Source organism: Planctomycetia bacterium (assembly GCA_021413845.1).
Classification (GTDB): Bacteria; Planctomycetota; Planctomycetia; order Pirellulales; family PNKZ01; genus PNKZ01.
Window position 1 is genome coordinate 1 of sequence record JAIOPP010000133.1, and the last position, 57,671, is coordinate 57,671.

Consider the following 57,671-nt stretch of genomic DNA (forward strand, 5'->3'; position numbering starts at 1 on the left):
CGCGACTCGATCTCATGCGCGCGGCGCAGCACTTCGTCCATCGGCGGATGCGCGGTCACCTGCCCGCGCACACTCCAAAACAGCGGAATCAGTCGCAGTGCCATCCTCGGTCGAACGGCTCCTTGCAGCATCCTCACGATCAACTCGCCGGCCTCGCGTCCGCGCTCGGCCATGTCGACATGCGGGTAGGTGTCGTAACCGATGATGGCATCGGCATTCGCCACGCGCAGCGGTGTGTGATTGGAATGCAAGTCGGTCGTGACGACGAGCGGCCGATCCGGACCGAGCACGGCACGCACGCTCGCAATCATATCGCCGTCGGCATCGTCGAGCCCTTCGACGACCATCGCACCATGCAAGTCGAGCAGCATCCCGTCGACCGGCCCGTCGGCCGCTTCGGCGCTGCGGAGTCGCTCGAAGAATTCGGCCTTGAGCGTTTCATAGGCGCTGCGTTCGATCAGGCCCGAGGGATAGGCAAACGTCCAGAGGAGCGGCACGAGCTCGAACTTCCGCTCGGCGGCCGCGGCGATAAAGCCGCCGGGGCACATATTCGCGCCGGTGAATCGCCGCAAGATTCCGTCGCCGCGGAACAAGCCGATGCCGCGCTCGAAGTCGCCGAGCGTGGTTCGTCCGGCGACGAAGGTCGCGGTCTCATGCAGAATTCCCCCGACGGCGATACGCATTCCGACACTCTCTTTCACCTAGGCTCGGTTCCGAAGCAAGGCCGTTATCGTAACCGGCGCAAGACGACGAAGCCACACGGCGTGTTGAAACTGGCCGCGCCGCAGACCATAATCCCCTCCATGAAAATCTTCCTCTCGCGCATGCTCGCCTCGTTGCTTCTATTTTCGTCTGCCGTGGCGCAAGCCGTCGAACCGATCGGCGCATTCGCGCCCGGCGCGCGTGTGCTGTTTCAAGGAGACTCGATCACCGACGGCAACCGTGGCCGGAGCCTCGACCCGAACCATATCCTCGGGCACGGCTACGCGTTTATCGTGGCCGCGAAGCATGGCGCGGCGTATCCTGAAGCGAAGCTCGAGTTCTACAATCGAGGCGTGAGCGGCAACACAGTGCTTGAGCTCGAAAAACGCTGGCAGAAAGACACGCTCGATCTCAAGCCCGACGTGTTGAGTATTCTCATCGGCGTGAACGATCGGGGCCGAGTCCCGCTCGAACAATACGAGCAGGTCTACGACAAGCTTCTCACCGACGCCAAGGCCGCGAACCCGAAGCTGAAGCTCGTGCTCTGCGAGCCGTTCGTGGTGAACCATCTGGCGACGACGGCGCAACAAGGTTCGCCGAGCGCCGACGTCGTGAAGCGGCAGGAGATCGTCGCGCGGCTCGCGAAGAAACATGGCGCGGCACTCGCACGCTTCCAAGTCGCCCTCGATCGGGCCACCGAACGGGGCCCGGCAGCGCATTGGATCTGGGACGACATTCACCCGACCTACTCAGGCCATCAGATCCTCGCCGACGAATGGGAACGAGCCGTGCGCGAGTATTGGAAGTAAGCCGCCGGCGGCAACGGATTTTTTATGCCCGCGCTTTCGGTCCGGCCGGGCGCTCCTGGTGACGCGAAAGCAGTTGCGTCAGCTGAATCAGATCTTCTTCGCTGATATCGACGAACGAATCGAGGGATCTCACGGCGGCGAGAATTTCTTCGTGCGAAGGAGGTGCGGGGTCGGAAGGTTTCGCTGCCGCCGGGCGATTCCAAGCGGCGGGATAACGCCGCCAGCGGAAGAAGCCGTTGATCGCGATCGCCAACAGCACCATCATCACGGCGTTGGCAAGGATCGGACAAAGGGCGAATCGATAACCCAAGTCTCGGATCGCCGGCCCGCCCAGCACGGCGGTAAACGCCGTGGCGCCGCCGGGAGGATGGATACATTTCAACTGGTGCATCGCGCCGATCGCCAGCCCGACCGCGCAAGCCGCGGCCAAGGTTGGGTCCGCAATCTGCCGAGCACACTCCACGCCGATCAAAGCGGAAACACCGTGCCCGGCAATCACCGGCCAAGGTTGCGAGAGCGGCCCATGCGGCACGGCGAACAGCAACACGGCGCTCGCACCCATCGATGCGATCACGACCGACGCGGCCGCATCGGGCAGCAGGAGCCGCGAGAGCCCGATCAGCGCAAAGATCGACAGCCCGCCCCCGAAAGCTGCGACGAGCTTTTCGAGAGCGCTGACTTCCACCAGCTCGACGCCGAACCAACGGCGCAAGTTCGCAAGAGAAATAATGGGGCGGGCTCAACTAACAGGGCGATGCCTAAAGAAACCGAACTCCATTCCGCGCCCGTTACTTGGCGCGAATCACGGCCACGGTTTGGTCGGCGCGGTAGTCGAGGATCTTGCGGCCCCAGGCGATCGTCGTCTCGGCCGGTGCGAGATCGACGCCGTTGATGCGGAAGTTGCCGGCCTTGATCCGCTGTTGCATCCGAATCGTCGCGGGATCGATCGCCAAGAGCTGCGCGCTCATTACGAAATCGTCGTGCAGGCCTTCGGGCTGTTGACGAATTCCTTGGGCTTCGACCCACTTCGTCAGGCCGGCGTAGTCGTAGAACTCCGGCACGTAGACGATGCGCGGCGCGCCGCCCCAGGCGGAGTTCAGCTTCTCGGCCACGGCCTTCATGCCGGGCTGGTTGCCGCCGCTGTCGCCGAGCAAGACGATCCGCTTGAAGCCGGTCGTCTTGAAGCTCGCGCAGAGATCGGTGAGGAGCGCTTGAAAAGTTTCCTCGCGGAGGCTGATCGAGCCGGGATATTTCATGTGCAACGAGGGAGGATCGATATCTCCTTCCGGAACGAAGGCCACGATCGGCGCGACGAGCGTGTTGCCGAGCTTGCGCGCGATCCGTTCCGACGCTCCGCGCAGCACGAAGTTGTGCTTGCCGGTCACGATGTAAGGCCCGTTCTGCTCGACTCCGCCCGTGGCGATGAGGACCGTATCGACCCCGTCGCGCATCCGATCGCGGACTTCCATCCAGGTCAGGTCTTCGATGAATACCGAGTCGACGGCCTCGATCGGCCGGGGCGAATTCGGATCGGGCTTCACCGGGTCGGGCAAGGCGAACAAGGTCGCGGCGGCGGTGGCAAGGCAAGCGAATAAGGTGCGCATCATAAGAACGGCTCGCTAGGAAAGGTGCTGCGCGAAAGGGGGTGCGGAAACGAATCGCTTCGTTCACGATCCGGATAATACTCGATCTGTCGGCACATTTCACGGGAGTAGATTCGCGAGGGGTGTGTGCCGGCTCGTAAAGCGGTCGAGGCTAATTGCGCACGGCCGATGGCTCAAGTCGAGGGAAGTGCATACGATCGCCGGCGATTCCTGATTTCGTACAAACGCCGCACAAGAAGTGGTGCGGTTGAAAACGAGGCCGCTATGATGGAGGTTGGAATCCGCCCTCCTTGCTGCGCGAACTCGCACGTTCGCCCCTCCGCCGCTCGTCGCACCCCCACGCGTTTCGCTTTCCGAGAACAGCTCTCATGGATCGCTTGCCCTCGCACGCCGACTTCGCGCATCGCCCGCACGGCTTTCTGCGCACGAGAGTCGTGCGCATGGCGATCCTCATCGCCGCGAGCTTCGCTAGCCTGACGGTAGCAAGCTCGTCGGCCCGCGCGGCAGCCGGCGATCGCTACGCCGACGCGGTTCGACCGTTGTTGGAAAAATATTGTCTCGCTTGCCACGGCCCGACGAAGCAAGAAGGGAATCTGCGGCTCGATCAAACGGCCCGAACCTTCGATGCCGCCGGCGCGACCCGCTGGCGGCGGATCGTCGAACGGGTCGAGCTCGGCCAGATGCCGCCGGAAGAGAAGCCGCGGCCGACGGCCGACGAGCTGCGTGTGCTCACGAGCTGGGTCGACGACGAAACGAAAACGGCCGAGACTGCGCGGCGGCTCAAAGAAGGGCGCGTCGTGCTTCGGAGATTGAATCGGAACGAATATCAAAACACGATTCGCGATCTGCTCGGCATCGAAGTCGACCTGAGAGAGCAACTACCGCAAGACGGCTCGGCCGACGGCTTCGACAACGCCGGAGCGGCCTTGCATACGTCGTCGTTCTTGATGGATCGCTACTTGGAAGCGGCCGACACGGCCTTGAACCTCGCCATCGCCAATCGGCCGCAAGCGCCGGCGCTCGTCAAGACGCGTTACAGTTTGAAAGAGTCGCATCCGGTTCGCACGACGACGGAAAAGGTCTATCGCTTTCTCGACGACACGGTCGTCTGCTTCTGCTCGTCGGCTTGGCACAACGTCGGCGTGTCGAAGTTCTACCCGAACGAGGGAGGCTTCTACCGTTTCCGGATTTCGGCTTCGGCCTTCCAAAGCGCAGGCAAGCCGGTCACGTTTCGCGTCACGGCGGGGAACACGCGGCTGACCGGCACGAGCGGCTTGGTCGGCTACTTCGACGCCCCGCCCGACGACCCGAAGGTCTTCGAGTTCGTCCGCTACATGGAACCCCGGACGACGATCGCGCTGCTGCCGTACGGCTTGGCGGGTGCGAACGTCGTGTCGAAAATCGGGGCCGACTCCTACGAAGGAACAGGCCTCGCCGTGCAATGGGTCGAAGTCGAGGGACCGCTGAACGAAGTGTGGCCCCCGGAAAGCCATCGCCGGCTGCTCGGCGATCTGCGGCAGAAGCCCGCGCCGGTGTACAACTTCAGCACGCGGGTCGAAGTCGCTTCCGACGACGCCAAGGCCGACGCCGATCGCATCCTCCGGCGGTTTACCCGCCGCGCGTTTCGCCGGCCGGTCGCCGATGAAGACGTGCGGCCGTATGTCGCGATCGTCGAAGCGAAGCTCGCCGCGAGCTACACCTTCGAGCAAGCGATCCGCGCCGCGCTGAAGGGGGTGCTGCTGTCGCCGGAGTTCTTATTCCTGCGCGAAACGCCCGGCAAGCTGAACGACTACGCTCTCGCCTCGCGGCTTTCGTATTTCCTCTGGAGCACGATGCCCGACGAAGAATTGCTTGTCGCCGCCGAGCAAGGAAAGCTCACCGATCAAGAAGAGCTGCAACGCCAAGTCGAGCGGCTGCTCCGGCATCCGCGCGCGGCGGCCTTCACCGAGAACTTCGTCGGCCAATGGCTCGGGCTGCGCGAGATCGACTTCACCGAGCCGAGCCACATTCTCTACCCCGAGTTCGATCATCTGTTGAAAGTGTCGATGATTCGCGAAACGGAGTTGTTCTTCGAAGAAGTCTTGAAGCACGACTTAAGCCTGCTGAACTTCACGTCGTCGGACTTCACGCTGCTCAACGGTCGGTTGGCGAAGCACTACGGCATTCCGGGCCCCGACGGTTGGGAGTTTCGCAAAGTGTCGCTGCCGCCGAAGAGTCATCGGGGGGGCGTGTTGACGATGGCGAGCGTCTTGAAAGTGACGTCGAACGGCACGACGACCTCGCCCGTGATGCGCGGCGCGTGGGTGCTCGACCGGCTTCTGGCGACTCCCCCTGCCCCGCCGCCCGACAACGTCTCGGCCATCGATCCCGACATTCGCGGCGCGACGACGATTCGCGAGCAACTGGCGAAGCACCGCGCTTCGGCGGCCTGCGGCGGTTGCCATGCGAAGATCGATCCTCCCGGCTTCGCGCTGGAAAGCTTCGACTGCATCGGCGGCTTCCGCGAGCGTTATCGCGTCACCGGCAGCGGCGAATCGGTCACGATCGACGGCCGGCGCATGGCGTATCACATCGGCAAGAAAGTCGACCCTGCCGACGTGACCGCAGACGGTCGGGCCTTTGCCGACATCGACGAGTTCAAGCAACTGTTGCTGCGCGATCGAGACCAATTGGCCCGCGCTTTAGCGACGAAGCTCGTCACCTACGCGACGGGTGCCGCCCCGACGTCGGTCGACCGAGCCGAGCTCGACGCGATGGTCGATCGGATTCGCGCGAAAGATTACGGTCTCAAGTCGCTCGTGCATGAAGTGGTCCGCAGCAGTCTGTTCGGAAACAAATAGCCGTATACGTTCGTTATTCGTTCGTCGTTCGTCGCAGGTCGAACCAGGAGAGAATGCCGTGAAGATTCCTCGTCGCACGTTCTTGCGAAGCACCGGAGTAGCCGTCGCGCTCCCTTTGTTAGACGCGATGCAGCCGCGCGTCCGCGCCGCGAACGAGGCGGCCAAGCCGAAGCGGCGCATGGTCTGCATCAACACGCCGCTCGGCCTCCATCCGGCGAACTTCTTCCCGGAGCAGGCGGGCCGCGACTACAAATTGTCGCCCTACCTCGAAGTGCTTAAGGAGTTTCGCGACGACTTCACCGTCGTCTCCGGCTTGTCGCATCCCGACGTCGGGCCGAGCCACGACTCGAACCAAAGCTTTCTCACCGCCGCGCCGCATCCCGAACGGCGCGCCGGCTTCCGCAACACGATCTCGCTCGATCAATTCGCGGCCGAACACCTGCTCGGCGAAACGCGGTTCTCGAGTTTGACGTTGTCGTGCGAAGGGGTCGGGCTCGGCTGGACTCGCAGCGGCGCTCCGGTTCCGGCCGAGGCTTGGCCGACGAGTGTGTTTACCAAGCTGTTCCTGGAAGGCCGGCCGGATGAAGTCGCGGCGCAAGCGCGTCGACTGCAAGACGGCAAGAGCGTGCTCGACGCCGTGCGCGAGCAAGCCCGTCGGCTGCATCCTGCGCTCGGCTCCGACGACCGCGAGAAGCTCAACGAATACTTCACGAGCGTGTGCGAGCTGGAGCAGCGACTCGCTCAGGCCGAGGCTTGGTCGAAACGACCGAAGCCCAAAGTCGAGGCGAAGCCGCCGCAAAACGTGGTGAACTCGACCGACTTGATCGGAAAGAACCGCGTCTGGTTCGATCTCATGCACCTCGCGATCCAAACCGACTCCAGCCGGTTGCTCACGCTTCAACTACTCGGCACCAGCGGCGTGCCGCCGATCGCGGGAGTCAGCCAAGGCCACCACGATCTCTCGCACCACGGCAAAGACCCGGCGAAGATCGCGCAGCTCCGAACGCTCGAATTGGAAAAGATGAAAACGCTGCGCGACTTCTTCGCACAGTTGAAGCAGACGCGCGAAGAAGGAGAGTCGCTCCTCGACCGGACGATGATCTTCTTCAGCAGCAACCTTGCCGACGCCTCGAAGCATTCGGTGAAGAACATGCCGGTGCTGTTGGCCGGCGGCGGCTTCAAGCATGGGCAGCATCTCGCGTTCGATGAAAACAAGAATCCGCCGCTCTGCAATCTCTATGTGAGCATGCTGCAACGGATGGGAATCGAAGCCGACAAGTTCGCCTCGAGCACCGGCACCCTCACCGGCCTGGAAGCCGGCACGTAACCGCGAAAGACATGCGCCATGTCGCTCCCTTCCGCCACGCTGCGGCACTTGGCCGTGGTCGTTATTCATGGCGCGATCCTTTGCTCGGCTGCGCCGACTTTCGCCCAGGGGCCCGACTATCTTCGGGCCCATTACGTCAAGCGCGAGTATCGAATTCCGATGCGCGACGGGGCCCGGCTCTTCACGGCCGTCTACTCGCCGAAAGCCGTGCCGACTCCGCCGGCCGGGCAACCGCCAACCGACCGAGCTCGGCCCCTCTTGATGATCCGCACGCAGTCGGGCCTCGCCCCCTACGGCGAAGAGCGATTTCCCGGCAGCCTCGGGCCGTCGGCGCACTTCGCGCGGTCGGGCTACATCTTTGTTTACCAAGACATTCGCGGGCGCTGGATGTCCGAAGGAGATTTCGTCGCGATGCGCCCGCACGAGCCGCGCAAAGCCGGCCCGCGCGACGTCGACGAAAGCACCGATACCTACGACACGATCGAGTGGCTGCTCAAGAACGTCGCCGACCATAACGGCAAGGTCGGCCACTACGGCACCTCCTATCGAGGTTGGCTGGCGGCGGCGGGAATGATCGATGCGCATCCCGCCCTGAAAGCGGTTTCGCCGCAAGCGCCGATCGGCGACATGTTCACAGGCGACGATTGGCACCACAACGGCGCGCTGTTTCTCAACCACACGTTTTTCTACATGCCGATCATGGGCATGGCTCGCCCTCGGCCGTTCGACACGGCGCCCCCTCGCCCCGACTACGGCACCCCCGACGGCTACGACTTCTTCTTGAAGCTCGGGCCTCTCTCGAACGTCGACACGCGTTACTACCGCGGCGAGGTTCCCTATTGGAACACGATCGCGAAGCATCCCGTCTACGACGACTACTGGAAATCGATCCGGCTGGTGCCGCACTTGAAGAACATCAAGCCGGCCGTGTTGATCGTCGGAGGTTGGTTCGATGCCGAAGACCTCTACGGCACGTTGCTCACTTACCGCGAGCTCGAAGCGCAAAGCCCCGGCACCGCGAGCACGTTAGTCATGGGCCCTTGGACGCACGGCGGCTGGAACTCCGGCGACGGTGCGCGACTCGGTCCCGTCTCGTTCGGCTCGGCGACCGCCGATTATTTTCGCGAGAAGATCGAGTTTCCGTTCTTCGAACACCATCTGAAAGGGCGCGGCGCTTACGAGCCGCCCGAAGCGCTGATGTTCGAGACCGGCGCAAATCGCTGGCACGAGCATGCCGTCTGGCCGCCGCGCGAGACGACCCCGATCACTTGGCACTTCCATCCTCGCGGCAAACTGGCGACCGAGCCGCCGGCCGACGTTGCCGCAGACGCGGCCTTCGATGAATACGTGAGCGATCCGGCCAAGCCGGTCCCCTATATCGACAAGGTCGGCTTTCGCCCGCTCCCTGAATACATGGCCGCCGACCAGCGCTTCGCGGCCTCGCGTCCCGACGTGCTTACCTATGAAACCGAGTCGCTCGACGCCGACCTCACGCTCGTCGGGCCGCTGGTCGCCGATCTGCGGGTCTCAACGAGCGGCACCGATGCGGATTGGGTCGTCAAAGTGATCGACGTCTATCCCGCGAACACGGCCGACCCTCAACCGAACCCGGGTGACATCCGCCTGGGAGGTTATCAGCAGTTGGTTCGCGCCGAGATCATGCGCGGAAAGTTTCGCGAGAGCCTGGAGCAGCCGCAACCGTTCGCGCCGCACGAACCGACCACGGTCAAGTTCACGCTGCCGGACGTTTATCATACGTTTCGCCACGGACACAAAATCATGGTGCAGGTGCAAAGTAGTTGGTTTCCGCTGGTCGACCGCAATCCGCAAACGTTCGTCGATATTTACCAAGCGAAAGAGTCCGATTTTCGTAAAAGCGTGCAGCGCGTTTATCGTTCGCGAATGTTATCCTCACGGCTGTCCGCCACGCGAATTCCTTAGCGCCGCTTCAACCACCGCACGGAACCCTCAACGATGAGCGCAGCCAACTCGCCGCTACGAATCGGAGTCGTCGGGCTCGGCGGCAATACCCGGCTCCGGCATGTGCCGGGCCTATTGGCTTGCGGCGACGTCGCGATCACGGCGGTTTGCAATCGCCGCCCCGAGTCGACGGCCCGCGCCATGCGCGAGTTCGGCATTCCCCGCTCCTACGAACATTGGCAAGACCTGGTCGCCGATCCGGAAATCGATGCCGTCGTGATCGGCACTTGGCCGTATCTACACTGCCCGATCACGGTCGCAGCGCTCGACGCCGGGAAGCATGTCCTCTGCGAGGCGCGCATGGCGATGAACGTCGCCGAAGCGCGGCAAATGCTGGCCGCCGCTCAGCGCAATCCGGCGCTCGTCGCGCAGCTCGTGCCGAGCCCGCTCGGGCTCGGCATCGACTCCACGGTGAAGCGGCTCTTGCGCGAAGGGCATGTCGGCCGGAGCTATCTCGGCGAATTGCGCGAGGCGGTCGTCATCGCCACGAACGACGCCCTCGCCGATGCCGACGCTCCGCTGCATTGGCGGCAAGTGGCCGAGCTGTCGGGCGTGAACATGCTGATGCTCGGCATCGCGCAGGAAACGTTTTCGCGGTGGGTCGCCGAGCCGGTGCGCGTCTTCGCCCAAGCGACTGCGTTTACGGCCGAACGGCGCGACCCGGAAACAGGCACGACCCTCCTCGTCGGCACTCCGGATAGCGTGCAAGTGTTGGCGACGTTGGCCGGCGGCGCGCAGGCGATCTACCACGCCAGCGGCATCACGCGCTTCGGGCCCGGCGCTCAGATTCATCTCTACGGCAGCGAAGGGACGCTGCGCATCGAGCTTACTCCGCAAGAGCGGATCTTCGGCGCACGACAAGGAGATGGCGCGTTGCAAGAGTTTGAAATCCCGGCCGCGGAGCGCGGCGGCTGGAACGTCGAAGCCGATTTCGTCGCATCGATTCGCTCCGGCCGAGCGGTCGCGTTCACCGACTTCGCCGCCGGCGTGCGCTATATGGAGTTCACCGAAGCGGTAGCGCGGAGCGCATCGACCGGCACGTCCATAGACATGATGACCGACATGGCGAGCGAGCCGGTCGCTTAACCGGCATTCGCCCATTCCGACGCTTGATGCGCACCCGGCGGTCGACGACAATCCTGGTCGCTCGCCTTGGTATCGCACCGCAAGAATCTCGCCCCCATGCTTAAGATCCTCATCGCCGAATGCAAGCAGGAAGTCTCGACCTTCAACCCGCACCTCAGCGGCTACGAAGACTTCGCGGTTCGACGCGGCGAAGAGATCCTCACCTACCATCGCCGAGTGCGCAACGAAGTCGGCGGAGCGCTCAGCGTGTTCGATGCCGCACCTGCGGTCGAGCTGGTGCCGGCCTATAGTGCGTTCTTCATCACCTCCGGCGGCACCTTAGCGAAAGCCGCTTGGGAGCGGATCGCCGAGGAATTCCTCGCCGCCGTGCGCGCCGCGCCGCCGGTCGACGGCGTTTACTTCTGCATGCACGGCGCGATGGCGAGCGAAGAAGAGCTGGATCCCGAGGGCTGGCTGCTCGCCGAAACGCGGAAGATTCTCGGCGAGCGGATTCCGATCGTCGTCTCGCTCGATCTGCACGGCATCCTCACCGAACGGATGCTCGAGCACGCTAGCGCGATCGTGGCGTATCACACCTATCCGCACGTCGACTTCTTCGAGACCGGAGCGCGCGCGGCGCGGCTGCTGCTCCGCGTCGTCGCGGGCGAAGTGCGACCGGTCACGGCCCAAGTCGCGATCCCGACGCTCGTGCGCGGCGACGAGCTGATCACCGCGACCGGCCTGTTCGGCGAGAGCATTCGCATCGCTCAAGCCGCCGAGGCGGGCTCGCGCGGCCTTTCCGCCGGGATGTTCATCGGCAACCCGTTTACCGATGTTCCCGCCTTGCAAACCTACAGCTTCGTCGTCGCCGACGACGACCCGGCACTCGCCGAGCGCGAGGCGCTGCGCATCGCCGAAAGTTTTTGGGCGAATCACGAAAAAATGCGCGTGCCGCTGGCGAGCCTCGACGAGATGGCCGCCATCGCGAAGGAGCATCACGCAGGAACTCTCGCGCTCGTCGATGCGGCCGATGCGACGAGCTCCGGCGCTTCCGGCGACAGCAACGCCGTGCTTCGCAAGCTGATCGAGACCGGCTACCGAGGTCGCGCGCTGATCCCGATCGTCGACGAGCCCGCCGTGCGGCAAGCTTTCGCCGCGGGCATCGGGGCGACGATTCGCACCACGCTCGGCGGCACGCTCGATCCGCGCCGTTTCACCCCGCTGGAGATCACGGCCCGCGTACGCTTGCTCGCCGACGGTCGCTTCCGCAGCGAATCGTTCGGCGAAGAATGGTTCGCCGGGCCGACCGCCGTGCTCGAAGCCGGGAACTTCACGCTCGTCGTCGGCAGTCGCGCCGTGAACCTCTACGACCGCTCCTACTTCTACGCCCACGGTCAAGATCCGAAACGCTTCGACGCCGTCGTGGTCAAGTCGCCGCATTGCCAACATCATATGTATGCCGATTGGTGCGCGCGGTTAGTGAACATCGACGCGCCCGGCTCGTCGAGCGCCAACCTCCCCTACCTCGGCCACACGCGCTGCCCGCGCCCGATCTTTCCGCTCGATGCCAATGTTTCTTTCCAACCTCTCGTCAAACGCTTCCGACGCCCTCTATGAAGATCAAAGAAATCCGCTGCGCAGGCCTGCGCGGCGCTACGCCTGAAGGAGGCTGGAGCAACGAGCTTCGCCCCGACGATTGCGTGCATACGCTCATCGCCGTGCATACCGACGAAGGCCCGATCGGGCTCGGCAGCGTCTTCACGAACGATGCGCTCGTGCGCGCGTCGTTGGCCGTGCTCGAGCCGCTCTATCGGGGCGAGAACGCGCTCGAGCCGGAACGGGTGAGCGAGAAGCTGCATCAAAATATGTTCTGGCTCGGTCGCGGCGGCTCGATCACGCATGCCATCAGCGGCATCGACATCGCGCTGTGGGACCTCTTGGGCAAAGCGACGAACCAACCGGTCGGGCGCTTGCTCGGCGGACGTTATCGCGAGCGGGTGCAACCGTATGCCTCGCTCCTGATGGACGAGCCGGCGAAGCTGCGCGACCACTTGCTCGCGGTGAAGTCGCAAGGCTTCCGCGCTTTCAAGATCGGCTGGGGTCCGTTCGGGCGGCGCAACGCCGCGACCGACGAAGCCATCGTCCGCGCGGCGCGCGAAGCGGTCGGCTCGGAGTCGCGCCTGATGGTCGATGCCGGCGGCAGCGATGCCTACTGGCCGAACGGTTACAAATGGGCCCTCAACACGGCGAAGATGCTCGCCGACTACGATGTGCATTGGTTCGAGGAAGCTCTCGATCCCGACGCGCTCGAAGACTACGCGAAGCTGCGCGAGCATTCGCCGGTGCCGATCTCGGGAGGCGAAGTGTTGACGCGGCGCCAAGCGTTTCAGCCGTTTCTCGAAGCCCGCGCGTTCGACATCATCCAGCCGGATGTGACGAAGGTCGGCGGCATCAGCGAAGAGCGCCGCATCGCGTGGATGGCGCAAGAACACGGCGTGCGCTTCATCCCGCACGGTTGGAACACGGCCGTCGGACTCGCCGCCGACTTGCACCTGGCCTCGGCTTTCCCGACGACCGACCTCGTCGAGTATCTCACCGGTTCGCCGTTTATCGACGAGATCACGCTCGGCGGTTGGAAGCTCGACGCCGACGGCATGTTGGCGATTCCTTCCACTCCCGGGCTCGGCCTCGAACTCGATCTCGACGCTTTGAAGAAATACACCGGCGGGGAGAAACTTCTCTAGCGCGGCATACCGCCTCGCTGCCGTAAGATTCGGATCCGCTCGACGCCCGTTCGCCATTTCATCCACGACCCTTCTCCGTTTTTTAGGAGCATCCATCATGCGTCTGCCTCGCATGTTCGCCTCGAGTTTTTCCGGCATCGCCGCGGCCGTGTGGCTGTCGGTCTGCGGTGTCGCCAGTGCCGAGGTCAAGCTGCCGCGCTTCTTCAGCGACCACATGGTGTTGCAGCGCGAAACGAAGGCCCCGCTGTGGGGCACCGCCGCCGCCGGTGAGAAGATCACCGTCCGCTTCCGCGACCAAGAACAAAAAACCGAAGCCGACGCCAAAGGAAACTGGCGTGTCGAATTCACCGGCCTCAAAGCCGGCGGGCCCGACGAGCTCACGATCGCGGCGACGAACACGATCACGCTGAAAGACATTCTCGTCGGCGAAGTTTGGGTCGGCTCCGGTCAGTCGAACATGCAAGGTGCCGTGGTCCACTACGCGCCGAGCGATCCGGAGTTGGCGAAGCTCGCCGCAACGGCTTACCCCACGATTCGCGGCTGCACCGTCAGCAGCGGCTGGAACGAATCGAATCCGAAAAACAACGCGAACTTCTCGGCGATCTTGTTCGCCTTCGCCGTGCGCGTGAACGAAGACTTGAAGGTGCCGGTCGGCATGCTGCTCGGCGCGGTCGGCGGTACGCCGTCGGGCGCGTGGGTCTCGCAAGAGGCGGTCGCCGGCGATCCCGAAGTGCAGAAGCAAATCGCGGAGTACGCGAAAGGTTACGACGCGTTGATGAAGCACTATGAAGAGGTCGATCTGCCGACTTGGGAAAAAGCCAACGCCGCTGCCAAGGCCGCCGGGAAGCCCGACGTCCGGAAGCCGGCTCCGTACGATAAGCCCGGCATGGTGTTCACCAACTTGCCCGGCTACTTGTACGACGCCTACATTCGCCCCTTCGTCGGCTATGGAATTCGGGGCGTCCTCTGGGATCAAGGCGAAAGCGGCACGCGGCTCGGCGGCGTCGACCAAACCACGCTCATGGGGACGCTCATTCGGAGCTGGCGCGCCGCGTGGAACGTCGGCGACTTCGCGTTCATCTACGTGCAAAAGCCGAGCGGCAACGGCTGCGCCTGGGACGTAACGAATCCCGTCACCTCGCAAGCCCAACGCCCTTCGGCGCTCCCCGCCGCTCCGCCGGGAACTACGGACGGGCTTTACGTCGAGACCCACGTGAAGATCATGAAGTATCCGAACGTCGGCATGGCGATCAGCTCCGATCTCGGGCCCGGCGTTCATCCGTCGAACAAGTCGGGCTACGGCAGCCGCGCCGGTGCCGTGGCTCTCGGCATGACGTACGGCAAGCCGATCGAATACTACGGCCCGCTCTACGCTTCGCACACGGTCGAAGGAGATAAGGTGCGCGTGAAGTTCACGCACATCGGCCAAGGCTTGGCCTTCAAGCACGGTGAGAAGCTGCAAGGCTTCGCCATCGCCGGCGACGACAAAGTCTTCCGCTGGGCCGAGGCCGTGATCGACGGCGACACCGTCGTCCTGAGCAACGCCGAAGTCGCCAAGCCGACCGCCGTGCGCTATGCCTGGGCCCATCAACGAACCTGGGCCAACCTGTTCAACAAAGACGGCCTGCCGGCGGTGACGTTCCGCACCGATTCGTGGTAATGGCAACTGACTCTTAGGAAAGCTCCTTCGCAGAAGCCCGCACGTCGTTCGGCGTGCGGGCTTCTTTTTTTGCGCCGCCGCCGGCGTGTCGAAGTTTGCGGAATCCGGCCGACCGGAAGAATCGTTACAGAATCGAGGTCCCGTCGCTCGATGAACCACGGATAGCGAGTCGCATTCGTCGGCCGCGCGATGCCGGCGGAGCCGGCAAAGTGCGAGGCTCGCAGGCCATTCCGTTTCGGGAAAGGATTCCCTATGTCTTCCGTTTTCGATCGTCGTACGTTCGGGCGTCGCCTGGCCGGAGCCGTGCTCTCGGCCGGCACGTTCGCAGGCTGCCGAGGCAACCAATATGCCGAGGTGCGCGATCCGGCGAAGGCCGACATGGTCGGCAGCCATGCGGCCGGCGCGGAGACGTTTAAGCCGCTCGTCGAGCAAGCGGTCGGCCAATTGCTGGCCCGGCATTCGGCTCCGCTCCTGACTCCGACCGGCGAACTGGCTCCGCAACAGCCGAAGCGCGTCTGCTTCGTCGCCGTCGAAAACAAAAGCGCCGAAGAGATCGGCGACTTCAAAGACCAACTTTATCAAACGATCGACATGCACATCGTGCAGTCGCAAGCGTTTCAGCCGATCAACAAGCGCTACATCGACGCCGGCCTGATGCAATGCCGTCTCCGGCCCGACGTGCTGCTCGTCCCGCAAAACATGCGCACCTTCGCCGCCGTGATGGAGCAGCAACAGCAGCCGTTCGACTTCCTCCTCTATGCCACGGTGACCTCCGGCACCACGCGCAGCAACAAAGAGATGCAGCGCGACTACCAACTCACGCTCGAAATGGTGAACGTCCACAACGGCTTCTACGATAAGCAAGCGGCCACGATCTCGAAGGGCTATCACCATTCGATGGTCTCGAAGTTGATGAGCCAAGCCGGGCTCAAGCGCTAGCGCCGGGGAGACGCACCGATGGTCCGCTCCCGCAGCCTTGCGCGCATCGCCTTGCTCGTCGTCGGCATCGCTTCGCTGGCGACGCTCGGCGGCTGCGCCACGTATGCCGATCGCCTGACCGAAGTGCGCGACGCCTTCGGCACCGGCAACATCGCCGCCACCGAAGAGACGCTCGAAGTCGGTATGAAGCGCCGCTGCGATCGCAACGTGCTGACGCTCGATCGGGCCGTCGTGCAGCTCTCGGCCGGCCAAGCGAAGGAAGCCGAGCAAGGGCTCCGCGCGATGCGCGACAAGTTCGACCATCTCGAAAAGCCGGCCGTCGGCGAGAAGGCGCTGTCGATGCTCACCGACGCGCAGTCGGAAGCCTATGCCGGCGAAGACTACGAGAAGGTGTTGATCCGCGTGTTTCTTTGTCTCGCGAACTTGATGACCGACGGGCAAGACGTCGGCGCGTATGCGTATCAAGTCGCGGAGAAGCAGCAGCAGCTCATCCACGCGGCGACCGAATCCGACGGCACCAACCCGAAAGCGAACTACCATCGCGTCGCCTTCGGAGCTTATCTCAACGGCGCGATTCGCGAACAGACGCACGCCGACTTCGACGACGTCGAGCGCTCGTGCGCCGTCGTCTGTAGTTGGGAGCCGGAGTTTCCCTATGCGCAGCAAGACCTCGAACGGGCCCGATACGGCAAGCACTCGCAGCCGGGCAACGGCGTGCTGTACGTGATCACGCTCGTCGGCGTCGGCCCTTATAAGGAAGAAGTTTACGAAGAGGCCTCGACTATCTCGCTCCTGATCGCCGATCGCATCTTGAGCGTGCTCGGCAATCAGACTTTGCCGCCGACGATTGCGCCGGTGAAAGTGCCGCGCGTCGTGTTGACGCCGCACGAAGTCGGCGCGATCGACGTTCGGGTCAACGGCTTTCAAGTCGGCCGGACGGCGACGATCACCGATATCGGTCGGATGGCGGTCGAGCAACATGAAGCGGTTTACGACCGGATCGTCGCCGAAGCGGTCGTGCGGCGGATCGTGAAGAAGGGAGTCGTGTACGGCACGAAGGAAGCGCTCGGGATCGAGAAGAATTCGCTCCCCGGCTTCGCGCTCGACGTCGTCGGCGTCGCTTGGGAAGCGAGCGAGTCGGCCGATACGCGCTGCTGGGGCTTGCTGCCCGACAAGATCCAAGTGCTCCGCGTCGAGTTGCCGGCCGGCACGCACGACATCACGCTGCAATCGCAAATGACCTCCGGCCTGCCGCTCGGTCGACCGTCGAACGCGCAAGTCGAAATCGCCGACGGCCGCAACAGCTTTATGCTCGCCAACTTCCCCCTCGGCAACCTCGCCGGCACGATCTCGACCAGCAAGCAATAAAGTAGCAGGCACGTTCCACGTGCCGTAGCCGCACGAAGCTTTGAAGCTAAGTGCAGCATCGCGACGCACGCAGCCTCTGTCCACACGCAGCTCCGTTCAATAGCCCCGGATGCATATCCGGGGCCGTACCGCGATGATCGTTCCGTATCGTTCGTGGCGGACGGCACGTGAAACGTGCCTGCTACTTTGCAGACATGGCCCAATTCTTCGCGTTGAAGTTCGCGGCGCTTAGTGCGATGTTGAACCGCGTGAGGAGACGAGACTCCGACCTCCGGTAGGTTTCGACGCGTTGCTTGTCTATGCGAGACCGGCAACGACGAATCGCGATGGGGAATTTTTAGCCACGGCCGCGCCGCTTGTCGCCGCCGTGGTTGGAACGAATCGAGCGCTAAGCTTGGTCCCTTGCGACGATGGTCGATCGAACGATTGTTGTGAAGACGATCGCTCGATGTCTCTTTCCGGCCTGCGGTGCGTGCGGGTTTGCTTCGGCGAATGATCACGCATCGCGATCCTCGGTCGTCTTGCGTTCGTGGATGAAACGCGAGGCGACAGCCAACGAGGATTGAATTTGCACGACGTTCTCTGCGAAGTTGCAACATCGCAAAGAACGCTTCGCTGCCCTGGGCGTCGTCCGGTGCGTCGTCGCGCGAGCCAGTCTTTCTTCATGCGAAGCAAGCCGGTTCGGGCGGAATGCTCTGCGTAGAGAATCGTTTGACAAGATGCCCAAGCCCGCTCGGGCGACGACGCACGAATGTTTTTCAAGTCGCAAGCCGGCGCGATTATGGCTGTGCTTTGTTTAAGTAGCAGGCACGTTCCACGTGCCGTCAGCCACAGCTGATAGAGAACGATCGTTACGGTGCGGCCCCGGATATGCATCCGGGACTATTGAACGGAGCTGAACGTGTCGCGATCGTGCGTCGTGCTCGAAAGACGCACATGGCTACGGCACGTGGAACGTGCCTGCTACTTTCAAACTACACGCCGTTTTGCTTGAACCAAGCTAGGGCCCGTTTCCAGCCGTCGTCCGCTTTGTCTTTTCGATAGGTCGGGCGGTAGTCGGCGTGGAAGCCGTGCGGGGTGTCCGGATAGAGCACGATCTCGCTCGGCTTGCCCGCCGCTTTGATCGCCGCTTGCATCTTCTCGACGCTCTCGACCGGAATGCCCGTGTCGGCGGCGCCGTAGAGCCCGAGCACGGGTGCTTTCAATTCGCCGGCAAGATCCAGAGGATGCTTCGGATGCAAGGCGTCGACCGCGCTCGTCAGCCTGCCGTACCACGCAACGCCGGCCTTCAACTTCGAACTATGAGCCGAATAGAGCCACACGATTCGTCCGCCCCAGCAGAAGCCGGTGATGCCGAGCTTGTCGACGTTCCCTTTGCCCGACTTCGCGGCCCAAGCGACCGTCGCGTCGAGGTCCGCCAGCACTTGGGCGTCGGGCACTTTCGACACGACCGAAGCGATGATCTTTTGAATGTCGGTCTCTTTCGAGACGTCGCCTTGGCGCGCATACAACTCCGGCGCGACGGCCAAGTAGCCGAGCTTCGCAAACCGGCGGCAGACGTCTTTGATGTGCTCATGCACGCCGAAAATCTCTTGCACGACGAGCACCGTCGGGAACGAGTCTCCCTTGGCCGGCCGCGCTTGATAGGCCGGAATCTCGCCGTCGGCGACCGGGATCTTCACTTCGCCGGCTTCGAGATCCGCGGTGTCGGTCGTGATCGTCTCGGCTGCGACCGGTTGCACGGCCAGCGCGAAGCCGGTCGCCAACGTCGTAACGACGAACTCGCGGCGACTCCAAGCGAAGTTCGGAACCAAGCTCGTCAGATCGTCGTGCAGCGTGTTCTCCTCGAAGGGGGGCGTGCGCTGGGAAGCGTGACGTATCGAGCGGCATTTTACACGCCGCACGCGCGAAGAAAAGCAGCCGGCGTGAGTTCGCCGGCGATATCAACACGCAACGGCTCAGCGCGCGAGGTTTCAGCGCGCAAGGTCCAACGCTTCGTCGACGACGCTTTCGTTCACGAACTCGATATCGCCGGTCGCGACATCGTACATCGCACCGACGATCGCAATCCGCCCCGCGCGAATCAACGGGCCGAGCGTGTCGCTTTCCCGTTGGATCTGCTCGACCATCCGCAAGACGTTCATTCGTGCGACTTGATTGATGAACGCTTCTTGATCGGTATGCGAACAGCGATCGAACTCGCGGCCGTGGTCGTAGTCGATCGATTCCTGAATGCTGCGCAAGATCGGCTCGGCATGTTGGCAGCCGGGCCCTTGCGGAGGGGCCTCGCCGGCAAACGCGGTTCGCACGGCCAACGTCACGGCTCCGCAGCGCGTGTGCCCCATCACGAGAATCAGCTTCGCGCCGGCGACGGCACAGCCGTATTCCAAGCTACCGAGAATCTTGCGGCTCGTAATGTTTCCCGCCACGCGCACGTTGAACACATCGCCGATGCCGGTATCGAATACCAGCTCGGCCGACGAGCGCGAGTCCATGCAGCTGAGCACGACGGCCAACGGATGCTGCCCATGCGCCGTTTCGTGAACCTGCCGGCTGAAGTCGCGCGTCAACGGTCGGCCGTTGCGGAAGCGCTCGTTGCCGTCTTTGAGAATCTGCAACACCTGCGCGGGAGTGAGCGAAGCTTGCAGCTCGCGCGTCGAATGGTCGAGGTACTGGATCCGATCTTCGAGGTGATACTTCGCGCGAAAGCCGAGCATGCTCACTTCGATTTTACGCACCGGAGCGGTTTGCTCGGAGAAGTGGCGGATCAGGTCGAGCACGTCGGGATCGATGTAGTGCGTGTTGCGTGCATCGAGCAGCAGCTGTCCGCCGCGCGGAATCGAATCGAGCGCCTGCGACAACGCCGCCCGATTCAAGAAGCTCACTTGATTTGCGAGCTCGATATGAATCACGTTGCCGCCGAGTTGCTTCTCGACGAATCGCCGAATCGGCCGGCGCAGGTTGCTGCTGAGAATGAAGCTGAGGCTCACGCCGAGGCCGATGAGCATGCCGATCAACAGGTCGGTCGTGACGATCGCGACGACCGTCACGGCGAACGGAATGAACTGATACTTGCCGTCGCGCCACATCTGCTTCATCGTCGACGGGCCGGCGAGCCGCACCCCGGTGATGAACAAAATCGCCGCCAAACAGGAGAGCGGAATGAGGTTCAACCACGCGGGCAACAACGATACGCAGACCAGCAAGAACAAGCCGTGCGTGATCGCCGCGAGTTTCGTTTGGCCGCCGGAGTTGATATTCAGCGAACTGCGCACGATGACCGACGACACCGGAATGCCGCCGAGAAAACCGACCGCGATGTTGCCGACCCCTTGGGCGAGCAGTTCGCGATTCGTCGGCGAGGTCCGCTGCTTCGGATCGATCTTATCGATCGCTTCCAAGTTCAACAACGTTTCGAGCGACACGACCAACGCGATCGCGAGGCCCGCCATGTAAACCTTGGGATTCATCCACTGCGAGAAGTCGGGCCAATGGAGAAACGTCGCGAACTCCGCTGCGTTCGTCGTCACGGGAACCTGCACCAAATGGTTGCCGCCGACTCCCCAGTTGCCGCCGAAAGTGTTGAGCAACATGTTCATGCCGACGCCGAGCAACACCACGACCAGCGGCGCGGGAAACGGCGATTGCTTCAATCGCGGAACCTTGTCCCAAAGAAACAAGAGCGCTACCGACGTGAGGCCGATCACCGTTGCGCCGGGATGAAAGCCGAGCAACTCGCCGAGTTCGGAGAACGTGTTCTCCTGATCGGGCTGGAAGAACGCCATATTCCCTTCGGGATCGGAGTCGAGCCCGAAGAGGTGAGGGATCTGCTTGAGAATGAGAATGATCCCGATCGCAGCGAGCAAACCTTTGATCACCCCCGACGGTACGAACTCGGAAACGACACCGGCCCGCAAGAGCCCGAGGATGATTTGAATCACTCCCGCCACGATGACCGCGAGCAGAAACGTCTCGAAGCTGCCGAGCAGCGCGATCTGCGCCACGACGACCGCCGCGCTGCCGGGCGAAGGACCGCTGATGCTCGTATGCGATCCGCTCAAGAAGCCGACGAGAATTCCGCCGACGACGCCGGCGATGAGACCGGAGATCAACGGCGCGTTCGAAGAGAGCGCGACCCCCAAACACAACGGCAAGGCGACGAAAAACACGACCAATCCCGCCGTGAGATCGCGGCCGATGGTGTCGCGTGAAAACATACGGGTATCGGGCATCAGCAACTCTCCTCAGACGAACGCTGCCCGACGGCGAACCGGATGGCGGCAGGGGATCGAATCCATCCGGCGGTCGGGCTATTGTCGCGACGACCCACGGTCGCCGCGAACCTACGGAACCTGTCTTACCGGACTGTAATTATTACAGTTTCGTAATGTTTGTAGAATGCAGAAAACGGCTGAAATCAAGCTATTTTTACGACATACCCGTATACATGGGTGGTAAACATTAAGGAATCGCCCACCATCGTCGGAGCCGCGGCAAATCGGAGCTCTGCCGAACCGTGCGGGCATATTGAACCTGAGACCGATATCGGGATACTGAACCGCCTCATTTGCAGAGTGCTGCAAGCCCGTACGTTTCCATTCGTATTCAGAGTAAGGACCACGATCATGAGTCGCCCCGGTGCCGTGACGTTTAAGGGAAATCCATTGACGCTCGCCGGCGAGGCCGTGACGGTCGGCAAACCCGCTCCCGACTTTAAGCTCGCGCAATACGAAGGGGGCATGAAGGAAGTGACCGTGGCCGACCTGAAGGGGAAGCCGACGATCATCAGCGTGGTCCCGTCGCTCGATACTCCGGTCTGCCAGATCCAAACCAAGAAGTTCAATCAAGAGCTCGCGAGCTACGGCGACAAGATTAACGCCGTGACGGTGAGCGTCGACTTGCCGTTTGCGATGAACCGCTTCTGCGGCGCCGAGAACATCAAGAACCTGCGCTCGTTGAGCGACTACAAGGATCGCAACTTCGGCAAGAACTGGGGCATGCTCATCGAAGAGTTGCAACTGCTCGCGCGCGGCACGTTCGTGCTCGATGCGGCCGGCACCGTGGTCTATGCCGAGCAAGTGAAGGAAGTCGCCGAAGAACCGAAATACGATGCCCCACTCGCCAAGCTCAAGGAATTGGTCGGTTAACGCTTCCGTCGATCACGTTCGCTACGCCGTCGTCACGGGCTCGGCCGGCGCGCTCGGTCGAGCCTTTGCCGTGCGACTCGCCGAGCGCGGCTACCGACTGGCGCTCGTCGACTTGAACGAAGCGGAGAATCTCGAAACGCTGCGGCTCGTCGAAGTCGCCGGCGGCTCGGGCCGCGTCGAAACGTTCGACGTCACCTCGATCGCGGCTTGGCAAGCGTTGCATGATCGGCTCGCCGTCGAGTGGCCGCGCGTCGATCTCTTGATCAACAACGCCGGCGTGGCGGGTGCCGGTGAAGTCGGCTTGTTTCCGCTCGACGATTGGCAATGGCTCGTCGATGTGAATCTCAAATCGGTCGTCGTCGGTTGCCACACGTTCGCCGAACGGCTGAAGACGAACGCGCGCGGCGCGCATGTCATCAACGTCGCCTCGTTCGCGGCCTTCGCTTGCTTGCCGAACATGGCTGCGTACAACGTCGCAAAAGCCGGCGTGCTCGCACTGTCGGAAACGCTGCACGTCGAGTGGCATCAGTATCGCGTCGGCGTCACGGTCGTCTGTCCGAGCTTCTTCGTCTCCGGCTTGCTGAACGGCGCGCGCCTGCAAACCGAATCGCAGCGCGACTACACCGAGCGCTCGATGCGCGAAGCGAAGTTCTCCGCCGACGATGTCGCCGTGCAAACGCTCGAGGCGATGGCGCACGGCCGGCTCTACGTGATGATGCCGTACAAATCGAAATCGTATTGGTGGCTCAAGCGGTTCTTTCCAAACTTCTTCATGCGCAAAGTCATGCGCAAGTTCGAGCGGCAGGCGAAGCCGACGGAAGGGGAGCCCGATGCTCAGCCTTAAATCGAGCACCGCTCCATGGTGGCTCGACACCGTCGAGCGGCACCTCGAAGAAGTGCTCATCGATCATGCGCACTGCGAAAAGAAAGCGGCCGGCACGGCGCTGAACCTGATCTTCGCCTACGTCGACCGCGTGCCGCTCGTGCGCGAGCTGACGTCGATCGTCCATGAAGAACTCGCCCACTTCCGCTTGGTGCTCGACCTGCTCGAACGGCGCGGCATGCGCTTCCGCCGCCTAGTGCCGAGCAGCTACGGCCGGAAGCTGAACGACTTAGTGCGGAAGCAAGAACCGCACAAGGCGATCGATCGACTGCTGATCGCGGCGCTGATCGAGGCCCGTAGCTGCGAGCGGTTCTGCCTGCTGCGCGATCGACTGCAAGACCGCGAACTCGCCGACTTCTACGGCAGCCTCTACGCGTCGGAAGCCCGACACCACGCGACGTACGTCGAGTTCGCGCGCGAGTTCGGAAATGAAAACGAAATCGCCGAACGGCTTAATCAACTTGCGGAACTCGAAGCGGCGATCATCGACGAAGGGGATGAGCTGGCGCGCGTTCATAGCTAAGAAAACCAGAAACCAGAAGAAGGAAACCAGAATTCGGAAGGGAGCAATACCGAGAATCGCTATGCTCCGGCTTTTGCCTTCTTGATAAGCGTAACGAAAATCGCCGTGAGTTCCGAAGCTTCACTTCTGAGGAGCGAAACCTCTTCGGCCTTGGCGATCTTCGCTTCTTCCAATAGCTCCAACCAATACACGGTCTCTTCCAACTCCATCAGTGCTTGATTGAGCTTGGCTGCGTATTCCGCGGGCGAACGAGCTCGAATTCCTTCTCGATAATTCGCACCGACGGAAGTGCCTGACCGCAAGACTTGCTTTCCGATGACATCTGCTTCGAGCCGTCGCGGCAACGACGCGCTAAGCCTAATAATCCGAAGGGCAAACTCCTTGGTCCGAACTTTCAAATCTTTCATAGCGCGCTCAAGTGAAGCTCCGCTCTTCTGGTTTCTAGTTTCTGGTTTCTGACTTTCCTAGAACGTCTTGCATAGCGTTCCGCCGTCGACCAGCAACACGCTGCCGGTGATGTAGCTCCCTGCGTCGGAGGCCAGAAGGATCGCCGGGCCGGCGAGTTCGCGCGGGTCGCCCCAGCGGCCCAAGGCCGTGCGGTCGGCGAAGGTTTTCTTTTCGGCGTCGGAGAGCATCTTGCCTGGTAGGTCGGTGAGAAACGGTCCCGGCGCGATGCAGTTGCAAGTAATGCCGAACGGGCCGACGTCTTGCGCCGTGGCCTTGCACATGCCGATCAGCGCGGCTTTCGTCGCCGAGTAGGAATTGCGACCTTCCTTGCTGGCGATTCCCATGATCGACGAGATATGAATGATGCGTCCCCAACGGCGCTGCTTCATCTGCGGCACGATGGCGCGCGTCATTGCCATGACGCTGTTCAGATTCAGCTCGATGATCCGATCCCAATCGGCGTCGACGACGGAGTCGATCTGTTGCGGGTTGTTGCTCCCTGCGTTGTTGACCAGAATCTCGATTCCGCCGAGTCGTCCGATCGCGTCTTCGGCCAGCTTCGCCACGGCACCACGATCGAGCATGTCGGCCACGGCGTACTCGACGCGCACCTTGAGCCCGTGCCCGATCTCGGCGGCGGCGGCTTTGAGTTCGTCTTCGTGGCGGCTGGAAATGAAGACGTCGGCGCCGCACTCGGCGAACCCGCGCGCCATCGCCTTGCCGAGTCCTTTGCTGCCGCCGGTGATCAAGGCCCGACGTCCGGTAAGATTAAAAAGTGGGCTGCTCATGGCGGACTCCGCAAGAAGGAAAAAGACGAAAGGGCGAGAAGACGGCGGTGACGAAAGTAGGCGCAGCGACATGATGCGACGCGGCCGGTCGGGTGTCAATCAACGGGGCCTTGCGGCGCCGGCGAAACGTGAATTCAGCAAGTCGCTGCGGCCCAGCCCGACTGCTGGACGACCCTGCGCGTCGTCGAGTAATATAGTCGCTTCGCAAGCTGCAAAATCTTGAGAGGAACGCTTCGCATGGCCGGTAAATATCGCTTCAGTTTCGGACCCTGGAATATCTCGCAAGGAAGCGATCCGTTCGGGCCGGTCGTTCGGAAGGAAGTCGCCTTCGCTAAGAAGATCGCCCGCTATCGCGAGCTCGGTTTCACTTACGTGCAGCTTCACGACGACGACGTCGTGCCGGCCGATTGGGATGTCGCGGCCACGGTGAAGGGGGTCGCGAAGGTGAAGAAGCTGCTCGACTCCGAAGGCTTGAAGGCCGAGTTCATCGCGCCCCGCCTGTGGGAAGACGAGCGAACCGTCGACGGCGGCTACACGGCCAACAGCGCGGCCAACCGGAAGCATGCCCGCGAGCGAACGCGCCGCTCGGTCGACATTGCGCGGATGATGGACACCGATCTGATCGTGCTGTGGCTCGCTCGCGAAGGAACCTACATTCGCGAAGCGAAGGACGCCGAAGCGGCGGTCGGGCTGATCGTCGACGCCGTGAACGACATTCTCGCGCACGACAAGACGATCCGCGTCGTCGGCGAGATGAAGCCGAACGAGCCAATGGATCAAGCGTTCTGTCCGACGGTCGGCCACTTCCTCGGCCTCGCCTATCGGACGGCCGATCCGGCCCGCGTCGGCGTGTTGATCGAAAGCGCCCATAGCATTCTCGCCGGTCTCGATCCGGCCGACGACATGGCCTACGCCCTCTGGCACAAGAAGCTTTGGGGCGTGCATCTCAACGATCAAAACGGTTTGAAGTACGACCAAGACAAATCGTTCGGCAGCGTCGACCTGTGCCGCGCGTTCAACCAAGTCCGGGTTCTCGACAAAGCCAAATACTACGACACCGGCATCGTCGGGCTCGATATCAAGGCGATGCGCACAACGAAGCAAGCCGACGATACGAAGCACCTGGCGAACAGCTTGAAGCTGTTCAATCACTTGCTCGAGCTGGTGCGCAGCGTCGACGAAGCGAAGATCGCCGCCTTCCGCACGGCCCGAGATTACGAAGGGCTCGAGCTTTATATTCTTGAGCACCTGATGGGGAAGTAGGGGTCGGGCAAGTAGGGGTCGGGGGTCAGATAAAACCCTTCTCCCTTCGGGAGAAGATGTCGGCAGCGGCCGACAGATGAGGGGCGGATCGCAGCGAGACAAAGTTCTGCAACCGCTGAGAAGCCGCGCCCCTCATCCGGCCTTCGGCCACCTTCTCCCGCCGGGAGAAGGATTTGATGGTTATCGAAATGGAATCACGAAGATGTCGACCGAGACCGAGACGCCGATCGAAGTGTTGAACCCTACTCTGCCGCGCGGAGGGTATCAGGTTGCGCTGTTCGATTTCGACGGCACCCTTTCCCTCGTCCGCCGCAACTGGCAAGCGGTGATGATCCCGATGATGGTCGACGAGCTCGCCTCGACCGGTACAGCGGAATCGCGCGAAGCGCTCGGCGAGATCGTCGAAGAGTTCGTGATGCGGCTCAACGGCAAGCAGACCATCTATCAGATGATGCAACTCGCCGACGAAGTGACCAAGCGCGGAGGGAAGCCGGCCGAACCGTTGGTCTATAAGCATCGTTATCTTGATCTGCTTTGGGTGCAGATCGAAGAACGCGTCGTCGGCTTGAAGTCGGGCACGATTCCGACCGACGACCTGACGGTGCCCGGCAGCCGCGAGTTGCTGCAAACTTTGACCGATCGCGGGATCACGCCGATCCTCGCCTCGGGCACCGACCTGCAATACGTTCGCGACGAAGTGCAAGCCTTAAAGCTCGATCACTTCTTCGGCGAACGGATCTACGGCGCGCTGGACGACTACAAAAAATTCTCGAAGGCGATGGTCATTGAGAAGATCGTCGCCGATTTGAAAGCATCCGGGGTCGACCCTCGCGCGTTGGTCGCATTCGGCGATGGTTATGTGGAGATCGAAGAGACGAAGAAAGCCGGCGGCACGGCGATCGGCGTCGCCAGCGAAGAGGAGACGCGCCAAGGCGTAAACCTGTGGAAGCGCAACCGGCTCGTCGGAGTGGGGGCCGACATCATCGTCGGCGACTACCGACGCCTCGGCGAACTGCTCGGTTTACTCGGGATTTAGCCGGCCGATTCCGCTAGCGGCGGGGGCCGGCGACTCTCCCCGGCTCGGTTTCGGCAATCGAAAATTCGGCGCGTTGACGATCGACCGGAGCCGACGTAGGATCAGCGCAGAAGGATCCCTATTCAACCAAAGGAAAGGGGGGAAGGTCCGATGCCTTTATTTGAGATCGAGACCGAGTCGCACATTATCATCACTTGGGCAGCCGATCAGGATGCCGCTGCGGCGACCGTGCACGATTGCTATCCCACGGAAAAACCGCTTCGCATTACGAAGCGCCCGCGCGACACGTGGGTCATTTCCAAAGGAGCTTTGGGAATCGCAAGCACGAGCGATCTTTGCCACACGGCCCGCGATTGCTTGCACAAGGCCCACGGTGACAAGGTCCATGCCATTCGCCTCTACATGCACGAGACGGGAACCGATTTGGAACGCTCGCGCAAAGTGATCGAGTCGAATATGGTCATGGGTTGGTAAGGTCGACGCGGTAAACAATCGAGTTCGCAAAACGAAAAAGGGCGACCATCGCAAGATGGCCGCCCTCTTCGTTTCCGTACGAGGTTCGAACCTAAGCGTTACGAACCTAAGCGATCGGCGCGCTTAGCGGTTGAAAGCCAATCCTTGATCGGTTTCCGGCGTCCCGAGCAACTTGAACGTGAACCGCTTGTCGGAGTCGACGCTCACATGCCCGAGCATCGCGCCGCCGTCTTTGCTCTGGAGCACGAGGAGATCGTTCTCGATGCCGTAAGTGCCTGTCAACGTTTGGTTCTTGTCCGCTTGCGCGAACTTCCACACGAACGTCTTATCCGGCGAAAGTTCGACGTCGAACTTCGAGCCGTCCGAGCGTTCCGCTTTCCAATCGCCGACGAGAGCCGCCGGATCGATTTGCTTCATAGCCGGAGCAGCCGAGGTCGTCGCATTCGGATTCTGCACGGCTGCGTCGGTCGTCGGAGCGACGACTTGTGCCGCTTGATCCGGCGTGCTGTTCAGTCGACTCAAGTCGGCGGCGACTTGATCTTGCGGCATCAAGTTCGACGCGATCTTAAACTGCGCGGCGGCATCGGCTGCGTGGCCGGCAGTCATATATTGATAGCCCAACAAGAACCGCGTTTCGGCTAACTTAGGATTTTCCTTCACCGCTGCCTCAAGAGCCCGGAGCTGCGTGGTGTAGGTATCGACGCTCGGATAAAGACTGCTGAGGGTCGCCCAATCCCAGCCCGGTCCGACGGCAAGAACCGAATGGATCGTCGCGGCGGAGTTGCGGTAATCGCCGAGCGCGAACTGCGTCAGCGCACGGAACTCGTGCATCACCGCGTCGGTCGGTTGCAGCTTGATGCCCGCATCAACGGAAGCTAAAGCCGCGGAGTATTCGCCGTCTCTGAATTGCTGACGGGCCGTCTCGAAGTTTTGCGTAGCGATGTCGTTGGTGCTCGGCTGACCCGCTACGGCAACCGGTATCGGCTGAGCGTAGTTGTAGGCGAAGTTGCCGCCGGTGTTGCCGCTGTAGTAGGGATTGTTGTAGCCGAGGTAGCCGCTGCTGTAGCCCATGCTGCCGAGGCCCCAACCGCCGAGCCCCCAACCGGCCGGATAGCCGAGGCTGCTCCCGTAGCCGCCGTAGCCACCTGCGCCGCCGAGGCCACCGAGCCCGGATGTGCCGCCACCTAATAGCGACGACAAGCCGAGTCCGAGGAGCGTGTTGCCGATGCTGCTGTTGCCGCCGAAGCCCCGATAGCCGACGCCGTATGCGGAACCATTGCCGAGATTACCGTAGCCGTTTACGCCGTAAGGGCCGGCTTGATAACCGTTGTACCAAGAATAGCGCGAGTAGCTCGGGCGATAGTTAGGGTTGCCGTAGTTCACGGTCTGGTTGCCGAGGCGAAATTGGTTGTACGCCGGATCGTAGTGGCGAGCGTTGAAGTTTTGCCCGTTGTTGAAGTTGCCGTTGTTCGGGCTTGCGAACGTCCGCGGGCCGTTGTTGTTATTGAGGTTGTTGTTGAAGCGTGGATCGTTTCTGAAACGGGGGTCGTTCACGCGCGGGTCGTTTACCCGAGGATCGTTGCGGCCGTTGAAGGTATTGGCATTCGGGCCGGCGTTCCGGTTAAGCTGATTCGTGTTTGGGTTGTTGTTCCGAACGTTGTTGTTGGTCTGAATATTGTTCGGGTTGTTCGGATGGTTGTGCACGTGTTGCGGCCCGTTGTTCGCGCCGGTCGACAAGGTCGCACCTGCCCCGACTCCGGCAGCCCCGACACCCGCGTTGACGCCGGCTCCGGGATTGTTGTGATGCGGCGGGCCGTTGTGCTGCCCACCCCCCGGATTGCCACCGCCCGGGTTCCCAGCATTCTTCTGACCGCCATTCTGTTGACCACCTTTCTGACCTCCACCTCCGCCTCCTCCACGACCTCGCTGCGCAAAGGAAGGTGTGGCTATGCTCACCAGAGCGAGCGCGACGATTGCGATTTTTAAGACGGATGTTTTCATGACGGATACTCTCGATACGGTTTCAAAAATGGAACTGGATATGAAAAGATCGCCGATACACTTTCGTCCGTTGCGAGACCGTTGTTACGCGATCACGCCCCGGACGAACGTGGCAGGACGACCTTGTTTCAGGCGTTTACTTTTTGCCTTGGACGACGTTCTTCACGGCATCGACCGCTTTCTCGGCGGCGTTCTTGACCTTGCCGGCAGCTTGGTCGATCTTCCCTTCGCGACGAAGTTTGTCGTCGTCGGCGAGCGCTCCGGCGGCTTCTTTCACGCGACCCTTGATTTCATCAGCTTTACCAGACATGGCTTGAGCTCCTATCGGAGAATGAGAATGAACAGCGAAGTGAACGGCGAATGATTTGTGCTGCCACGACTCTCGATAAAGCAATCCTCAGACCGAACCGCACAATTCCGAGCCCCCTTTGACGATCGTAAGGAAAACGCGGATCGAAACGCTCTCTTTCGGCACGCTAAGCCGTGACGAATCGCCGACATCGGCCTGCGAGGCGCATCGTAACTTCGCATGCTGGTTCGAGATCGCGCAGGCTTATCCGATCGAAGCAGCGCAATGGAATCATCGCTGCTAGCAAGGTCGCAGTTGCGAATTGCCCCAAACTGCTGTCATCCGTTCAGCAACATCGTGTCGTCGATCTTGCCGCGATTTGCGGGGCTTCCTATACTCCCGCGCCTCATAATCCGTTAGGGGAGTCCAGAGATGTTGCATCGAGCCCTCCGCACCAGTCGCTCCGCCGCGTTCATCGTTGCGCCGTTTCTTCTCGCGCTTCTCAGCGCAACGACTCCTTCCGACGCACGTGCGCAATCCGGCGTGCCGATCACGGTGAACCCGAATCAACCGGCAACGGTCGCAACGCCGGCCGCCGCAGCGCCCGCCGCCACCAACGGCACGCCGACGAACTTCACCGGCCAATGGCGTTCGCCGAACGGCGAGCTTCGTCCGGCCGGCACGACCGTCCCCGCGAACAATCAGTTCCCGGTGAGCAACGTCGGCACGCGCATCAACAACGGTCTCACGCCGATCGGCGGCACGCCTCGCGCGCCGATCGCGAAAGTCACGAGCGGCAACGGCACGCTCCCGAACAAAGAAGGCCAAATCTGGCGCGAGTACGACATCAGCCCCTACACGGCCCGCGTCACTTCGACGAATCGCCCCGAGCAAGCCCTCGTCGATTGGGTCCTCCGCGAGACAGGCTACGAAGCGTGGCACTCGAATGTCGTCAGCATTCTCAGCGCCGATGCCCGCGTGTTGCGGGTCTACCACACGCCCGACGTTCAAGCCGTCGTCGCCGACGTGGTCGAACGCTTCTTAAACAGTCAGGGAGAATCGCAAGTCGTCAACGTGCGCGTCGTTTCGGTCAGCGGACCTAACTGGCGCACACGCGCGCAAGCGGCCTTGCAACCCGTGCCGGTGCAAACGCAAGGGATCTCCGCTTGGTTGATCGCGCGCGAGAACGCCTCGCTGCTCGTCACCGAGCTGCGCAAGCGTTCCGACTTTCGCGAACATAGCGCGCCGCAGTTGTTCATCTCTAGCGGGCAATCGTCGGTCGTCAGCCTTACGCGTCCGCGACCTTACACGGCCGACATCGTGATGCGGCCGGATGCGTGGCCCGGCTACGAGGCCAAGGCCTCGCAATTCGACGAAGGGTTCTCGATCGAGATCAGCCCCCTGTCGTCGCTCGACGGTCGTTCGATCGACGCCGTCGTGAAGGTCAACATCGACCAACTCGAACGACTCCAAACGTTGCCGGTCGAAGTTCCCTCGGCGGTCGCCCCACGGCAACGGACCGAGATCGCCGTGCCGCAAGTCAGTCAGTTCCGCTTGCACGATCGCTTCCGCTGGCCGGCCGATCAAGTGCTGGTCGTGAGCCTCGGCGTCGTGCCGATTCCGTCGGCGACCGAGGCCTCCGCGGCGGGTGGTTTCCGGATGCCTGCCATGCTTTCCGGTGGTCCCGATCGTGGGGAGATGCTGCTGTTTATCGATAGCCGCAGCCCGACGTCGACCGCTGCCGCGCCGACTCCGACCGTGCAAACTCCGTCGCTCACGCCGATCGTCGGCGGTTTGCCGAACATGCCGCTGACGCCGTCGCGTGCCCGCTACTAAGCCGCCGTGCGTACGCTTATCGAAGGGGTGTCGAGCCCGATGCGGCGGTCCCTTCCGGTCGGTGGCGGGTCGGAATACAATAGTCTGACCGAATCGTCTCCCCTTCTCCCGACCTGATCGCCCGGCGATCGTGTCGGTTTTTTCATCTCGCTTTGAGAATCCATGAGTAGCCCTTCTCCGACGCGGCGTGTTGCGATTACCGGCCTTGGTTTGATCAGCCCGCTCGGCAATTCGCACCAAGCTCTCTGGGAAGGTTTGTCTTCCGGTCGGAGCGGCATCTCGCCGCTGGAAAACGGCCAAGGCGCGGCGCTCGCGGCTCCGTTCGCCGGCGTCTGCCGCGACTTCCATGGCGACATCGACGACTTCGGCAATGTCGAAGGAGACAAAAAGAAAGCCATTCGCAAAGGCCTCAAGGTGATGTGCCGCGAATGTCAGATGGGGGTCGCTGCGGCCGAACGCGCCTTGCAAGATGCCTCGCTGTCGCTCACCGGCCGCGATCCCGAACGCTGCGGCGTCGTCTTCGGCACCGACTACATGCTGAGCGAGCCCGAAGAGTTCGGCTCCGGCATCCTGGCCTGCACGGATGAGGAACGGAAGTTCCAATTCGAGAAATGGGCGCAGCAGGGGATGACGAAAATGACCCCGCTCTGGCTGCTCAAGTACCTGCCGAACATGCCGGCCAGCCATATCGCCATCTACAACGACTTGCGCGGCCCGAACAACTCTCTCACGCTGCGCGAAGCCGCGGGCAACCTCGCGGTCGGCGAAGCGCTGCGCGTCATCCAGCGCGGCCATGCCGACGTAATGGTCGCCGGAGCGACCGGCACGCGCATTCACACGATGAAGGCGGTCCATGCCTCGTTGCAAGAAGAGCTCGCTCCCGGCACCGGCCCGCATGGTGTGATCGAGCCCGCCAAGGCCTGCCGCCCGTTCGACGCCGATCGCACAGGTGCGGTGCTGGCCGAAGGCTCGGGTGTCGTCATCTTGGAAGAACTCGAACACGCGCGGGCCCGCGGAGCCACGATCTACGCCGAGCTCTCGGGTGCCGGCTCGTCGACCGCGGCCGATAAGAACCGCGTAGCGCTGCGCGACCTCGCGCTCGCCAATGCCATTCGCGCCACCCTCCGCGATGCGGGTGCGACCCCCTTCGCCGTCGGGCATATTCAAGCGCACGGCCTAGGCACGCACGGCAGCGACGAAGCTGAAGCGCGGGCCATTCGCGATGTCTTCTCCGGCGCGGGAGTCAACGTACCGGTTACCGCCGCGAAGAGTTACTTCGGCAACCTCGGTGCCGGCAGCGGCATGGTGGAGCTCATCGCCGGCGTGCTGTCGCTCTACCACGATCTGCTTTTCCCGACGCTCAACTACGACAAGCCCGACGCGAATTGCGAGCTCAATATCGTGCGCGAAGCGAAGTCGCCGGGCAACTCGTTCTTAAACCTGAGCGTTACTCCGCAAGGGCAGGCTTCGTCGGTGTTCGTGAAGCGGTACGTCGCCTAAGCCGGGCCGCAATCGCAAGCCGGCGACATCCCCTTACGAAATTCTCACGCAATCGCCGGGATTTCCACAGCCCGCACGGCTCCCGCGCGCTAAAGCGAATCGATTGCGATTTCGGCCCAGCTTGAGACTTGCCGCTCCTGCGGTCGGCCGCTACTGTTGAAGGTATGAAGCCCAAAGAGCCCGAACTCGATCGATTCGGTTTTCCCATTCCGCCGGGGTTCGACGAAGCCGGGCCGAGAGATCCGAACGCCCCCCCGCCGAACACGGGACGTCGGATTCGTTTCGTGCTACGCATGGCGGTCGTCGCCGCGCTGCTGGCGCTCATTTGGAACCATTACGATCTCGGCCGCGTGATTCGCGACGGCTTCGGGCGGCATCTCGGAGAAGAAGCCCTCAAGCTCTACTTCAACAACGATCTCAGCGGCGCACTGGCGACGGCCGATCGTGCGGTTGCGTGGAGCCCGGAAAACGCCGAGCTACTGTTGATCCGCGGGGAGTTGAAGCGGCTCACCAAAGACTATCGCGGCAGCCTCGCCGACGCCGAACAAGCGGCTATCTTGAATCCTTCCGACCCGAACGCACAAAGCCTGCGTCGGCAGATGTACTTTTATCTGCACGAACACCACAAGGCCGCGGCAGCGGCGACGGAATCGCTCGCCAAAGGTTTCGGCGAGCGCGCGATTCTGCTGAACGATCGAGCCTACGCCCGCGCACTCGGCGACTTCGAGCTCGATGAAGCCCTCGTCGACATCGACGAAGCCCTGCGCTTGAGCACCAACGACAACTCGTCGCTGATCGATACGCGCGGCTACGTGCTCTTTCGGCAGAAAAAGTATCCCGCCGCGATCGACGATCTGAACCGCGCGATCGGGCTCACCGAGAAGATTCACAAGGAACTCGAAGCGGCGATCGCGGGGCGCGTGTTGCGCGGGAAACTCTCCAAAGACTACGGCGCTCAGATCAAGAGCATCGAGCAAAACCTCGCGGTCATGTATCACCATCGGGGCGAAGTGTACGAGAAGCAAGGGAAAGCCGACGAAGCCAAGCGAGACTTCGCCACCGCCGACCAATTCGGCTTCAATCCCGAAGAAGGAGTTTATTAGTCGGCGACACGGGCTTCTTCCGTCGTCGAGCTGCCGGCATCGACTTCTGCCGGCACAGACTGCTCTTGTTCGCTGCGCGTGATTTTCCGTAAGATCGCCGGCGATGAATCCTCTGCTCGCCATCGCCGATGTCGACTCGAAGCGAACCGATCGCGCCGCGCGCGGCAATCGTCGCTTGAGCGCCCTCCCCTCGGCTTCGGGCACTCCCGAAACTTACGATAACGGCGACATGCAGTGGGAGATCCTGCCTGCTTGGCGCGACCTCATCGCGCGCGACGGCCTGCCGATCGAGCGCTGGCTGCGCGAAGGAGCCGCCGTCGTGGTAAAGCGCGGAGCCGGGCGAACCGTCTATCGAGTCGATCTGCCGGAGCGCTCGTTCTTCATTAAGCATCTTCGTTCGGCGGGGATGCTGCAATCCTGGAAGCACCTTTTTCGCGAAGGAGCTTGCCGGCGCGAATATCGCCGTGCGTGGGAACTCGCCGAGCGTGGCGTACCGGCGACACGCCCGATCGGAGTCGGCGAGCAGCGTCGCGGCGTTCGCGCGCGCGACAGCTATCTCATCACCGAAGCGATCCCGGAAGCCTGCTCGCTCGACGAGTACGTCGCCGTGCATCTGCCGCGGGTCCCGCCTGCGCAGCGCAACGAGCGACGCCTGCGCCTGATCGAAGCGGCGGCGCGGCTCTGCGCCACGGCCCATCAAGCCGGCGTCTTCCATCACGACTTGCACGGCGGCAACATACTGATCGCCCATGCCGAGGCGGTCGCCGCGCAAGACCGACCTCCGCAACTCTACTTGGCCGATCTGCCGAGCGTGACGATCTCCGCCGGGCTCGACGAGGCCGGCACGCGCGAAAGCCTTGCGATGCTGTGCGCAGGCTTTCTCAGTCGGATGTCGGAAACCGAGCGCCGGCGATTTTGGAAAGCCTATCTCGTCGCACGGCCGGAATTCCGAGTCGCCGACGTCGAACGCTCGGGCCGAGCGATTCGCAATGCGGCCTTCGCCTACGCGCGGCGCATCGTGCGCAAGCGCGACAAGCGCGCCTGGACCGACAATCGAGACTTCTACTGCTTGGAAACCGCCGAAGGATTTGCACACGCCGTGAGCGATCTGCCGCGCAAGACGGTCGAAGAACTGCTGCACTCGCCCGAGCGCTTGTGGCAGGCGAACGTCGATCGACCGGTGAAGATCAGCCACGGCAGTCTGGTCGTCGAAGCCGAGTTGCCGCTCGACGACGGCGCGCTGCGCGTCGCGGTGAAGGACCATGAAGACTACCTGCTCACGGAGTGGCTCACCGGCGCGCAAGACCTGCACCTTTACGGTTGGGATCTCGCCCGCCGCGGCTCGGCGAACCGACGGCATTGCGTGCGCCGCGGCGCGGAAACGCTGGGCCGACTCGTCGGACGACTGCACGACCAGGGCTTCTCGCATCGCGATCTCAAGGGAAACAACCTCCTGCTGCGCGAGGTCGATAGTGGTGCAAATGCGCCGAAGGTCGAAGCGTTTCTCATCGATCTCGACGGGCTGCGCTTTCGCGGCCATGTCTCGTTCGCCTCTTGTTGCAAGAACCTGACGCGGCTTGCTCTGAGCGCCGAGATGCATCCTTGGATCTCGCAAACCGATCGGCTCCGCTTCCTACGCGCGTATCTCAAACGCATGCCCGAGAACCGTCGCACCTGGAAGACCTGGTGGCGCACGGTCGGTGGCCGGCTCGCCGCGGAATTGCAGCAAATTCGCGCGACGGGAAAGATCATCAACTAGCGCGATCTTTCCCGCCGCAGCGATTTTGCATTGCGCGCAGCCTATTGGATCGGCTCCACGCTGAGCGTGTGCTTCACCGGCACGACCAGCTGCTTCACGTCGGCGTCGAGTTTGGCGTGCTTCACCATCATCCGTTCGCCGATCTTCTTATAAGCGGCCGCGATTTCCGGGTCTTCCTTCGCTTCGGCCGGAATATTGCGGAAGTTCGTGATCACGTTCTTGATCATGTAGGTCTCGAGCGATTGCTTCGCCGCGATCGCGGCGAGTAGTTTTTGAAATGCGCCATCGAACGGCGTCACGGCGAACTCATCCATCAGATTCACGCCGGCCGTGAGTTGCTCGCGGGTAAACGTCTTCGATTCATTGCCCCAGGTGACTTTCGCTTTCGGCGCTTCGAGGTTCGCGACCTTGAGCGTATAGCGATTCAGGTCGGCATTGAACGCCACGAACGGTAAGATCGTCCGGGTCGGGCTGGCCGGGTCGCCGTCGAAACAGAACGGCCAGCGCGTGCTTTCCAGTTCGACTTTGCCGCCGCCGCTGCTCTTCATGTCGACGTTGATCTCGCCGATGTTGCCATCGACGCCAAGCCCCTTAAGAAACGCATAGGCCATCAATAGTTGGCCGTTCGTGCCGGGATGGAAGCCGTCGCCGCCGCAGACGGGATACTTCGGCCCCAGCTTCGCTTGGGCCTTCTTCATCGTGTCGTACATGGCGGAATGGACGTCGGCGAAATTCTGCTTGGTCTCTTCGGCGAGCTTCTTGTCGATATCGCGCAGGTGCGCGAGGTTGTCATTGTACGACTCGTGCGCAGGCTTGCCGTCGGCGAACATCTGGCCCGGGCGAAAGAAATAGTCGTCGACCGCTCCCGGCGATCCGACGACGACCTTGGTCACGCCGACGCCGGCGAGCTTCTTCAAGATGTCGCGCATCGCCTTTTCATAGGTGCCGCCGATCTGATCATCGAATGGTTTATAAGAGCCGTCGTTCATGCCGTAGCACAGCGTGGCGACGTTCGGTTTGAACGCTGCAAGATCGTTCTCTAACCGCGCCGCGAAGCCGGGGGCGCGCTCGCCGCTCCAACCGAATTGAAACACGCTCACGTCTTTCACGCCCGAGCAAGCGAGCAAGTACGCTTCCATGTATTTGCTATACAGCTTCTGCTCGGTGATCGAATCGCCGACGATCGCGATCCGCGCGCCGGGCACGACCAGCATCTCGGCTGCCACGGCAACCGACTGCGCAAAGGAAACGACGAGCGCAAAAATTCCGCCGGCAAGCAGAGCGCCGCGGCAACGAAACGACCTAAAGTCGGAAAACGAACGGCGCATCGGGTACTCCTCGGAAGGTAAAAATCGATGGGTGGGGCTGGAAGGCGGGTTTCGTTGTACCGAATTCGGCGTGAAAATCCACTCGCCGCAGACTAAAACGATAGGAAAGATCGCTTGAGAATTTCAACTCGCCGCCATACATCCATCCCCGGAAAAGAATCACCGACATGATTTCGCGCAAGACTCTCCTCACGCTCCTCACGATTGCGAGTTGCCTGCTGTCTTCGACCTCGGCACGACAAGCCCAGGCTCAACAGCCGGGCAAATCTCCGCATATCGTCGACGAGCCGCCGCTCTCTCCGGCCGAGCAACAAAAGAAGTTTCATCTGCCGCCGGGCTTCGAGATTCAGTTGGTCGCCGCAGAGCCCGACATTCGCAAGCCGATCAACATGAACTTCGACTCGGCCGGCCGGCTCTGCGTAACCGGCTCGATCGAGTATCCGTATGCCGCCGAGGAAGGCCAAGGGCGCGATACGGTCGTGCGCTTCGAGATCGGGCCCGACGGACGAGCCGTGCGCAGCGAGACGATCGTCGCCGGCTTGAACATTCCGATCGGCATCTCGCCGTGGAATAAGGAACTGTTCGTCTTCAGCATTCCGCGCCTGCTGCGCTGTCGCGACGTCGACGGCGACGGGAAATTCGAAGAGAAGACGCCGCTCATCACCGGCTTCGGCGCAAAAGACACGCACGGCATGGTCAACAATATTACCCCTTGGATCGACGGCTGGATTTACACTTGCCACGGCTACTCGAACCAATCGGAAGCGCGCGCCGCCGATGGTTCGACGATCTCGATGCAGTCGGGCAATACGTTTCGTTGGCGCCCCGATGGAACGCACATCGAGCAGTTCACGCATGGCCAGGTGAACCCGTTCGGCATGGCGTTCGACACGCTCGGCAATTTGTTCACCGCCGATTGCCACACGTTGCCGGCATATCAAATCCTTCGCGGCGGTTGGTACCCGAGCTTCGGCAAGCCGCACGACGGGCTCGGCTACGCTCCTTCGATCATGAAGCATCAACACGGCTCGACCGGCATCTCGGGCATCGTCTATTACGCGGCCGAGCAGTTTCCCGAGGAATATCGCAACACGATCTACATCGGCAACCCGATCACGAACCGCGTGAACCACGACAAACTTACGACGCACGGCAGCAGCTACGAAGCGCTCGAGCAGCCCGACTTTCTCGCGTGCGACGATCGCTGGTTTCGCCCCGTCGACTTGAAGCTCGGGCCCGACGGCGCACTCTACATCGCCGACTTCTACAACCGCATCATCGGACATTATGAAGTGCCGCTCGACCACCCGCAGCGCGATCGGGAGCGCGGGCGGATCTGGCGCGTCGTCTATACCGGCAAGGGAGCCGCGCAACCGACGATGCCGAACGTCGCCAAGGCCGACGGCAAAGAACTGCTGCAACTTCTTGGTCATGAAAATCTCACGGTGCGCACCTTCGCGACGAACCGGCTTGCGGCCGAACCGGAACTCGTCGACCCCAAGGCTCTCGAATACCTGCTCGCTACCACGGCATCCTCGCAATCGGTGCCGGGACGCATCCACGCCCTGTGGATCTTGGAACGCACCGGCCGACTTTCCGAAGCATTGCTCGCCGCGGCGATCGACGACGCCGATCGGACGCTGCGCGTGCATGCGCTGAAACTTTTGGCGGAGCGCGACGCTGCAAAGGTCTCGCCGCCAGACCTCGCCCGCATTCGTGCCAAGCTCGGCGATGCCGACCCGTTCGTGCGCCGTGCGGCGGCCGATGCGCTCGGTCGGCATCGGAACGCGGAGAACATCGCGCCTCTTCTGGCCTGTTGGAAAGCGACTCCGGCCGACGACACGCACCTGATCTACACGCTGCGCATGGCGCTGCGCGATCATCTGTTGCTGCCGGGAATGTATGCGCAATTGCCGAGTATCGTCGCGTCGGGAGATGCCGCGACGACGCAACTTTGCGACGTAAGCCTGGGAGTGCCGACGGCGGAATCCGCGGCCTACGTGCTTGAGAAACTCGGGCAAAATCCGAAGGTCGCCGGCGCGGCCGAATGGTTGGCGCATGGAATTCGCTATCTGCCCGAATCGCGTTTGGCCGACGCTTACGCCCTGCTCGCAATTCGCACGACGCAGCCTTTGGGTCAGCGCCTCGAATTCTTCCGCACTGTGCAAAAAGCCTCGGCAGCGCGAGGCGCGAAGATTCCCGCCGAGATTCTGCGCGACGAAGAGCTCTTCATCGGCGCGCTCATGAAAACAGACGATGTGAATCTCGTGCGCCAGGCCATCGAGGTGGCGCGCGATATGAAATCGGAAAATCTTTTTCTCAACCACCTCGAGCCGCTGACCACGGCGCAAGCGAAGTTCGCCGATCTGCGCGGCCCGGCGCTCGAAGCGGCCGTGGCATGCAACCGCAAAGCGGGGCTTGCGCTCGGCCAAGGGCTGTTGGCCTCGGCCGGCGAGCCGATTGCGCTCCGTCAGAAAGCGGCCCAAGTGCTCGGCAGCCTCGGCGACGACGCTGCCGCGCAAGCCGCCTTGGCCTCGCAACTCGCGACGGCTCCCGAGCGGCTCGGCGTCGAGATCGCCGCGGCCCTGGCGAACACGAAAGGGGGAGCCGCGTTGTTGTTGGAGTCGGTGGAAAAAGGAAAGGCGACGCCGTGGGTGTTGAAAGAGCAAGTCGTCGTGCGGAACTTGAAACGGAGCGGCATCGAGGAAGCGAATCCGCGCTACCAAGCGTTGACGCAGAAGCTTCCGGCCCGTAACGATCGGCTGGCGAAGCTGATCGAAGAACGCCGGAAGAGCTATGTCGGCGCGAAGCCCGACATGGAACTCGGCAAAGCGTTGTTCGTCAAGAACTGCCGCATCTGTCATCGCCTGGCCGGCGACGGTAATAAGATCGGACCCGAGCTCGACGGCATCGGCGTGCGGGGGCTCGACCGCATCTTAGAAGACGTGCTCGACCCGAACCGCAACGTCGATCAGACGTTCCGCGCGCTGCAGATCGAAACAAAAGACGGCCGGGTGCTGACCGGCCTGCGGCTGCGCGAAGAAGGGGAATTGATCGTGCTCGCCGATGCGCAAGGGCAAGAGCTGCGCATTCCTCGCAACACGATCGAAGAACAGACGGTGTTGCCGAGCTCGCCGATGCCGAGCAACGTGGCCGACTTGTTGAACGAGACCGACTTCCGGCACCTCATCGCTTATCTTCTCAGCCAGCTAGCGCCTGCCGCGACCCAGCCTGCATCCCCGGCGAAGTGATCCGGCGCGCAAAAAAATCCGCGACGGACGCTCGTAAGGTTCGAGTCGCCCGTCGCGGATCGTGTCGTCCCAGTACCGTACTATCCTGCGCCGTACTACTTATTGAGTTCGCCGTCGTCGACGAGTTCGTTCTGATCGCGGGTGACCAGCGCGGCGAGAACCGCGATGTCGATCTTCTCGCTCAAGAACTTCACCGAAGCATCGCCGAAGGCGACGTGGGCGCCTCCCGCATGGAAGCTATAGATGGCTCCGGTGCCGTCGGTGCCGTAGGCCACGTTGTTACCGCCGGTCGTGGCGCTGGTCGTTATATCTTCGACCTGAGTACCGTTCGCGGCGTTGATAGCGAAGGGACCGATTTCGGTCTCACCGTCACGCGTGTATCCTTGCAAACGAATGTCGTTCGCATTTCGCGACCAACCGCCGCCGTTGACCCGAATCGTCTTCAGATCGGAACTGACCTTTTTGCCGCGACGATAAAGATAGGGCCGGGCATGCGATTCGGCGATCAGAATCGTATGCGAGAGGCCGTCGGTCACGTCGGCCAAGCGCGACTTGAGGTTCGGAGGCATAATGCCCGGGCCGGTCGCGTTGACGTAAGCACCGAGCGTTTTCGTCGAAGCGTAGGTGCCGCCGGTCGGCGTGCCGCCGGTTTGGGCGATGCCGAGCGTACTCCCCGGGTTCGGGCCGTCGATGCCGGCGGTGACCCCTGACGGAGGCGTACCGGTCGGCGTAAACAGGCGGACGTCGACCGAGCGAACGCTCGCGTAGTCGGTAATGCCGACCGGAGTCGTCGCCCCGGCGACCAAGACCGTGCCGGTGCCGAAGGCCGTGGCGGCGTTGGGTTGGTCGTCGTAACGATCCGGCTGCGGCGAGGCGGTGTCGATCAGCACCGGAATTTGCGTGGAGGTGACGGGAAGGTTAACGACGTTGTACCAATCCTTCGAGAAGTCGTAGCGCGTGTAGAGATCGCGACGTTCGAGTTGCGGCAAGACATGCGTGATCCAGCCCGTGCGCGGCTTGGTGTCGCCGGGAACGCGTCCGGCAACCGGGAAGTTCCCGACTTGAGCTTCGTGGTTCAAGACGGCCAACGCGATATTGCGCAGATTGCTTTGGCTGCCCGAGCGCTTGGCGGTGGCGCGAGCCCCTTGCACTGCCGGGAAAATCAACGCGGCCAAGGCGGCGATGATCGCGATGACGACCAACAACTCGATCAGGGTGAAACCGCGCGACTTGCGGCGATACCACCGATTCGTAAGAGAAACCTTCATGTGAGAACACTCCCTAGAAAAACGTGCGAAAGAAAATGGAAAAGCGAGATGGAAACGGAAAGTGAATCGTGTTGTGCGCGGTTCGCGGCTAGTCGTCCGTGCGTCTTAGGTGCGACGGACGCCGCCGGGCTTCATAACGTGGATCGGCGGTAGCTGAATGGATGCGGTCGGCGACTCGAGCGGCGGCGTGATGTTGATCCTGAGCGGCGTCGTGTGGACCCGTTGAAAGCGTCGTGGTACGAGGCTCCCGGCTTCTTCCGGCGAAATCTCTTCTCCCGGCGGAATCGGACGATACCAAGCCACGGTGACGGCGAACTTTCCCGCGGTTGCGCCGTCGCGATTGTCGACCGTCTTTAAGGAAAAACGGCCGTTCGGTCCGACGATGGCCGAAGCTAGGCAAGGCTTCTCTCCCGCGACCGGATGAAACACGACCCGCGCTCCCTCGGCCGGCTTGCCTTCGACGAACAACGTTCCTTCGACTGCATAGACCGGAGCCTTCTCTTCTTGCACCACAGCGACGGCGGGAACTTCTTCCGTAGCGAACTCGCCCGGCTCCTTCACCATCGAGATCACGGCCGAAGAGATCACGGCGAGCAACGACACCAACACCAAAGCGCGACTCCAAGCCGAGTCTTCCTTCCGCGGCGCCTGAATGGTGTCGATCACCGGCTCAGGCCGAGCGCGAGGAATAACGGTCAGGCAATCGACCACCTCTTCCACGCCCGCCGTGCAACGTGCCAACTCGAGTGCGCGCTTTTGTCCGTCTTCGCCGACGATGCGGCCCTTCAAGATCACGACTTTTCCGCGCGCATCGAGGTCGATCGAGCGGAATAGCTCCGGCTCGTACGACATCAACACTTCGGCGACACGGCGCATCAGCGCAATGTTCATCCCTTGCTTCTGTAATTTAAGTACACGGTCTTGCATAACGAACTGCCCTGACGAACTTCCGGAACTGCGAACGCTTCGTCGGCGACCGAAAAAATTCGGCCGGCTCAATCCGACGATGTTTCCGCGTGGGGAGACTGAAACACGCCGGCGACTATCGACGACAACGACAACTCGACGTCTCAGATCGCACGACTCGCGAGTCGGTCTCGCGAGCGGGCAATCGAGAAGATCGAGGCGATGCAGCGAACGGGCTCAGCGTGCTTAGGCAAAAGAAGTTCGATCGGTCGGCGGTAGGGTGGGATTCGGTAGGCATAGTTTTTTCTCTTCCTGAGATCCTGCTTTCTCGTCCTAAGAAAGTTTCTCTCGTTGAGAACATGCCTCCGGCAGACCGGTGAGCAGCGCTGGCGAATAAAAAGTGTTAAGGGTGCGGCGATGAGTAATGGTGTTGGGCGTGCGTGCGGTGCGTACTAACTCTGTTTCGTGCTAACGGAGTCGTGTCTTTTCGGTTCGTTCGATCTGGATCGCGAGGCCGTCTTGGACGGTGATCACGACCTGGCCGAACTTCAGGCCCGTCAGCGCTTGCCGAACCTGCTGAAGAACCCATTGCAGGTGCTCTTCACGGTTGCGGGTCGCCGACGGGGCAGGCCGTTCGTTGTCTTGCGAGCCAGTGCCTTGAGGGCCTTGGGAAGCGGAGTCGTTCATGGGTACGGCTTTGCCGAAATCCTTTCTCGAACCCGATTCCGTGGTCGGCGATCTAGACACAGGGACGACTCCGGCATAATGTTCAGTAACATTATCAACATGCTTTCCAGACGGACTGTTACAATGCGAACCCCGTGCCAATTTGCGAACACGTGTTTTTCACGTGCTTTTTGGAGAGCCATTAGCGATCATAACGAAGACCCACTCAGATCCGTTAAATAACACGGGTTTTCAGTTTCCTGACCTAGACACCCAGCGAATCCCACGGACGCAAGCATGGAACGCTTTGCCCCTTTTCTTCTCAGCGTTTGGCGCGAAGCCTGCCGGCATATCGAAATCGGCGAGGCGGTGGCGCAATCCGCCCCGACGCTTTTTCAACGCACGCCGATCAATCTCGTGCTGATCCGCCGCTTCGATGCGGAACGACACACGCTCGAAACGATCGCCACCGGGGTTTGCCGCCCGTGCTCGCCACCGCAGCAACATCGGCATCCGTTGACCGAACAACAATTCGCCGCCGTGCTCGCGTGGTGCGCTCGCAACACGCTGCTGCACGGCGATGCGCGGCGTCTCGACGAACTCCCCGCCGGCGTGCTGCCGGAAGATCTGGAAGGGGAGGTGATCATCGGTCCGTTGAACGCCGAGCATGGCCCGGTCGGTCTCGCGATCTTCGCGACGCAAGCGCCGCGGCATTTTCAAGACCGGCATCTCGAGATCGTGCAGCACTTGCTCGAACCTTTCACGGCTTGGATCGAAAACGATCGTCGTCAGCGCGAGCTGCGCGTGCTCCGCGAAGCGGCCGAGGCCGACAATCGGACCCTCCTCTCGAAGCTCGGACGGGCCGGCATCACCGACAAGATCGTCGGCGAAAACACCGGCTTGCGCGAAGCGATGCAGCGTGTGGAACAGGTCGCGCGCACCGACGTTCCGGTCTTGATTCTCGGCGAGTCGGGCTCCGGTAAAGAGGTCGTCGCCCGCGCGATTCACGAACGCTCGAATCGTGTGAAAGGGCCGTTTTTACGGGTCAATTGCGGTGCCATCTCCCCCGACTTGATCGACTCGGAATTGTTCGGACACGAGAAAGGAAGCTTTACCGGTGCGGCAGGCCAACGCAAAGGTTGGTTCGAGCGAGCCGACGGCGGCACGCTCCTGCTCGATGAGTGCGGCGAGCTGACGCCCGGCGCGCAAGTGCGGCTGCTTCGCGTGTTGCAAGACGGCACGTTCGAGCGCGTCGGCGGCGAGTCGCAGGTTACCGTGAACGTCCGGATCATCGCGGCTACGCATCGCAACTTGGAAGCGATGACGAAAGACGGCAGCTTCCGCCAAGACCTGTGGTATCGGCTGTCGGTGTTTCCGATGCGGCTGCCGGCGTTACGAGAGCGCAAGACCGATATCGCGTCGATGGCGGCGCACTTTGCGCAGCGCTCGGCCCAGCGCCTCGGCATGCCGCTGCTGGCTTTGGAGCACGACGACATCGAGCGGTTGATCGCGTACCCCTGGCCGGGGAATGTTCGCGAGCTGGCCGCGGTGATCGAGCGAGCCGTGATCCTCGGCGAAGGGCGGCGCATCGACGTCGCGAAGGCGCTCGGGAATCAGCCGACGCTACCCGATCGGTCGTTGCCGGTAGTCGTGGAATCGCCGGAAGCGTCGCAAACGTATCCCTCCGTGCCGGCACTGAACGGCAGCAAGTTTCCGACTTTAGACGAGGCGATGGCTTTGCATATCGAAGCGGCTTTGATAAGAACCCAGGGTCGGATCGAAGGGCCATTCGGAGCGGCACGGATTTTGCGGATAAATCCGCACACACTACGGGGGCGAATGCGAAATCTCGGGCTCGACTGGCAGCGGTTTCGCAACCCTCGCGACGGACTTTAATTCGCTCCCTTGAGCTTTTCGACGCTCTGAGCCCTTCGACCACCGATGTCGAACGGGCGCATTGTTGCGTTGTGCAACTCTCTTGTCGAAAACAATTTACGCCAAAATCGTCAAGCTAGAAATCAATCATTACGATAACGATCAACATAGTTATCTAACCACTCACTCTTCTTTGTATTACGCCTTCCGTTAAAAGGGTCTCTTCGATGTCAACCGGTTCGAGTCTTCTTAGCCTCTCGCGTCGTTCCCTGCTTTCGCTGGCCGGAGTGAGCTTCGTCGGCATGGCACTCTGCGGTTGCAGCGACTCGAAAACTACGCCGAGTGGCTCCGCCGGGGGCTCGGCCGCGAAGAAGGAAATCGAACTACTGAACGTGTCGTACGACCCGACGCGTGAACTTTGGAAGCAGATCAACGAAGCGTTCATCCCGAAATATGAGAAGGACAGCGGCAAGAAGCTGTCGATCAAGCAATCGCACGGCGGCTCGTCGAGCCAAGCTCGTTCCGTGATCGACGGCCTCGACGCCGATGTCGTCACGCTCGCCATCTGGCCCGACGTCGATCAGATCCGCAAGGCCGGCCTGATCGCCGAGGGTTGGGAAAAGCGACTCCCGAATCACTCGCTGCCGTACACGTCGACGATCGTTTTCGTGGTCCGCAAGGGAAACCCGAAGGGGATCAAAGACTGGGCCGATCTGATTCGTCCGGACGTGAAGGTCATCACGCCGAGCCCGAAGACCTCGGGCAACGGGAAGCTGAGCTTCATCGGAGCTTGGGGTTCGGTCACGACACGAGGCGGAAGCGCCGAAGACGCGCAGAAGTTCGTCAGCGCGCTCTATAAGAACGTGCCGGTTCTCGACTCGGGAGCTCGCGGCGCCACGGTCACGTTCGCGCAACGAGGCATCGGCGACGTCCACCTGACTTGGGAAAACGAAGCCCATTACGAAATCGCCGAAGCGAAGGGGGAACTCGAAATCATCAATCCGCCGGTGAGCGTGCTCGCCGAGCCGACCGTAGCTTGGGTCGATGCCAACGTCAAGAAGAAGGGAACGGCCGACATCGCCAAGGCCTATCTCGAATTCCTCTACACGCCGGAAGGCCAAGAGATCATCGCGAAGAACTACTATCGCCCTTCCGACAAAGAAGTGTTGCTGAAGCACGCGAAGTCTTTCCATCCGATCGAACTCTTCACGGTGGAGAAGGTCGCCGGCAGTTGGGATAAGGCGCAAGCCGAGTTCTTCGGCGAAGGAGCCGTCTTCGACAAGATCTATACTCCTGCGGCTAAGTAAATGCCTCGACCGCATCCTCCTCGCAACCGTACCAGCGGAGCGTCGTTATGAGTCGTCGAGTCCTACCGGGATTCGGGGCGAGCTTAGGGTTCACGCTGACCTATCTCGGCGTGCTCCTGATCATCCCGTTGATCGCCTGTTTGATAAAAGTCAGCAGTCTGACTGCCGGCGAGTTTTGGGCGGCCGTGTGGACCGAGCGTACCCGCGCCGCCTATAGCTTCACATTCACGGCCTCGCTGCTTTCGGCGGTGGCGAGCGTCGTGCTGGGAATGCTCGTCGCGTGGGTGCTTGTGCGCTACGAGTTCTTCGGCAAGCAAGTGATCGACTCGCTGATCGACTTGCCGTTCGCGCTGCCGACGGCCGTCGCGGGCCTCGTGTATTCGAGCCTGTACGTCGAGAAGGGTTGGCTCGGCCAGTATTTGGTTCCGCTAGGAATCAAGGCCGCGTATACGCCGCTCGCCGTGGTCGTCGTGCTGACGTTCATCGGCTTGCCGTTCGTCGTCCGCGCGATTCAGCCGGTGCTGGAAACGATCGACGCCGACACGGAAGAAGCGGCCCACTTGCTCGGCGCCACCCGTTGGCAGACGTTCTATCGCATCATCTTGCCGACGTTGCTGCCGGCCGCGACGACCGGCTTCGCCCTGTCGTTCGCTCGCGCGTTGGGTGAATACGGCTCCGTGGTCTTCGTGTCGGGCAACCTGCCGTTCCAAACGGAAATCGCGCCGGTGCTGATCGTGGCCCGCCTCGAACAAGCGAAGTATGCCGAAGCGACGGCGATCGCCGTGATGTTGCTCGCCATCTCCTTCGCGATGCTGGTGTTGATCAATTTGCTTGAGCGTTGGAACAACCGCCATGCAAACTAAAAACCCCACAGCCCCGAACCCGATCGCCGCAACGACTAAGCCTTCGCCGGCGGTTGCGCCGGCGCCCGCGACCTTGCCGCGCAGCTCGCCGGTTCGCGATTCGACCGCGCGACACGATCCGCTCTGGGTCCGCATCCTGCTCATCGGCAGCGCGCTGGCCGTCGTCGGGGTGCTGATCGTGATTCCGGTCATCAGCGTGTTCTATCAAGCGTTCGCCGATGGTTGGTCGGTGTACTGGAAGAACCTCACGCAAGATCCCGACACGACGCACGCGATCTTCCTTACGCTCATGGTCGCGCCGGTCGCCGTCGTCGCGAACGTCATCTTCGGTGTCGCCGCGGCTTGGGCGATCGCGCGGTTTCGCTTTCCGGGCCGCACGCTCCTCACCGCGATGATCGACTTGCCGTTCTCGGTCTCGCCGATCGTCGCCGGCTTGATGATCTTGCTGATCTTCGGACGCACCGGCTTCCTCGGGCCGTTCCTCATGGAGCACGACATCAAGATCGCGTTCGCCGTGCCGGGGCTGATCCTCGCGACGACGTTCGTGACGATGCCGTTCGTCGTGCGGGAACTGCTCCCCGTGATGGAGGCGATCGGCAGCGAAGAAGAAACCGCCGCCGTGAGCCTGGGGGCCAACGGCTGGCAACTGTTTTGGCGCGTGACCGTGCCGAATATCAAATGGGGCTTGCTCTACGGCATCATCCTTTGCAATGCCCGCGCGATGGGTGAGTTCGGCGCCGTGTACGTCGTGTCGGGCCATATCGCCGGCCGGACCGATACGATGCCGTTGCGGGTTGAAAAACTGTTTCAAGAATCCAACAATCCGGGCTCGTTCGCCGTCGCCTCGGTGCTGACGCTCTTGGCCTTAGTCACGCTCACGATCAAAGTCGTTCTCGAACGAAAAACCAAACGCGATTTGGCCGAAGCGGCCGAAATGCGCAACGTAGGGGGAGAAGCATGAGCATCCGAATTTCCAACGTCGGCAAACGCTTCGGCAATTTCACCGCGCTCGAGAACGTCTCGCTCGACATCACCAACGGCTCGCTTCTCGCCTTGCTCGGGCCCTCGGGCTCCGGCAAGACCACGCTGCTGCGCATCATCGCCGGGCTCGAATCGGCCGACGGCGGCACGGTGCTCTATCACGACGAAGACGTCACACATCGCTCGGCTCGCGATCGCAACGTCGGCTTCGTGTTTCAACACTACGCTCTCTTCCGCCACATGAGCGTGTTCGAGAACATCGCGTTCGGCCTGCGCGTGCGCAAGACCCCGAAGGCCGAGATCACGCGCCGGGTCGACGAGCTCATTCATCTCGTTCGGCTCAGCGGCATGGAACGTCGTTTCCCTTCGCAACTGTCGGGAGGCCAGCGGCAGCGCGTGGCGCTCGCGCGTGCGCTAGCGATCCGTCCGCAAGTGCTGCTGCTCGACGAGCCGTTCGGCGCGCTCGATGCCAAGGTGCGGCAAGAGCTTCGCCAATGGCTTCGTCGCCTGCACGACGAGATCGGCATGACGAGCGTCTTCGTGACACATGACCAAGAAGAAGCGTTCGAGGTCGCCGACAAGGTCGTGGTGATGAACAAAGGCAAAGTCGAGCAAGTCGGCACGCCGCGCGAAGTGTTCGATCATCCGGCGAACCCGTTCGTGATGGACTTCCTGGGCAACGTCAACGTCTTCAGCGGGCGTGTGCAAAACGGCAAGGCCTCGTGGGGAGGAATGGAAGTCGAGTATCCCGACTATCCGCACGGCGAATCGCGCGAAGCGACGGTTTACGTCCGACCGCACGAGCTCGACATCGAGCGCTACGCGGTGAGCGAGAAGGCAATTCGGATCACGGTCGAGCGCGTGAATCCGACCGGTTCCGTCGCGAAGGTCTACGGCGTGTCGCTCGACTACGGCTCGTCGGTGCATGTCGAGCTGACGCCCGACCGCTACGCCGAGTTGAATCTCCAAGAGGGCGAGATCGTGTTCGTGGCCCCGCGCCGCGTGCGCGTGTTCCTGCCGGAATACAGCATCTAGCACTGCCGGCGGCATTGCGTAACTTCGCCGACCGTTAAGGTCGCTGCGCATATTCTTCTAAGCCGCAACATCTTGTTGCCTAGGGCTTTGCGCACCCAGTTGCGCAAGAAATCGGTCGCGACAATTTCAGCATTTATGGCGATTTTTCCCCTTCTAACGTGCCTGAAATGACGATTCCAACGAATACGAGAGCATAGCTCGGCGCAAGGAAGCGTCGGCATGCGATCCGGGGCGCGGACGCGAGTTCGCCGTATTCACCAAGGAGGGCAGGTCATGGGAGGCCAGTTCCCTCGCCGCAGTTCAACTGCGGCGAGTCGACGACTGCGATCTTTCCACCGACGGCAAATCAGCCGAGGTCTTCTTTTCATTACGTTTATCTCGACGGTCGCCGCCGTCGTTCCAGGCCAAGCCCAAACGCAGGCCCTTTCGTCCGCTTCCGAGTCTGCAGTCGTCGATCCATTCCTCGCGCAGCAATCGGCCTCCGCGCCGGCGACCATGCCGCCGCTGCCGGTGCCGCAATACGCGCAGCCGCCGGTCGAGCCGAAGTTAGAAGAGGTCGCGAACCGCGTGGCGCCGACGGCTCCCGCTCGGCCGATCTTCTTCGCCGCGCCGCAAGATGGGCCGACGATCGCCAACGACGGCCCGGTCGATCTCGCAGCGTACGTCGCCCCGCCGCCGGTCCCGACGCCCGGCAGCCCGGAAGACTACATCAAGAAACTCGAAGCGCGCTTGGGCGACGTCGAAGGTCGCCTGAAGAAGCGCGACGAAGCCGATAAGACGGCAGCCGCCAAGAAAGCTTCCGAAGAGTATCCTTCGTGGAAGATCACCGGCTTCACCCAGCTCGACGGTTGCTGGTTCGATCAAGATCCGAACAGCATCGCCACGGTCGGCAACGGCCAAGACGGCATCGGCTTCCGCCGCGCACGTTTCGCGGTCGTCGGCAAGGTCGCCGAATTCACCAACTACATGTTCGAGTTCGACTTCGCCACGGCCGGCCACCCGAGTTTCTTCGACGTCTGGGTCGAGCAAGGCAACTTGCCGCTGCTCGGCACAGTGCGCGGCGGGCAATACTGCCAACCATTCAGCGTCGACGCTTTGACCGGCTTCCGCAACCTGACGTTTCTCGAACGGTCGTTGCCGTTCCTTTCGTTCGTGCCGTTCCGACGCGTCGGCGTGATGAGCTACAACTCGAACGAAGATCAAACGACGACTTGGGCCGCGAGCGTGTTCAAAACCGGCGGCTTCAACAACGCCCCGCTCGGCGACGACCGCTTCGCGACCGACATCGGCGATTCGGGCGGCTATTCGTTCTCGTCGCGTGCCACGCACTTGCTCTACTACGATGAGCATGCCGGCGATCGCTATCTCTGGACGATCGGTTCTTCGTACGACTTCAGCCGACTCTCGGCCAATACGGCGGCCGGCAGCAACTCGAACATTCCTTACTATCAAGCCCGTACGACGCCGGAATTCGGACCGATCGGCAACACCGAGACTTCGCAAGCCTTCGGGCAAGCGTTTGCCTCGACGCCGATCTTCGCCGATACCGGTCGGTATCGCGCCGACAACTTCCAGATCTACGGTTTGGAAACGGTTTATCAGGCCGGGCCGCTCGGGTTCACGTCCGAATTCATGGCGACGCTCGTCGACAGCTCGCGAGGTTCGGTCTTCTATCACGGTGCTTACGCTCAAGTGGCGTATCGCCTCACCGGCGAACATCGCGTGTTCGACAAGAAGACCGCGACGCTCGGCAAGATCATTCCGTACTCCGACTTCTTCTCGCTGACGAAAGGTCAGCGCGGAATTCACGGCTGGGGTGCTTGGGAAATCGCGGCTCGTTGGTCGTATGTCGATCTCAATAACCCGTCGAAGCTCAACGGCACGTATCTTCCCGCCCCGCAAAGCGGAAGCACCACGGCCGCCTCGAACGGCAACGGCGCCGGTTTGCTCCAAGATTCAACCGTCGGCCTCACGTGGTTTCTCAATACCTACACGAAGGTTCAGTTCAACTGGATCCACGCGATGCTCGACAACCAAGTGCGCGGCAACAGCGCCGCCGACTTGTTCGTGACGCGATTGCAAGTCGACTTCTGATCCGAAAAAGAGTTCGCCGCTACGATCTCGCAACGGCCGGCCTTCACGCATCTGGCGATGAAGGCCGGCCGCTTGCGTTGACGAGCGGGAAGCAAATGCTAGACCCGCTCCGCAGGCGACCGCATAATACGTCTCCGCAGTTCGCGCCATCCGCGCTCTCACGCCGAGGAGACCCCGCCCATGCCTCGCTTCTTGTCTTGCGCCGTTCTCATTGGTTTGCACTTGATGCCGCTCTTGGCGACGACCCCGGCCGCGGCTCAGGTCGCTTCTCAGGCCGTCGCCGCGAAAGACGATGTGTGGTCGAAAGTCGCGCCGCATTGCCGGCCGCCGCAGGAATACGTGGGCGACCTCGGCAACTACCGCTCGCCGCTCGAGCGCGACGACGGCACACGCGTCGCCTCCGCCGCCGAGTGGCCGGCGCGGCGCGGCGAGATCGAAGCGAAGTGGTGGAAGCTGCTCGGCGGCAAACCGGAGCCGATCGCGAAGCCGAAGGTCGAGTATCTCGACAAGGAACGCCGCGAGAACTTCACGCAGCAACACGTCCATGTCGAGGTCGGCCCGAACGGTCGGATGGCCGACGGCTATCTGCTGACCCCCGACGGCACGGGCCCCTTCCCTGCCGTTTTCATTCCGTTCTACGAACCGCAATCGAGCATCGGCCTCGGCAAGCCCGACACGCTCGGCGCGATCGACTTCGGCGTGCAGCTCACGCGGCGCGGGTTCGTCACGCTTTCGATCGCCACGCCCGGCACGCTCGCCGAGCCGCAGGCGGATGTTCGGAAGCTGCTCGTCGATATCGGCAACCAGCTCAAGCTGCAACCGCTCGGCTATCTCGCCTCGGTCGCCGCGAACTGCCATACGGCACTCGCGCAGTTGCCGAACGTCGACCCGCAACGGATCGGCATCGTCGGCCATTCGTACGGCGGCAAGTGGTCGATGTTCGGCTCCTGTCTCGACGCGCGTTATGCCTGCGCCGTGTGGGTCGATCCGGGCATCGTGTTCGACGAAACCAACGGCAACGTCAACTATTGGGAACCGTGGTACCTCGGTTGGGACGGAGGACCGCAACGCCCGCGCGGCATCCCGACGGCCGAGAAGCCGCGGACGGGCCTTTATAAACAGCTCTACGAAAACAACAGCCGCGAAATGCTCGAGCTCCACGCCCTGATGGCCGGCCGCCCGATGCTCGACTCCGGCGGCAGCGAAGACCCGCCGAAAAACTGGCGCGCGTTGAACCACTTGATCGCGGTGAACAAACTACTCGGCAAAGAAAACCTAGCCGCGATGACGAACCGCCCGCTGCATAGACCGACCCCGGAAGCCGCGGCCGTGATCTATGCGTTTTTCGAGCATCACTTGAAGAAGTGAGGGGCGGGCGTGCTTGGTTCGTCGTGCTTAGTTCTTAGTTCGTCGTTGACTACGATGCCGGAAGTCGCGTAGCGACGGCCTCGACGGTAGCCGTGGATTTCAATCCACGGAAGCTCGATAACGCGAAGCCGATTCGCAATCAATCTCCGAGGCGAGCGGCCGGTGTGAACCGACCGTTGGGAGCGCGATCGACATCGCCACATCAACCGGCATTCACAATCATCGAGTGACATCACGAAGCGTCTTGGCAGGTTCAACGGGGGCATGACTGCCCCTGCTCGCCAGGAGGAAGGAGCAATCCGGCGTTTACTCCCCGCTCTCGCTCTTCTTCACTCCGCTCGGGCCGTAGCTGGTTACCGTGCCCCAGGCGATCTCTTGCAACATTCGTTGCAGCTTCGCGGAGTTCGGGTCTTTCTGGTTGATGAAGGTCTTCAAGCCGACCGGGCTCCGGCCGTAGATCACGGCGTAGTTCACGTAGCAGCAGAGCGCGATGACCGGCATCGTGGCGTGGCCGATCGGGTCGGTGAATAACTCCGATTGCTTCTTGATGCCGGGAGCTTCGCCGGCGATTACCTTCTCGCGCAGCCGCACGACGGCCGTGCCGACCGGCGCGAGCGCGACGACTTCTCGTTGGTGCTTGGCGTTGATATCGGACACCTGCTTTTCGAGGATCGCGTAGAAGACGTCAAGCAGGTGCGCGATGTCGGCCGGGGTTTTCGTGTCGCGCTGCAGATTGTCGGTGATGCGCGGCTTGATGCCGTCGCTGTCGTAGGCGGCCCACGAGAGTTGCACGACGACGCGCGTCTCCGGGTTGTGCTTCAACGCCAACTCCGTGAACTTGTCGATCGCGGCGTCGGGCACGAACCAATTCGGGGCGAGAGTCAGCACATCGACCTTGCCTGCCGTGAGGGCTTCCTTCACTTGGTTCTTCTCGTCGGGAAGGTACCAATGCTGCGTGACGCTCGACCCGCCAAGCATCTGCGCACCGACCGTTTGATGTCCGACGAGCCCGGCCTCGCGGGCCATCTCGGTGATGTGGCGAGCCAGGAAGACATGAAAACTATGCCCGCAGACGAAGACGCGAAGCCCCGCATCATGCTTCGCGGAATCTTGTTTCGCGGCAGCTTGGTTCGCGGCAGCTTGGTTCGCGGCCGGCGCCGGCTTCGTAGCCGTCGACTGCCCGTACGCCGGCGTGCCTAAGACGAGCGCGCAGACCACGACCCAACGGAATCGCAACATAGGGAACTCCTCAACCGCAAAAAAAGAACTTCTTCCCCTTAGCGTGACGAAGCCCTGCTTCCGACGCAAGACGAAGCCCGAGCCGGGAAAGTAGCAGGCACGTTCCACGTGCCGTAGCCACAAGCGTCGTTCTCTCACGAAGCCGTATTGCGCTCGTAAGTCTTGTAGGCGGACGGCACGTGGAACGTGCCTGCTACTTTGCCTGCTGGCATTCCGGTCGGCGCGAAGTTACGATACGCCGACTGAATTCACCTGCGCCGATGCTCGTTTCAGCCCTTCCCTGCCGCCACTTTCTCCCGCTTGGAGATTCTCCGATGTCGCACGTTCTTCGTCGTCTTGGGCTCGCCGTTTTCTTCGCTTGCGGCTTCGTCGCGGCAAGCCATGTACCCGTCGGCGCCGCAGACAAACCGGCGAGCGATGCGAAGAGCGCGACGCCGCCGGACGCGCGGCTCGGCCCTCTCAAGGATCTCGACGGCTACTTTCCGTTCACCGTGCCGACCTCGACGGAGACATGGCAGAAGCGGGCCGACTTCGTGCGCAAGCAAGTCGCGGTCTCGCAAGGGATCTGGCCGATGCCGACGAAGACGCCGCTCAATGCGGTCGTAAATCCGCCGCTCGACCGCGACGGCTACACCGTCTCCGGCGTCTTCTTCGAGAGCGTGCCTGGGCATTATGTGTGCGGCAGCTTGTATCGTCCGAAAGGTTTCACCGGGAAGCGGCCCGTCGTGCTTTGTCCGCACGGACATTGGAAAGACGCCCGCTTCCACGACGCCGGCGAAGCGGTCGTCTCGCAGCAAATCAAGACGGGTGCGGAGAAGTATCAAAACGCCGGCCGGTTCTTCCTGCAATCGAAATGTGCCCACCTTGCGAAGCTCGGTTGCATTGTCTTCATCTACGACATGGAAGGCTACTCCGACGCGACGCAACTTTCGTTCGACCTCGGCCATCGCTACGGCACCAAGCGGCCCGAGATGGAGACGCCCGAAAACTGGGGCTTATACAGTCCGCAAGCCGAGAGCCGGTTGCAATCGCTGATGGGTCTGCAAACGTGGAACTCGGTCCGAGTGCTCGACTTCCTCACCGGGCTGGACGACGTCGACGCGACGCGCATCGGCGTGACCGGCGCCAGCGGCGGCGGCACGCAGACGTTTCTCCTCGCGGCCGTCGATCCGCGACCGACCGTGATCGTGCCGGCCGTCATGGTGTCGACCGCGATGCAAGGGGGCTGCACCTGCGAAAACTCCTGCTTGCTGCGCGTCGAGACCGGCAACATCGAACTCGCCGGCGTCTTTGCGCCCCGCCCGATGGCCGTGATCGCCGCCAACGATTGGACGCGCGAGATCATGACCAAGGGCTATCCCGAGCTGAAAGGGCTCTACAAGCTCACCGGCGCGGAAGCGAATTTCGAGGCGTTTCCCTACATTCAATTTCCGCACAACTACAACTACGTCAGCCGGGCCGCGATGTACGGCTTCTTCAACAAGCATCTGAAGCTCGAAGCGAAAGAACCGATCGTCGAAGGAGATATCGAACCGCTGACGGTCGAGCAACTCACGGTCTGGTCGAAGGAACATCCGAAGCCGGCCGGCGGCGACGCACACGAGCGCGATCTGTTGCGCAAGCTCACGGCCGACTCCGACCAGCAAATCGCAGCGCTCACGCCGAAGGACGCGGCCTCGCTCGCGAAGTACCGCGAAGTCGTCGGCGGAGCGGTCGATGTGATCATCGGCCGGCGTTTGAGCGACATCGGCAAGATCGACCAAGAGAATCTGCTGGAAGAAGATCGAGGCGACTACCTCGAATATCGCTGCCTCCTCTCCGACAAAGCCCGCGGCGAGACGGTCGTCGCAAGTTACTATTATCCTAAGAAGTGGAACAAGCAGGTCGTCGTTTGGGCCGACGGCAAGGGAACCGCCGGCCTCACGGAGAAAGACGGCAAGGCGAGCGTGATGGTCGAAACACTCGTCGCACTCGGGTACGCCGTCGCGGGGCTCGATCCGCTCGGCATCGGCGAGCACACCAACTCCGACTTTCCGGCGAATGCCAATCGCCGCGTGAAGAACCCGCGCATGTTCGCGGGCTTCACCTACGGCTACAACCATCCGCTGTTCGCGCAGCGCGTACACGACATTCTCGCCGTCGTCGCGCATGCCCGAGCGCATAGCGAAGCCCCCACGGGAATCCACTTGATCGGTACGAACGGAGCGGGGCCATGGGTCGCCGCGGCGCTCGCGCAATGCGATGCCGGTACGATCGATTTCGCCGAGATCGAAACGGGAGGCTTCCGCTTCGACAAGCTTACAGATTATCTCGACGCGAACTTCCTGCCGGGCATCGTGAAGTACGGCGACTTGCCGGCGCTGATCGCGCTGGGAAGCCCCAAGAAATTGATCGTCCGGGGCGAGGCGAAGATCCCGGAACTCGTTCATGCCGCCCGAGCGGCCGGAACGCTGGAAGCGGCGACCGTCGGCACCGGGAAGGCTCCGGCTTTGAAAGAGGCCAAGTAACCGGCGACGGCATCGAACGACTCTCTAGCGGAGTGGCTCTTTCGCGGAGCGGCTCTTAGCGGTGCGCGCCGGAGGCCGCCGCTTCGACCTCGAGCGAAGCTTCGCTGATCGGCGCGAGCGGCAGCTTCGGCGTCGGCACGAAGCAACTGAGCATCGCCGGCAGAATGATCAGGTCGCCGATCAGAGCAGCGAAGATCGTGAGCACCGAAAGGCCCGAGAAGAGGCGCGTCGTCGGCATTTCGCTGATCTGCAAACTGCCGAAGCCGGCGATTAGCACGACCGAGGTCATGATCATCGCCGACCCGACGGCCCGATAGCTCCGAATGATCGCGGCGTCGACGTTGCCGTCGAGCCGGAGCTCGCGTTGGAAGCGGTTGATGAAATGGATCGTGTCGTCGACGGCGATGCCGAGGCAAATACTGAACACGATCACGCTCGTCATCTGCAACGGGCGACCGGTAAGCACGAGCACCGACGCCGTGACGACCATCGGAAACAGATTCGGCACGATGCTGATGAGCCCGAGCCGGAAGCTGCCGAAGCCGAGCGTCATCACGACGAAGATGATCGCCGCGGCCGACCCGAGGCTGGCAGCGAGGTCGGCAATCATCTGGTTCAGATTGCGCGAAGCGAGGACCGACGTACCGGTGAGATGAAAGTGTAGGCCGGGATGCTTGGCTTCCAGTGCGACGAGGCCGGTTCGCAGCGTGTCGAAAATTTCGAGATGTTCGTTGCTGCCGACTTCTTGTAGGCGCAGCCGAATGATCGCGCGGCGCAGCTCGTGACGCACGTAGAGCGCTACCGTCTCGTCGGGCACGAAGCGCAACTGTTCGGCTTGATTCTCCAGCGCCGTGCCGCGGCCGTCGGGTAGGGAACGAATCAGGCTCACGATCGAA

44 protein-coding genes (1 of these 44 running past the window's edge) are annotated in these 57,671 nt (G+C 62.1%); 29 read left to right on the forward strand and 15 right to left on the reverse strand.

The features are described 5' to 3' along the window. On the reverse strand, nt 1-683 hold a 683-nt coding region (locus tag K8U03_22820), incomplete at its 3' end, for a M81 family metallopeptidase (GenBank protein MCE9607731.1). A gap of 120 nt (nt 684-803) precedes the next feature. On the opposite strand from K8U03_22820, the gene K8U03_22825 reads away from it, so the two are divergent. Beyond that, a complete protein-coding gene (locus K8U03_22825) occupies nt 804-1,511 on the forward strand; it encodes an SGNH/GDSL hydrolase family protein (protein ID MCE9607732.1) in 708 nt (235 codons plus the stop codon). 22 nt (nt 1,512-1,533) lie between these two features. Here the strand turns inward: K8U03_22825 and K8U03_22830 are convergent, their stop codons facing one another. Further along, on the reverse strand, nt 1,534-2,223 hold the full coding sequence (locus K8U03_22830) for an HPP family protein (protein MCE9607733.1): 690 nt from the start codon (nt 2,221-2,223) through the stop codon (nt 1,534-1,536). Nucleotides 2,224-2,299: 76 nt separating this feature from the next. Next, nucleotides 2,300-3,115 carry a creatininase family protein gene (locus tag K8U03_22835; GenBank protein ID MCE9607734.1) on the reverse strand — a complete coding sequence of 272 codons (816 nt, stop codon included), beginning with the start codon at nt 3,113-3,115 and terminating at the stop codon, nt 2,300-2,302. Nucleotides 3,116-3,483: 368 nt separating this feature from the next. On the opposite strand from K8U03_22835, the gene K8U03_22840 reads away from it, so the two are divergent. From K8U03_22840 to K8U03_22880, 9 genes are all read left to right on the forward strand, one after another. Beyond that, nucleotides 3,484-5,955, forward strand: coding sequence for a DUF1592 domain-containing protein (locus K8U03_22840; GenBank protein ID MCE9607735.1), 2,472 nt, complete (start codon nt 3,484-3,486; stop codon nt 5,953-5,955). Beyond that, nucleotides 5,918-7,282, forward strand: coding sequence for a DUF1552 domain-containing protein (locus tag K8U03_22845; GenBank protein MCE9607736.1), 1,365 nt, complete (start codon nt 5,918-5,920; stop codon nt 7,280-7,282). The genes K8U03_22840 and K8U03_22845 overlap by 38 nt, the downstream gene beginning before the upstream one ends. Before the next feature lie 18 nt (nt 7,283-7,300). After that, nucleotides 7,301-9,223, forward strand: coding sequence for a CocE/NonD family hydrolase (locus tag K8U03_22850; protein ID MCE9607737.1), 1,923 nt, complete (start codon nt 7,301-7,303; stop codon nt 9,221-9,223). Between the two features lie 33 nt (nt 9,224-9,256). Beyond that, the gene (locus K8U03_22855; GenBank protein ID MCE9607738.1) at nt 9,257-10,348 is read left to right on the forward strand and encodes a Gfo/Idh/MocA family oxidoreductase; all 1,092 of its coding nucleotides are present in this window, start codon (nt 9,257-9,259) and stop codon (nt 10,346-10,348) included. 96 nt (nt 10,349-10,444) lie between these two features. Further along, the gene (locus K8U03_22860) at nt 10,445-11,944 is read left to right on the forward strand and encodes a M81 family metallopeptidase (GenBank protein ID MCE9607739.1); all 1,500 of its coding nucleotides are present in this window, start codon (nt 10,445-10,447) and stop codon (nt 11,942-11,944) included. Beyond that, nucleotides 11,941-13,071, forward strand: a complete 1,131-nt coding sequence (locus K8U03_22865) for a mandelate racemase/muconate lactonizing enzyme family protein (protein MCE9607740.1) — start codon at nt 11,941-11,943, stop codon at nt 13,069-13,071. The genes K8U03_22860 and K8U03_22865 overlap by 4 nt, the downstream gene beginning before the upstream one ends. A 97-nt stretch (nt 13,072-13,168) precedes the next feature. Next, the gene (locus K8U03_22870; GenBank protein MCE9607741.1) at nt 13,169-14,731 is read left to right on the forward strand and encodes a sialate O-acetylesterase; all 1,563 of its coding nucleotides are present in this window, start codon (nt 13,169-13,171) and stop codon (nt 14,729-14,731) included. Between the two features lie 252 nt (nt 14,732-14,983). After that, nucleotides 14,984-15,670 (forward strand): penicillin-binding protein activator LpoB, encoded by a 687-nt coding sequence (locus tag K8U03_22875; GenBank protein ID MCE9607742.1) that lies wholly within the window; start codon nt 14,984-14,986, stop codon nt 15,668-15,670. Nucleotides 15,671-15,688: 18 nt separating this feature from the next. After that, nucleotides 15,689-17,038 carry a hypothetical protein gene (locus K8U03_22880; GenBank protein MCE9607743.1) on the forward strand — a complete coding sequence of 450 codons (1,350 nt, stop codon included), beginning with the start codon at nt 15,689-15,691 and terminating at the stop codon, nt 17,036-17,038. A gap of 974 nt (nt 17,039-18,012) precedes the next feature. Here K8U03_22880 and K8U03_22885 read toward each other — a convergent pair. Then, on the reverse strand, nt 18,013-18,873 hold the full coding sequence (locus tag K8U03_22885) for a dienelactone hydrolase family protein (protein MCE9607744.1): 861 nt from the start codon (nt 18,871-18,873) through the stop codon (nt 18,013-18,015). 138 nt (nt 18,874-19,011) lie between these two features. Continuing rightward, nucleotides 19,012-21,270: a sulfate transporter gene (locus tag K8U03_22890; protein MCE9607745.1), complete on the reverse strand. Its 2,259-nt coding sequence runs from the start codon at nt 21,268-21,270 to the stop codon at nt 19,012-19,014. 393 nt (nt 21,271-21,663) lie between these two features. Here K8U03_22890 and tpx point away from each other — a divergent pair, with 393 nt between their 5' ends. The 3 genes from tpx to K8U03_22905 are packed head-to-tail and all read left to right on the forward strand — an operon-like array spanning nt 21,664 to nt 23,591. Continuing rightward, a complete protein-coding gene (tpx, locus tag K8U03_22895) occupies nt 21,664-22,185 on the forward strand; it encodes a thiol peroxidase (GenBank protein ID MCE9607746.1) in 522 nt (173 codons plus the stop codon). Further along, a complete protein-coding gene (locus K8U03_22900; protein MCE9607747.1) occupies nt 22,148-23,029 on the forward strand; it encodes an SDR family NAD(P)-dependent oxidoreductase in 882 nt (293 codons plus the stop codon). The genes tpx and K8U03_22900 overlap by 38 nt, the downstream gene beginning before the upstream one ends. Beyond that, nucleotides 23,016-23,591 (forward strand): tRNA-(ms[2]io[6]A)-hydroxylase, encoded by a 576-nt coding sequence (locus K8U03_22905; GenBank protein MCE9607748.1) that lies wholly within the window; start codon nt 23,016-23,018, stop codon nt 23,589-23,591. The genes K8U03_22900 and K8U03_22905 overlap by 14 nt, the downstream gene beginning before the upstream one ends. Nucleotides 23,592-23,650: 59 nt before the next feature. Here K8U03_22905 and K8U03_22910 read toward each other — a convergent pair whose 3' ends face one another. Further along, nucleotides 23,651-23,998 carry a four helix bundle protein gene (locus tag K8U03_22910; protein ID MCE9607749.1) on the reverse strand — a complete coding sequence of 116 codons (348 nt, stop codon included), beginning with the start codon at nt 23,996-23,998 and terminating at the stop codon, nt 23,651-23,653. Nucleotides 23,999-24,055: 57 nt separating this feature from the next. Beyond that, nucleotides 24,056-24,826: an SDR family oxidoreductase gene (locus tag K8U03_22915; protein ID MCE9607750.1), complete on the reverse strand. Its 771-nt coding sequence runs from the start codon at nt 24,824-24,826 to the stop codon at nt 24,056-24,058. Between the two features lie 237 nt (nt 24,827-25,063). On the opposite strand from K8U03_22915, the gene K8U03_22920 reads away from it, so the two are divergent. The 3 genes from K8U03_22920 (at nt 25,064) to K8U03_22930 (ending at nt 27,599) form a co-directional block, all read left to right on the forward strand. Further along, nucleotides 25,064-26,089: a TIM barrel protein gene (locus tag K8U03_22920; GenBank protein MCE9607751.1), complete on the forward strand. Its 1,026-nt coding sequence runs from the start codon at nt 25,064-25,066 to the stop codon at nt 26,087-26,089. Nucleotides 26,090-26,291: 202 nt separating this feature from the next. Beyond that, on the forward strand, nt 26,292-27,125 hold the full coding sequence (locus K8U03_22925) for an HAD family hydrolase (GenBank protein ID MCE9607752.1): 834 nt from the start codon (nt 26,292-26,294) through the stop codon (nt 27,123-27,125). A gap of 150 nt (nt 27,126-27,275) precedes the next feature. Beyond that, the gene (locus K8U03_22930) at nt 27,276-27,599 is read left to right on the forward strand and encodes a hypothetical protein (protein MCE9607753.1); all 324 of its coding nucleotides are present in this window, start codon (nt 27,276-27,278) and stop codon (nt 27,597-27,599) included. A gap of 123 nt (nt 27,600-27,722) precedes the next feature. On the opposite strand, the gene K8U03_22935 is transcribed toward K8U03_22930, so the two are convergent. Together K8U03_22935 and K8U03_22940 are read right to left on the reverse strand one after the other, a co-directional pair. Then, nucleotides 27,723-29,600, reverse strand: coding sequence for a hypothetical protein (locus tag K8U03_22935; protein MCE9607754.1), 1,878 nt, complete (start codon nt 29,598-29,600; stop codon nt 27,723-27,725). A gap of 136 nt (nt 29,601-29,736) precedes the next feature. Beyond that, nucleotides 29,737-29,910, reverse strand: coding sequence for a CsbD family protein (locus K8U03_22940; protein ID MCE9607755.1), 174 nt, complete (start codon nt 29,908-29,910; stop codon nt 29,737-29,739). Nucleotides 29,911-30,321: 411 nt separating this feature from the next. On the opposite strand from K8U03_22940, the gene K8U03_22945 reads away from it, so the two are divergent. The 4 genes from K8U03_22945 (at nt 30,322) to K8U03_22960 (ending at nt 36,087) form a co-directional block, all read left to right on the forward strand. After that, the gene (locus tag K8U03_22945) at nt 30,322-31,725 is read left to right on the forward strand and encodes a hypothetical protein (GenBank protein MCE9607756.1); all 1,404 of its coding nucleotides are present in this window, start codon (nt 30,322-30,324) and stop codon (nt 31,723-31,725) included. Between the two features lie 162 nt (nt 31,726-31,887). After that, nucleotides 31,888-33,225, forward strand: coding sequence for a beta-ketoacyl-[acyl-carrier-protein] synthase family protein (locus tag K8U03_22950; GenBank protein MCE9607757.1), 1,338 nt, complete (start codon nt 31,888-31,890; stop codon nt 33,223-33,225). Nucleotides 33,226-33,389: 164 nt separating this feature from the next. Next, entirely contained in the window at nt 33,390-34,328 is a 939-nt protein-coding gene (locus K8U03_22955) for a hypothetical protein (protein MCE9607758.1), read from the forward strand. Nucleotides 34,329-34,431: 103 nt separating this feature from the next. Then, nucleotides 34,432-36,087, forward strand: coding sequence for a hypothetical protein (locus tag K8U03_22960; GenBank protein MCE9607759.1), 1,656 nt, complete (start codon nt 34,432-34,434; stop codon nt 36,085-36,087). Nucleotides 36,088-36,128: 41 nt separating this feature from the next. Here the strand turns inward: K8U03_22960 and K8U03_22965 are convergent, their stop codons facing one another. Next, entirely contained in the window at nt 36,129-37,415 is a 1,287-nt protein-coding gene (locus tag K8U03_22965) for an SGNH/GDSL hydrolase family protein (protein ID MCE9607760.1), read from the reverse strand. A 167-nt stretch (nt 37,416-37,582) separates the two neighbouring features. On the opposite strand from K8U03_22965, the gene K8U03_22970 reads away from it, so the two are divergent. Continuing rightward, complete coding sequence (locus tag K8U03_22970) at nt 37,583-40,666, forward strand: HEAT repeat domain-containing protein (GenBank protein MCE9607761.1); 3,084 nt, start codon at nt 37,583-37,585, stop codon at nt 40,664-40,666. Between the two features lie 95 nt (nt 40,667-40,761). Here K8U03_22970 and K8U03_22975 read toward each other — a convergent pair whose 3' ends face one another. The 3 genes from K8U03_22975 to K8U03_22985 all read right to left on the reverse strand — a co-directional run bounded on the left by K8U03_22975 (nt 40,762) and on the right by K8U03_22985 (nt 43,527). After that, the gene (locus tag K8U03_22975) at nt 40,762-41,934 is read right to left on the reverse strand and encodes a DUF1559 domain-containing protein (GenBank protein ID MCE9607762.1); all 1,173 of its coding nucleotides are present in this window, start codon (nt 41,932-41,934) and stop codon (nt 40,762-40,764) included. 105 nt (nt 41,935-42,039) lie between these two features. Then, nucleotides 42,040-42,861 (reverse strand): BON domain-containing protein, encoded by an 822-nt coding sequence (locus K8U03_22980; GenBank protein MCE9607763.1) that lies wholly within the window; start codon nt 42,859-42,861, stop codon nt 42,040-42,042. Nucleotides 42,862-43,308: 447 nt separating this feature from the next. After that, nucleotides 43,309-43,527 (reverse strand): YezD family protein, encoded by a 219-nt coding sequence (locus tag K8U03_22985; GenBank protein MCE9607764.1) that lies wholly within the window; start codon nt 43,525-43,527, stop codon nt 43,309-43,311. 276 nt (nt 43,528-43,803) lie between these two features. Between K8U03_22985 and K8U03_22990 the strand changes: the two genes are divergently transcribed. The 7 genes from K8U03_22990 to K8U03_23020 all read left to right on the forward strand — a co-directional run bounded on the left by K8U03_22990 (nt 43,804) and on the right by K8U03_23020 (nt 53,029). Beyond that, nucleotides 43,804-45,402 (forward strand): sigma-54 dependent transcriptional regulator, encoded by a 1,599-nt coding sequence (locus tag K8U03_22990; protein MCE9607765.1) that lies wholly within the window; start codon nt 43,804-43,806, stop codon nt 45,400-45,402. 206 nt (nt 45,403-45,608) lie between these two features. Then, complete coding sequence (locus K8U03_22995; GenBank protein ID MCE9607766.1) at nt 45,609-46,688, forward strand: sulfate ABC transporter substrate-binding protein; 1,080 nt, start codon at nt 45,609-45,611, stop codon at nt 46,686-46,688. 47 nt (nt 46,689-46,735) lie between these two features. Then, nucleotides 46,736-47,551, forward strand: coding sequence for a sulfate ABC transporter permease subunit CysT (gene cysT / locus K8U03_23000; GenBank protein MCE9607767.1), 816 nt, complete (start codon nt 46,736-46,738; stop codon nt 47,549-47,551). Beyond that, entirely contained in the window at nt 47,541-48,512 is a 972-nt protein-coding gene (gene cysW / locus K8U03_23005; GenBank protein MCE9607768.1) for a sulfate ABC transporter permease subunit CysW, read from the forward strand. The genes cysT and cysW overlap by 11 nt, the downstream gene beginning before the upstream one ends. Beyond that, nucleotides 48,509-49,567, forward strand: a complete 1,059-nt coding sequence (locus tag K8U03_23010; GenBank protein ID MCE9607769.1) for a sulfate/molybdate ABC transporter ATP-binding protein — start codon at nt 48,509-48,511, stop codon at nt 49,565-49,567. The genes cysW and K8U03_23010 overlap by 4 nt, the downstream gene beginning before the upstream one ends. A 273-nt stretch (nt 49,568-49,840) precedes the next feature. Continuing rightward, nucleotides 49,841-51,661, forward strand: coding sequence for a hypothetical protein (locus tag K8U03_23015; protein MCE9607770.1), 1,821 nt, complete (start codon nt 49,841-49,843; stop codon nt 51,659-51,661). 225 nt (nt 51,662-51,886) lie between these two features. Beyond that, nucleotides 51,887-53,029 carry a sialidase gene (locus tag K8U03_23020; protein MCE9607771.1) on the forward strand — a complete coding sequence of 381 codons (1,143 nt, stop codon included), beginning with the start codon at nt 51,887-51,889 and terminating at the stop codon, nt 53,027-53,029. 306 nt (nt 53,030-53,335) lie between these two features. Here K8U03_23020 and K8U03_23025 read toward each other — a convergent pair whose 3' ends face one another. Beyond that, nucleotides 53,336-54,268 carry a hypothetical protein gene (locus K8U03_23025; GenBank protein ID MCE9607772.1) on the reverse strand — a complete coding sequence of 311 codons (933 nt, stop codon included), beginning with the start codon at nt 54,266-54,268 and terminating at the stop codon, nt 53,336-53,338. Nucleotides 54,269-54,582: 314 nt separating this feature from the next. On the opposite strand from K8U03_23025, the gene K8U03_23030 reads away from it, so the two are divergent. Beyond that, the gene (locus K8U03_23030; GenBank protein MCE9607773.1) at nt 54,583-56,775 is read left to right on the forward strand and encodes an acetylxylan esterase; all 2,193 of its coding nucleotides are present in this window, start codon (nt 54,583-54,585) and stop codon (nt 56,773-56,775) included. A gap of 55 nt (nt 56,776-56,830) precedes the next feature. Here K8U03_23030 and K8U03_23035 read toward each other — a convergent pair whose 3' ends face one another. Beyond that, on the reverse strand, nt 56,831-57,671 hold the 3' portion of the coding sequence (locus tag K8U03_23035) for an MMPL family transporter (protein ID MCE9607774.1). The gene runs 1,523 nt beyond the window's last position; 841 of the gene's 2,364 nt are visible here — the last part of the coding sequence; the start codon falls outside the window, past its right edge; its stop codon occupies nt 56,831-56,833.

What these genes read in the sequence shown, in the direction of transcription:
- K8U03_22935 (MCE9607754.1), bottom strand. Translation starts at nt 29,600, where the DNA reads ATGAAAACATCCGTCTTAAAAATCGCAATCGTCGCGCTCGCTCTGGTG.
- K8U03_22990 (MCE9607765.1), top strand. Translation starts at nt 43,804, where the DNA reads ATGGAACGCTTTGCCCCTTTTCTTCTCAGCGTTTGGCGCGAAGCCTGC.
- K8U03_22860 (MCE9607739.1), top strand. Translation starts at nt 10,445, where the DNA reads ATGCTTAAGATCCTCATCGCCGAATGCAAGCAGGAAGTCTCGACCTTC.
- K8U03_22950 (MCE9607757.1), top strand. Translation starts at nt 31,888, where the DNA reads ATGAGTAGCCCTTCTCCGACGCGGCGTGTTGCGATTACCGGCCTTGGT.
- K8U03_22825 (MCE9607732.1), top strand. Translation starts at nt 804, where the DNA reads ATGAAAATCTTCCTCTCGCGCATGCTCGCCTCGTTGCTTCTATTTTCG.
- K8U03_22835 (MCE9607734.1), bottom strand. Translation starts at nt 3,115, where the DNA reads ATGCGCACCTTATTCGCTTGCCTTGCCACCGCCGCCGCGACCTTGTTC.
- cysW (MCE9607768.1), top strand. Translation starts at nt 47,541, where the DNA reads ATGCAAACTAAAAACCCCACAGCCCCGAACCCGATCGCCGCAACGACT.
- K8U03_22850 (MCE9607737.1), top strand. Translation starts at nt 7,301, where the DNA reads ATGTCGCTCCCTTCCGCCACGCTGCGGCACTTGGCCGTGGTCGTTATT.
- tpx (MCE9607746.1), top strand. Translation starts at nt 21,664, where the DNA reads ATGAGTCGCCCCGGTGCCGTGACGTTTAAGGGAAATCCATTGACGCTC.
- K8U03_23010 (MCE9607769.1), top strand. Translation starts at nt 48,509, where the DNA reads ATGAGCATCCGAATTTCCAACGTCGGCAAACGCTTCGGCAATTTCACC.
- K8U03_22900 (MCE9607747.1), top strand. Translation starts at nt 22,148, where the DNA reads ATGCCCCACTCGCCAAGCTCAAGGAATTGGTCGGTTAACGCTTCCGTC.
- K8U03_23015 (MCE9607770.1), top strand. Translation starts at nt 49,841, where the DNA reads ATGGGAGGCCAGTTCCCTCGCCGCAGTTCAACTGCGGCGAGTCGACGA.
- K8U03_23025 (MCE9607772.1), bottom strand. Translation starts at nt 54,268, where the DNA reads ATGTTGCGATTCCGTTGGGTCGTGGTCTGCGCGCTCGTCTTAGGCACG.
- K8U03_22875 (MCE9607742.1), top strand. Translation starts at nt 14,984, where the DNA reads ATGTCTTCCGTTTTCGATCGTCGTACGTTCGGGCGTCGCCTGGCCGGA.
- K8U03_22905 (MCE9607748.1), top strand. Translation starts at nt 23,016, where the DNA reads ATGCTCAGCCTTAAATCGAGCACCGCTCCATGGTGGCTCGACACCGTC.
- K8U03_22870 (MCE9607741.1), top strand. Translation starts at nt 13,169, where the DNA reads ATGCGTCTGCCTCGCATGTTCGCCTCGAGTTTTTCCGGCATCGCCGCG.
- K8U03_22925 (MCE9607752.1), top strand. Translation starts at nt 26,292, where the DNA reads ATGTCGACCGAGACCGAGACGCCGATCGAAGTGTTGAACCCTACTCTG.
- K8U03_22960 (MCE9607759.1), top strand. Translation starts at nt 34,432, where the DNA reads ATGAATCCTCTGCTCGCCATCGCCGATGTCGACTCGAAGCGAACCGAT.
- K8U03_23030 (MCE9607773.1), top strand. Translation starts at nt 54,583, where the DNA reads ATGTCGCACGTTCTTCGTCGTCTTGGGCTCGCCGTTTTCTTCGCTTGC.
- K8U03_22915 (MCE9607750.1), bottom strand. Translation starts at nt 24,826, where the DNA reads ATGAGCAGCCCACTTTTTAATCTTACCGGACGTCGGGCCTTGATCACC.
- K8U03_22975 (MCE9607762.1), bottom strand. Translation starts at nt 41,934, where the DNA reads ATGAAGGTTTCTCTTACGAATCGGTGGTATCGCCGCAAGTCGCGCGGT.
- K8U03_22970 (MCE9607761.1), top strand. Translation starts at nt 37,583, where the DNA reads ATGATTTCGCGCAAGACTCTCCTCACGCTCCTCACGATTGCGAGTTGC.
- K8U03_22920 (MCE9607751.1), top strand. Translation starts at nt 25,064, where the DNA reads ATGGCCGGTAAATATCGCTTCAGTTTCGGACCCTGGAATATCTCGCAA.
- K8U03_22855 (MCE9607738.1), top strand. Translation starts at nt 9,257, where the DNA reads ATGAGCGCAGCCAACTCGCCGCTACGAATCGGAGTCGTCGGGCTCGGC.
- K8U03_22910 (MCE9607749.1), bottom strand. Translation starts at nt 23,998, where the DNA reads ATGAAAGATTTGAAAGTTCGGACCAAGGAGTTTGCCCTTCGGATTATT.
- K8U03_22955 (MCE9607758.1), top strand. Translation starts at nt 33,390, where the DNA reads ATGAAGCCCAAAGAGCCCGAACTCGATCGATTCGGTTTTCCCATTCCG.
- K8U03_22940 (MCE9607755.1), bottom strand. Translation starts at nt 29,910, where the DNA reads ATGTCTGGTAAAGCTGATGAAATCAAGGGTCGCGTGAAAGAAGCCGCC.
- K8U03_22865 (MCE9607740.1), top strand. Translation starts at nt 11,941, where the DNA reads ATGAAGATCAAAGAAATCCGCTGCGCAGGCCTGCGCGGCGCTACGCCT.
- K8U03_22945 (MCE9607756.1), top strand. Translation starts at nt 30,322, where the DNA reads ATGTTGCATCGAGCCCTCCGCACCAGTCGCTCCGCCGCGTTCATCGTT.
- K8U03_22930 (MCE9607753.1), top strand. Translation starts at nt 27,276, where the DNA reads ATGCCTTTATTTGAGATCGAGACCGAGTCGCACATTATCATCACTTGG.
- K8U03_23020 (MCE9607771.1), top strand. Translation starts at nt 51,887, where the DNA reads ATGCCGCTCTTGGCGACGACCCCGGCCGCGGCTCAGGTCGCTTCTCAG.
- K8U03_22965 (MCE9607760.1), bottom strand. Translation starts at nt 37,415, where the DNA reads ATGCGCCGTTCGTTTTCCGACTTTAGGTCGTTTCGTTGCCGCGGCGCT.
- K8U03_22845 (MCE9607736.1), top strand. Translation starts at nt 5,918, where the DNA reads ATGAAGTGGTCCGCAGCAGTCTGTTCGGAAACAAATAGCCGTATACGT.
- K8U03_22890 (MCE9607745.1), bottom strand. Translation starts at nt 21,270, where the DNA reads ATGCCCGATACCCGTATGTTTTCACGCGACACCATCGGCCGCGATCTC.
- K8U03_22980 (MCE9607763.1), bottom strand. Translation starts at nt 42,861, where the DNA reads ATGCAAGACCGTGTACTTAAATTACAGAAGCAAGGGATGAACATTGCG.
- K8U03_22985 (MCE9607764.1), bottom strand. Translation starts at nt 43,527, where the DNA reads ATGAACGACTCCGCTTCCCAAGGCCCTCAAGGCACTGGCTCGCAAGAC.
- K8U03_22995 (MCE9607766.1), top strand. Translation starts at nt 45,609, where the DNA reads ATGTCAACCGGTTCGAGTCTTCTTAGCCTCTCGCGTCGTTCCCTGCTT.
- cysT (MCE9607767.1), top strand. Translation starts at nt 46,736, where the DNA reads ATGAGTCGTCGAGTCCTACCGGGATTCGGGGCGAGCTTAGGGTTCACG.
- K8U03_22840 (MCE9607735.1), top strand. Translation starts at nt 3,484, where the DNA reads ATGGATCGCTTGCCCTCGCACGCCGACTTCGCGCATCGCCCGCACGGC.
- K8U03_22880 (MCE9607743.1), top strand. Translation starts at nt 15,689, where the DNA reads ATGGTCCGCTCCCGCAGCCTTGCGCGCATCGCCTTGCTCGTCGTCGGC.